The organism is Rhizobium binxianense (genome assembly GCF_028994275.1).
In the GTDB taxonomy this organism is placed as follows: Bacteria; Pseudomonadota; Alphaproteobacteria; order Rhizobiales; family Rhizobiaceae; genus Rhizobium; species Rhizobium binxianense.
Map to the genome: position 1 here is coordinate 3,159,060 of NZ_CP118713.1, position 56,564 is coordinate 3,215,623.

Annotated in this window: 56 protein-coding genes (2 of these 56 cut by a window edge); 23 read left to right on the forward strand and 33 right to left on the reverse strand. The window is 61.1% G+C overall.

Going from position 1 to position 56,564, the window contains the following annotated elements:
• On the reverse strand, positions 1-562 hold the 5' portion of the coding sequence (gene ftrA / locus PO860_RS15660; RefSeq protein WP_272781802.1) for a transcriptional regulator FtrA. 440 nt of this gene lie to the left of the window's left edge; the window shows 562 of its 1,002 coding nt (coding positions 1-562); it begins with the start codon at positions 560-562; the stop codon falls past the left edge of the window.
• Positions 563-633: 71 nt separating this feature from the next.
• Here ftrA and PO860_RS15665 point away from each other — a divergent pair, with 71 nt between their 5' ends.
• Positions 634-1,044, forward strand: coding sequence for a rhodanese-like domain-containing protein (locus PO860_RS15665; RefSeq protein ID WP_273884567.1), 411 nt, complete (start codon positions 634-636; stop codon positions 1,042-1,044).
• Between the two features lie 78 nt (positions 1,045-1,122).
• Here PO860_RS15665 and PO860_RS15670 read toward each other — a convergent pair whose 3' ends face one another.
• Positions 1,123-2,145: a zinc-dependent alcohol dehydrogenase family protein gene (locus tag PO860_RS15670; RefSeq protein WP_273884568.1), complete on the reverse strand. Its 1,023-nt coding sequence runs from the start codon at positions 2,143-2,145 to the stop codon at positions 1,123-1,125.
• Positions 2,146-2,246: 101 nt separating this feature from the next.
• Here PO860_RS15670 and PO860_RS15675 point away from each other — a divergent pair, with 101 nt between their 5' ends.
• The 3 genes from PO860_RS15675 to PO860_RS15685 all read left to right on the forward strand — a co-directional run bounded on the left by PO860_RS15675 (position 2,247) and on the right by PO860_RS15685 (position 6,414).
• Positions 2,247-3,146, forward strand: coding sequence for a LysR family transcriptional regulator (locus PO860_RS15675; protein WP_273884569.1), 900 nt, complete (start codon positions 2,247-2,249; stop codon positions 3,144-3,146).
• Between the two features lie 158 nt (positions 3,147-3,304).
• Positions 3,305-3,841, forward strand: coding sequence for a biliverdin-producing heme oxygenase (locus PO860_RS15680; protein ID WP_273884570.1), 537 nt, complete (start codon positions 3,305-3,307; stop codon positions 3,839-3,841).
• Positions 3,838-6,414: an HWE histidine kinase domain-containing protein gene (locus PO860_RS15685; RefSeq protein ID WP_273884571.1), complete on the forward strand. Its 2,577-nt coding sequence runs from the start codon at positions 3,838-3,840 to the stop codon at positions 6,412-6,414. Before PO860_RS15680 ends, PO860_RS15685 begins: the two co-directional genes overlap by 4 nt.
• A 4-nt stretch (positions 6,415-6,418) precedes the next feature.
• Here PO860_RS15685 and PO860_RS15690 read toward each other — a convergent pair whose 3' ends face one another.
• Positions 6,419-7,069, reverse strand: coding sequence for a TetR family transcriptional regulator C-terminal domain-containing protein (locus PO860_RS15690; RefSeq protein WP_183607824.1), 651 nt, complete (start codon positions 7,067-7,069; stop codon positions 6,419-6,421).
• A gap of 302 nt (positions 7,070-7,371) precedes the next feature.
• On the opposite strand from PO860_RS15690, the gene PO860_RS15695 reads away from it, so the two are divergent.
• The 3 genes from PO860_RS15695 to hydA are packed head-to-tail and all read left to right on the forward strand — an operon-like array spanning position 7,372 to position 10,720.
• On the forward strand, positions 7,372-8,625 hold the full coding sequence (locus PO860_RS15695; RefSeq protein WP_272781796.1) for a Zn-dependent hydrolase: 1,254 nt from the start codon (positions 7,372-7,374) through the stop codon (positions 8,623-8,625).
• Positions 8,625-9,230: a hypothetical protein gene (locus PO860_RS15700; protein WP_273884572.1), complete on the forward strand. Its 606-nt coding sequence runs from the start codon at positions 8,625-8,627 to the stop codon at positions 9,228-9,230. Before PO860_RS15695 ends, PO860_RS15700 begins: the two co-directional genes overlap by 1 nt.
• Before the next feature lie 35 nt (positions 9,231-9,265).
• Positions 9,266-10,720: a dihydropyrimidinase gene (gene hydA, locus PO860_RS15705; RefSeq protein WP_183607821.1), complete on the forward strand. Its 1,455-nt coding sequence runs from the start codon at positions 9,266-9,268 to the stop codon at positions 10,718-10,720.
• 58 nt (positions 10,721-10,778) lie between these two features.
• On the opposite strand, the gene PO860_RS15710 is transcribed toward hydA, so the two are convergent.
• A complete protein-coding gene (locus tag PO860_RS15710; RefSeq protein ID WP_273884573.1) occupies positions 10,779-11,192 on the reverse strand; it encodes a cupin domain-containing protein in 414 nt (137 codons plus the stop codon).
• Between the two features lie 94 nt (positions 11,193-11,286).
• On the opposite strand from PO860_RS15710, the gene PO860_RS15715 reads away from it, so the two are divergent.
• The 6 genes from PO860_RS15715 to PO860_RS15740 all read left to right on the forward strand — a co-directional run bounded on the left by PO860_RS15715 (position 11,287) and on the right by PO860_RS15740 (position 20,138).
• A complete protein-coding gene (locus PO860_RS15715) occupies positions 11,287-12,072 on the forward strand; it encodes an ABC transporter ATP-binding protein (RefSeq protein ID WP_183607819.1) in 786 nt (261 codons plus the stop codon).
• A gap of 57 nt (positions 12,073-12,129) precedes the next feature.
• On the forward strand, positions 12,130-13,059 hold the full coding sequence (locus tag PO860_RS15720) for an ABC transporter permease (RefSeq protein WP_183607818.1): 930 nt from the start codon (positions 12,130-12,132) through the stop codon (positions 13,057-13,059).
• On the forward strand, positions 13,056-14,183 hold the full coding sequence (locus PO860_RS15725; protein ID WP_272781794.1) for an ABC transporter permease: 1,128 nt from the start codon (positions 13,056-13,058) through the stop codon (positions 14,181-14,183). The genes PO860_RS15720 and PO860_RS15725 overlap by 4 nt, the downstream gene beginning before the upstream one ends.
• A gap of 58 nt (positions 14,184-14,241) precedes the next feature.
• Positions 14,242-15,213 (forward strand): ABC transporter substrate-binding protein, encoded by a 972-nt coding sequence (locus tag PO860_RS15730; RefSeq protein ID WP_272781793.1) that lies wholly within the window; start codon positions 14,242-14,244, stop codon positions 15,211-15,213.
• A 401-nt stretch (positions 15,214-15,614) separates the two neighbouring features.
• Positions 15,615-16,805 carry an efflux RND transporter periplasmic adaptor subunit gene (locus tag PO860_RS15735; RefSeq protein WP_183607815.1) on the forward strand — a complete coding sequence of 397 codons (1,191 nt, stop codon included), beginning with the start codon at positions 15,615-15,617 and terminating at the stop codon, positions 16,803-16,805.
• Positions 16,806-16,817: 12 nt separating this feature from the next.
• Entirely contained in the window at positions 16,818-20,138 is a 3,321-nt protein-coding gene (locus tag PO860_RS15740) for an efflux RND transporter permease subunit (protein WP_273884575.1), read from the forward strand.
• A gap of 132 nt (positions 20,139-20,270) precedes the next feature.
• On the opposite strand, the gene ureG is transcribed toward PO860_RS15740, so the two are convergent.
• The 19 genes from ureG to PO860_RS15835 all read right to left on the reverse strand — a co-directional run bounded on the left by ureG (position 20,271) and on the right by PO860_RS15835 (position 37,285).
• The gene (gene ureG / locus PO860_RS15745; protein ID WP_097621305.1) at positions 20,271-20,882 is read right to left on the reverse strand and encodes an urease accessory protein UreG; all 612 of its coding nucleotides are present in this window, start codon (positions 20,880-20,882) and stop codon (positions 20,271-20,273) included.
• A gap of 118 nt (positions 20,883-21,000) precedes the next feature.
• Entirely contained in the window at positions 21,001-21,672 is a 672-nt protein-coding gene (locus PO860_RS15750) for an urease accessory protein UreF (RefSeq protein ID WP_273882252.1), read from the reverse strand.
• 6 nt (positions 21,673-21,678) lie between these two features.
• Complete coding sequence (ureE, locus tag PO860_RS15755) at positions 21,679-22,275, reverse strand: urease accessory protein UreE (RefSeq protein ID WP_273882253.1); 597 nt, start codon at positions 22,273-22,275, stop codon at positions 21,679-21,681.
• 84 nt (positions 22,276-22,359) lie between these two features.
• Positions 22,360-23,223: a GGDEF domain-containing protein gene (locus tag PO860_RS15760; protein ID WP_273884576.1), complete on the reverse strand. Its 864-nt coding sequence runs from the start codon at positions 23,221-23,223 to the stop codon at positions 22,360-22,362.
• 330 nt (positions 23,224-23,553) lie between these two features.
• On the reverse strand, positions 23,554-24,225 hold the full coding sequence (locus PO860_RS15765; RefSeq protein ID WP_273882254.1) for a TIGR02117 family protein: 672 nt from the start codon (positions 24,223-24,225) through the stop codon (positions 23,554-23,556).
• Between the two features lie 31 nt (positions 24,226-24,256).
• Positions 24,257-25,969 (reverse strand): urease subunit alpha, encoded by a 1,713-nt coding sequence (ureC, locus tag PO860_RS15770; protein WP_273884577.1) that lies wholly within the window; start codon positions 25,967-25,969, stop codon positions 24,257-24,259.
• 3 nt (positions 25,970-25,972) lie between these two features.
• Entirely contained in the window at positions 25,973-26,596 is a 624-nt protein-coding gene (locus tag PO860_RS15775; RefSeq protein ID WP_273884578.1) for a Urease operon accessory protein, read from the reverse strand.
• Between the two features lie 16 nt (positions 26,597-26,612).
• Positions 26,613-27,020: a lysozyme inhibitor LprI family protein gene (locus PO860_RS15780; protein ID WP_273884580.1), complete on the reverse strand. Its 408-nt coding sequence runs from the start codon at positions 27,018-27,020 to the stop codon at positions 26,613-26,615.
• 17 nt (positions 27,021-27,037) lie between these two features.
• Positions 27,038-27,343, reverse strand: a complete 306-nt coding sequence (locus tag PO860_RS15785) for an urease subunit beta (RefSeq protein ID WP_273884581.1) — start codon at positions 27,341-27,343, stop codon at positions 27,038-27,040.
• A gap of 10 nt (positions 27,344-27,353) precedes the next feature.
• Positions 27,354-27,605: a DUF1272 domain-containing protein gene (locus tag PO860_RS15790; RefSeq protein WP_273884582.1), complete on the reverse strand. Its 252-nt coding sequence runs from the start codon at positions 27,603-27,605 to the stop codon at positions 27,354-27,356.
• A 9-nt stretch (positions 27,606-27,614) separates the two neighbouring features.
• Positions 27,615-27,917 (reverse strand): urease subunit gamma, encoded by a 303-nt coding sequence (locus PO860_RS15795; RefSeq protein ID WP_126829282.1) that lies wholly within the window; start codon positions 27,915-27,917, stop codon positions 27,615-27,617.
• Positions 27,918-27,945: 28 nt separating this feature from the next.
• Positions 27,946-28,767 (reverse strand): urease accessory protein UreD, encoded by an 822-nt coding sequence (locus PO860_RS15800; protein WP_273884675.1) that lies wholly within the window; start codon positions 28,765-28,767, stop codon positions 27,946-27,948.
• A 152-nt stretch (positions 28,768-28,919) separates the two neighbouring features.
• Positions 28,920-29,615 (reverse strand): urea ABC transporter ATP-binding subunit UrtE, encoded by a 696-nt coding sequence (gene urtE / locus PO860_RS15805; RefSeq protein WP_273884583.1) that lies wholly within the window; start codon positions 29,613-29,615, stop codon positions 28,920-28,922.
• 19 nt (positions 29,616-29,634) lie between these two features.
• Positions 29,635-30,153 carry a hypothetical protein gene (locus PO860_RS15810; RefSeq protein ID WP_183607805.1) on the reverse strand — a complete coding sequence of 173 codons (519 nt, stop codon included), beginning with the start codon at positions 30,151-30,153 and terminating at the stop codon, positions 29,635-29,637.
• Positions 30,154-30,229: 76 nt separating this feature from the next.
• Positions 30,230-30,985 (reverse strand): urea ABC transporter ATP-binding protein UrtD, encoded by a 756-nt coding sequence (gene urtD / locus PO860_RS15815; protein WP_273884676.1) that lies wholly within the window; start codon positions 30,983-30,985, stop codon positions 30,230-30,232.
• Between the two features lie 5 nt (positions 30,986-30,990).
• Positions 30,991-32,154: an urea ABC transporter permease subunit UrtC gene (gene urtC, locus PO860_RS15820; RefSeq protein WP_183607804.1), complete on the reverse strand. Its 1,164-nt coding sequence runs from the start codon at positions 32,152-32,154 to the stop codon at positions 30,991-30,993.
• Positions 32,151-33,788 (reverse strand): urea ABC transporter permease subunit UrtB, encoded by a 1,638-nt coding sequence (gene urtB, locus PO860_RS15825; protein ID WP_273884584.1) that lies wholly within the window; start codon positions 33,786-33,788, stop codon positions 32,151-32,153. Before urtB ends, urtC begins: the two co-directional genes overlap by 4 nt.
• A 115-nt stretch (positions 33,789-33,903) precedes the next feature.
• Entirely contained in the window at positions 33,904-35,196 is a 1,293-nt protein-coding gene (gene urtA / locus PO860_RS15830; protein ID WP_183607802.1) for an urea ABC transporter substrate-binding protein, read from the reverse strand.
• A 184-nt stretch (positions 35,197-35,380) separates the two neighbouring features.
• Positions 35,381-37,285, reverse strand: coding sequence for an acid phosphatase (locus PO860_RS15835; protein WP_273884585.1), 1,905 nt, complete (start codon positions 37,283-37,285; stop codon positions 35,381-35,383).
• A gap of 179 nt (positions 37,286-37,464) precedes the next feature.
• Here PO860_RS15835 and PO860_RS15840 point away from each other — a divergent pair, with 179 nt between their 5' ends.
• The gene (locus PO860_RS15840; RefSeq protein WP_273882262.1) at positions 37,465-40,851 is read left to right on the forward strand and encodes a hybrid sensor histidine kinase/response regulator; all 3,387 of its coding nucleotides are present in this window, start codon (positions 37,465-37,467) and stop codon (positions 40,849-40,851) included.
• Positions 40,844-41,761, forward strand: a complete 918-nt coding sequence (locus PO860_RS15845) for a response regulator transcription factor (protein WP_183607799.1) — start codon at positions 40,844-40,846, stop codon at positions 41,759-41,761. The genes PO860_RS15840 and PO860_RS15845 overlap by 8 nt, the downstream gene beginning before the upstream one ends.
• Positions 41,762-42,023: 262 nt before the next feature.
• Here PO860_RS15845 and PO860_RS15850 read toward each other — a convergent pair whose 3' ends face one another.
• The 6 genes from PO860_RS15850 to PO860_RS15875 all read right to left on the reverse strand — a co-directional run bounded on the left by PO860_RS15850 (position 42,024) and on the right by PO860_RS15875 (position 47,552).
• The gene (locus tag PO860_RS15850) at positions 42,024-43,139 is read right to left on the reverse strand and encodes a branched-chain amino acid ABC transporter substrate-binding protein (protein WP_183607798.1); all 1,116 of its coding nucleotides are present in this window, start codon (positions 43,137-43,139) and stop codon (positions 42,024-42,026) included.
• Positions 43,140-43,259: 120 nt separating this feature from the next.
• The gene (locus PO860_RS15855) at positions 43,260-43,613 is read right to left on the reverse strand and encodes a DUF6867 family protein (protein WP_097621323.1); all 354 of its coding nucleotides are present in this window, start codon (positions 43,611-43,613) and stop codon (positions 43,260-43,262) included.
• 19 nt (positions 43,614-43,632) lie between these two features.
• Positions 43,633-44,376 carry an ABC transporter ATP-binding protein gene (locus PO860_RS15860; RefSeq protein WP_183607797.1) on the reverse strand — a complete coding sequence of 248 codons (744 nt, stop codon included), beginning with the start codon at positions 44,374-44,376 and terminating at the stop codon, positions 43,633-43,635.
• Positions 44,376-45,254, reverse strand: a complete 879-nt coding sequence (locus PO860_RS15865) for an ABC transporter ATP-binding protein (protein WP_183607796.1) — start codon at positions 45,252-45,254, stop codon at positions 44,376-44,378. Before PO860_RS15865 ends, PO860_RS15860 begins: the two co-directional genes overlap by 1 nt.
• Complete coding sequence (livM, locus tag PO860_RS15870; protein WP_183607795.1) at positions 45,254-46,645, reverse strand: high-affinity branched-chain amino acid ABC transporter permease LivM; 1,392 nt, start codon at positions 46,643-46,645, stop codon at positions 45,254-45,256. The genes PO860_RS15865 and livM overlap by 1 nt, the downstream gene beginning before the upstream one ends.
• Positions 46,646-46,649: 4 nt before the next feature.
• On the reverse strand, positions 46,650-47,552 hold the full coding sequence (locus tag PO860_RS15875) for a branched-chain amino acid ABC transporter permease (RefSeq protein WP_183607794.1): 903 nt from the start codon (positions 47,550-47,552) through the stop codon (positions 46,650-46,652).
• On the opposite strand from PO860_RS15875, the gene PO860_RS15880 reads away from it, so the two are divergent.
• The 4 genes from PO860_RS15880 to sciP all read left to right on the forward strand — a co-directional run bounded on the left by PO860_RS15880 (position 47,553) and on the right by sciP (position 51,639).
• Positions 47,553-48,026, forward strand: coding sequence for a hypothetical protein (locus tag PO860_RS15880; RefSeq protein WP_273882263.1), 474 nt, complete (start codon positions 47,553-47,555; stop codon positions 48,024-48,026).
• A gap of 65 nt (positions 48,027-48,091) precedes the next feature.
• On the forward strand, positions 48,092-48,889 hold the full coding sequence (cysQ, locus tag PO860_RS15885; protein WP_273884586.1) for a 3'(2'),5'-bisphosphate nucleotidase CysQ: 798 nt from the start codon (positions 48,092-48,094) through the stop codon (positions 48,887-48,889).
• Between the two features lie 625 nt (positions 48,890-49,514).
• Entirely contained in the window at positions 49,515-50,240 is a 726-nt protein-coding gene (locus tag PO860_RS15890) for a sugar transferase (RefSeq protein WP_273884587.1), read from the forward strand.
• A 1,123-nt stretch (positions 50,241-51,363) separates the two neighbouring features.
• Positions 51,364-51,639, forward strand: a complete 276-nt coding sequence (gene sciP, locus PO860_RS15895; RefSeq protein WP_007533628.1) for a CtrA inhibitor SciP — start codon at positions 51,364-51,366, stop codon at positions 51,637-51,639.
• 23 nt (positions 51,640-51,662) lie between these two features.
• Here sciP and PO860_RS15900 read toward each other — a convergent pair whose 3' ends face one another.
• The gene (locus PO860_RS15900; protein ID WP_273884588.1) at positions 51,663-52,151 is read right to left on the reverse strand and encodes a paraquat-inducible protein A; all 489 of its coding nucleotides are present in this window, start codon (positions 52,149-52,151) and stop codon (positions 51,663-51,665) included.
• A gap of 134 nt (positions 52,152-52,285) precedes the next feature.
• Here PO860_RS15900 and PO860_RS15905 point away from each other — a divergent pair, with 134 nt between their 5' ends.
• Positions 52,286-52,564 (forward strand): GNAT family N-acetyltransferase, encoded by a 279-nt coding sequence (locus tag PO860_RS15905; protein ID WP_273882275.1) that lies wholly within the window; start codon positions 52,286-52,288, stop codon positions 52,562-52,564.
• Positions 52,565-52,718: 154 nt separating this feature from the next.
• On the opposite strand, the gene PO860_RS15910 is transcribed toward PO860_RS15905, so the two are convergent.
• Entirely contained in the window at positions 52,719-53,069 is a 351-nt protein-coding gene (locus tag PO860_RS15910; RefSeq protein WP_097620375.1) for a flagellar export protein FliJ, read from the reverse strand.
• 437 nt (positions 53,070-53,506) lie between these two features.
• Between PO860_RS15910 and ctrA the strand changes: the two genes are divergently transcribed.
• Complete coding sequence (gene ctrA, locus PO860_RS15915; RefSeq protein WP_003542362.1) at positions 53,507-54,208, forward strand: response regulator transcription factor CtrA; 702 nt, start codon at positions 53,507-53,509, stop codon at positions 54,206-54,208.
• A 205-nt stretch (positions 54,209-54,413) separates the two neighbouring features.
• Here the strand turns inward: ctrA and PO860_RS15920 are convergent, their stop codons facing one another.
• Together PO860_RS15920 and chpT are read right to left on the reverse strand one after the other, a co-directional pair.
• Positions 54,414-54,776 carry a response regulator gene (locus PO860_RS15920; RefSeq protein ID WP_010069020.1) on the reverse strand — a complete coding sequence of 121 codons (363 nt, stop codon included), beginning with the start codon at positions 54,774-54,776 and terminating at the stop codon, positions 54,414-54,416.
• 121 nt (positions 54,777-54,897) lie between these two features.
• A complete protein-coding gene (chpT, locus tag PO860_RS15925; protein ID WP_183607789.1) occupies positions 54,898-55,545 on the reverse strand; it encodes a histidine phosphotransferase ChpT in 648 nt (215 codons plus the stop codon).
• A 194-nt stretch (positions 55,546-55,739) separates the two neighbouring features.
• On the opposite strand from chpT, the gene PO860_RS15930 reads away from it, so the two are divergent.
• Both PO860_RS15930 and PO860_RS15935 read left to right on the forward strand, forming a co-directional pair.
• Positions 55,740-56,327, forward strand: coding sequence for a DUF1134 domain-containing protein (locus tag PO860_RS15930; protein ID WP_097620376.1), 588 nt, complete (start codon positions 55,740-55,742; stop codon positions 56,325-56,327).
• Positions 56,328-56,441: 114 nt separating this feature from the next.
• Positions 56,442-56,564, forward strand: the beginning of a protein-coding gene (locus tag PO860_RS15935) for a coiled-coil domain-containing protein (RefSeq protein WP_275032191.1). It continues 1,041 nt past the right edge of the window; the window shows 123 of its 1,164 coding nt (coding positions 1-123); it begins with the start codon at positions 56,442-56,444; its stop codon lies off the right edge, out of view.

Genomic DNA, 56,564 nt, shown 5'->3' on the forward strand with positions numbered 1-56,564 from the left:
GCACCACATGCAGGCAGAGGTCGATGCCGGCAGCACTGCCTGCCGCCGTCAGCAGGCTGCCCTCGTCCATGTAGAGAACGTCCGCATCGAGCGTAATGTCGGGGTAGAGCGCGGCGATCGAGGCGACATAGCGCCAATGTGTCGTCGCCCTGCGGTTGGCAAGCAGCCCCGATCCGGCAAGAACGGCAACGCCGGAGCAGAGCGACATGATGCGCGCGCCGCGCTGATGCGCTGCCCTCAGCGCTGCGGCAAGCGGTACCGGCACCGGCGCATCGATTGCCCGCCAGCCGGGCACGACGATCAGGTCCGCCTCACCAAGCACCTCCAGTCCCTTGTCGACCTCGACCGTCAGCCCTCCCGCAGCGCGAAGCGGTCCTGGTTCGATGGCGCAGACCGAGAAGCGATACCAGCCCTCACCCATCTCCGGACGCGGCAGGCCGAAGACCTCATAGGCAATGCCGAATTCGAAGGTGCAGAGCCCGTCATAGGCAAGCGCTGCGACCAGCGGTCCTTTCGTCTGCTGCGGAAGTGAGTTTGGCATGATCTTTACGCTGTCGGTCATGATGGCCAATTTCGCGAAGTTTTAGCATCGGCGATACCAGACGGCAATTCCAACACTGAAAGGAAAGACCGATGCCAAGCCCCGTCGCCGAAATCCCCGCCGCCGCCGCTGATATCGCCGCTGCTCACTATGCAGCCAAGCTTGCCTTCGAGACTGATTGCTCCGATGTTCACGCAGCCTTTGCGTTGGGCAAGGTAGATTTCGTTCTGCTCGACGCGCGCTCGCCAACGCTCTTTGCACAGTCCCACGTTCCCGGTGCAATCAACCTGCCGCATGGCAAGATGACCACGCATCGGATGTCGGCCTGGCCCGCCGACACGCTTTTCGTCGTCTATTGCGCCGGCCCGCATTGCAACGGCGCTGATAAGGCCGCACTTCGCCTCTCCCGCCTCGGCCTGTCGGTGAAACTGATGATCGGCGGCATGACCGGCTGGGCCGATGAAGGCTTCCCCTTCGATGAGGGCGTTCCCACTGCGGCCTGATCAGCCTCCCTTCTCCGCCTACAGTACTTTGAATTGCTGCATAATCTATGCAGCAGGGAGAAGGGAAATTCGCGACCGTTAGAACTCGACGACCACCTTGCCGAAAGGCCCCCGATAGAGATGATCGAGCGCCTCAGGGAATTCGTCGAAGGCATAACGCTTGTCGATCACAGGCTTCAGCCCGGTCTGGTCGATTGCCCGCACGAGGTCTTCCAGCGCACGGCGATGGCCGACGGATATGCCCTGCACAACAGGCGCCTTGAGCAACAGCGGGCCGGCCGGGCCGGAAACCTCGAACCCCTCGAACACGCCGATAACGGAAATGCGGCCATTGATCGCCACCGCCTTCAGCGCCTGGCCGAGATGCGAGCCGCCGACGATCTCAAGCACGTGATCGGCGCCATAGCCGCCGGTCAACTGATAGAGTTGCTCAACCCAGTCGCCCTCATGGCGGTTGATCGCGTGATCGGCGCCCAGCGCAACGGCGCGTCCGAGCTTCTCGGCGCTGCCTGATGTGATGGAGACCTCCGCACCATGTGCCTTGGCGATCTGCAGACCGAAGAGCGCCACACCGCCGGTGCCTTGCACCAGAACCTTATCGCCGGCCTTCAGACCGCCGCGTTCGATCAGTGCGAACCAGGCAGTCAGTCCGGCGCAGGGCAAGGTGCTCGCCTGCGCCGCATCGAGCGTGTAAGGCGCGCGTGAGTACCAGTCCTCCGACAGCACGGTATATTGGGAGAGGACGCCGGGATAGAAGCCGCCGCGTGTCTTGTAAGGTGGGGTGCGCGCATCGCCTAACCCGCGTCCGTCGATCCAGTCGGGCGAAAAGGTCGAGATGACCCGATCGCCCGGCTTGAAACGGCTGACATCGGGTCCGACTGCCTCGACGACCCCTGCCATGTCGGAAGCTGGTACGAAGGGAAATTGCAGCGGCAACCCCATGCCGCTCTCCATCACCAGCCGGTCGCGGAAATTGAGCGAGACGGCTTCCGTCCGGACCAGAACACTGTTTCCCGAAACCGGTTCGAGCCTCCGCTCGCCGATCGTCAGTTGGCGCTCCGGTCCAACCGCGTCGATCTGCCATTGCCGTGTTGTCTGCATTGTCTTGCTCCTTGTGCATTGCAGGGAGGACAAGGATATCGTTGAAAATTTCGCACCAGTTGCGATATTAATTCTCCAGAATGGTTCCAAAGAGGAAACAAATGGAGCAGCTGAAGGGTATCTCGATCTTTGTCGAAGCCGTCGAGGCCGGTGGCTTTTCGGCTGCTGCCGAGCGGCTCCATCTCACGCGTTCGGCGGTCGGCAAGACCATCGCACGGCTGGAACAGCGTCTCGGCGTGCGGCTTTTCAACCGTACGACCCGTATGCAGAGCCTTACCGAGGAAGGCCGCTTCTTCTACGAGCGCTGCCTGCGGGCGGTTGAGGAAATCCGCCTCGGGGAAGCCATGTTGGAATCCGGCCGGCGTGACGTGCGCGGTCGATTGCGCATCTCGATGCCCGTGCTCTTCGGCCGCCACTGCATCGCGCCGACCCTCGCACGCCTGCTCGATGAGCATCCGAATCTCGAACTCGACCTTTCCTTCAACGACCGTATCGTCGACCTGCTTGAGGACGGGTTCGATCTTGTCATCCGCAACGGGCCGCTGAAGGACAATCCGGATCTGATGGCCCGGGCGATCGCCCGCCAGCGCATGACCGTCTGCGCATCGCCCGACTATCTGGAAAAACATGGCGCCCCGCAGACGGTCTTCGATATTCCGCGGCATGAAGGCATCGTCTACAGGCGGGGCGATGATGACAAGGGTTGGATCTTTCCGACTGCAGCCGATCCCGGGCGGCGGCTGGTGCCAAAAGCGCGACTGCGGCTCGATGACCTCGCTTCGATTTCCGATGCGGCCGTCGCCGGGCGCGGTCTTGCCTGGCTGCCCTGCTGGCTGGTCCGCGCGGAGGTGCTGGCAGGCCGGCTCATCCAGGTGTTGAAGCAGGAACCGGCCAATGTTTTCGATGCCCATGCCGTTTGGCTGCGCTCCCCGGTCATGCTGCCGAAGGTGCGGCTCGCGATTGATACGCTCGCCGCCGGACTGCCGGCAATGATGGATTGAATCGTTCAGCGCCGATCGCCCAATGCGGATTGCGTCTGCGAATAACGAGAAACCCATGTTATTCCCAGGCGTTTCTCTGGAAATAACCCGATGCCGCCGTATATCCGCTAGTTCGTCGTCCCTTGTGGACGCCGCATATCACTCGGAACACGGTCAGCATGTCACTTCGCAGCGCCCTCCGCACACACACTGCAGATTGCCACGCCGCGGTCGACACCCTCTTCGGCAGTTTCAACCTCTCACGCATCCAGGATTATAAGGCTTTCCTACGCGCCCATGCGCGGGTCGTACCATCAGTCGAACAGGCGCTTGAGGAAGCCGGGATCGCCCGCTTGCTGCCCGACTGGCAGGAACGAAGGCGCGCACACCTGCTCGCTGCCGACATAAGGGAACTTGACGATCGATTGCCCGTGCCTGTTCCGCAACCTGCCTTGCGCTGCGACGTAGCGGTCTGGGGTGCTGCCTATGTCCTTGAAGGCTCCAAGCTCGGCGGTGCGCTGCTCGCCAGGGCCGTACCGGATCACTTGCCCAGCAGCTATCTGAGCCCGAAAGGCCCGAAAGGAGCCATGCGGCTCTTCATGGATCGTCTTGACGGGAGCAACGTGGGCGATCCCGCCGCTGCCATCGCCGCAGCTCGCGATGTCTTCGAACTGTTCCTCAAAGCCGGGCAGCTCACGCTGGAAGCCGTCTCATGAGCGGCACGCCTGAACCCGTCGATCTCAGCAATTGCGACCGCGAGCCCATCCACCAGCTCGGCGCGGTCCAGCCTTTCGGCTTTCTGCTGGCGATATCCTCGGACTGGATCGTCACGCGCGCCTCGGCAAATTTGGTGGAGTTCCTCGGCATTACCCAGGCCGACGCGCTCGGCCGTCCCGTTACCTCGCTGATCACGCCCGAAGCGCTCCACGCAATCCGCAACAAGCTGACCACGTTACGCGGTTCCGACGTCGTCGAGCGCATTTTCGGCATTGCCCTGACATCAGGTCAGGACAGGTTCGACGTTGCCGTGCATCTGAACGAAGGGCAGGTCATCATCGAAGGCGAACGTGGGCCGGAAGACAGACACAACGCCCCGTCTCTCTCCATGCGCAGCATGATGTCCCGCCTCGACCACACGGAAACTATGGAGGCTTTCTTCCGAGAGGGCGCAAGGCAGGCACGCGCCCTCACCGGCTTCGATCGGGTCATGGTCTATCGTTTCGACGAAAGCGGTTCCGGCGAAGTCGTGGCGGAAGCCGCCCGCGCCGGTATCGGCTCATTCCTCGGGCTGCACTATCCGGCGTCCGATATTCCGGTGCAGGCGCGAGCGCTTTATCTGCGCAACCTGTTCCGCATCATTGCCGATATCAACGCCGTCCCGGTCCCGATCCTCCCCGCACTCGACGAGCACGGTCAGCCGCTCGATCTCTCCATGTCGATCCTGCGTTCGGTTTCGCCGATCCATATCGAATATCTGAAAAACATGGGCGTCGGCGCGTCGCTCTCCATATCGATCGTCGTCGACGGCAAGCTCTGGGGGCTGTTTGCCTGCCATCACTACGGCCCGCGGCTGCCTTCGGCCCAAAGCCGCTCCACCGCCGAGCTCTTCGGTCAGATGTTTGCGTCCCGGCTTGAAAGCCGCGAACGGCGCCTGGCGCTCGACTACGAGACCCAGGCGCGTCGCATCGCCGACCGGCTCCTCACCTCCGTGGCGGACAATGCCAGCCTGCTCGACGATCCGGCCTGGCTGATCGAGGCGCTCGCCGACGCCATTCCTGCCGACGGTATCGGCGTCTGGATCAACGGCCGGCTGGCCCTTGCCGGCATCGGGCCGGATGAGAGAGCTTTCGCAGTCCTCGTCCGCCATCTCAACCGCAACGCCGCCGGCCGCATCTATGCCGTCGACAGGCTCACGGAAACCTATCCGGATCTTGAGGTCGACGATGTGGTGGCCGGCATGCTCGCCATCCCGATCTCGCGTTCGCCGCGCGATTACGTCGTGCTTTTCCGTCAGGAGCTAGTGCGCACCGTCCGCTGGGCCGGCGATCCGCAAAAGCCGGTGGAATACGGTCCCAACGGGCCGCGGCTGACGCCGCGCAAGAGTTTCGAGGCCTGGTCTGAACTGGTGCGCGGTCGCTCGCTCCCCTTCACGGAGGCCGAGCGCCGGGTCGCCGAAACGATTCGCGTCACGCTGATCGAAGTGGTGCTGCGCCTGGCCGACGAGGTCAGCATGGCGCGCCAGGTGGCAAACGAGCGGCAGGAGCTGCTGATCGCCGAGCTCAACCATCGCGTCCGCAACATACTGAGCCTTATCACCGGCATCATCCGGCAATCGCAGACGACGTCGGTGAGCCTCGGCGACTACATCCACCAGATCGAGGGCCGGGTCCAGTCGCTTGCACGCGCCCATGACCAGATCACTCGGGATCACTGGGCGCCCGCATCGTTTCGGCAATTGCTATCGGCCGAGACTGCCGCCTATCTCGGGAAAAATGCCCAACGCATCCGGATGAACGGCGAAGACGTACTGCTAGAACCAGAGGCCTTTTCCACCGCAGCCCTCGTTTTCCATGAGTTGATGACCAACAGCGCCAAATACGGCAGCCTCTCCGGCGCCGGCAGCGGCACCGTTGAGCTCGGCTGGCACCGCGATGAAGAAGGCAACCTGCGCGTCGGCTGGCGCGAACGAAACGGCCCTGTAGTCGCCGAGCCGACGCGCCACGGATTCGGCTCGACCATCATCCGGCGCTCGATCCCCTACGACCTCGGCGGTAAGGCAGACGTCCGCTACATCGCGACCGGCCTCGAGGCGGATTTTTCCATTCCGGCTCGCTATGTGAACAGCGCCGACCCGGCAAGCGGATTGCCAAATCCGACGCCGTCGACGGTCACCGAACGCGAGCCCCTTCACGCGGACCGCCAGCCGCTCTCGGGTTTCAAGATCCTGCTGGTGGAAAACAACCTGATCATCGCCATGGATGGGGAGGACATCCTGCGCCGCCTCGGGGCTGAAGTGGCAACGGCGCCTAATGTCGCCGAGGCCATGGAAATCCTGGCCGGCCAGTCCTTCGACTTCGCGCTGCTCGATGTCAATCTCGGCGATGAAACGAGTTTCGGGATTGCCGACCGATTGGCAGCCGACGGCGTTCCCTTCGCTTTTGCCACGGGTTATGGCGAAGGCATCGCTCAGGCAAACAACCACTCCGGCGCACCCGTATTGCAGAAGCCCTATACGACCGAAGGCATAACGGATCTGCTCGCCCGGATGCAGTTTTCCAAGGGAGGATAAACAGTCAGCTTCCTCGCGGATCCGGCCGCAGCCCGCCGATGAAGAGCTGTTCGAGAAACCGCGCGGCATCCTCGAAGCGCCCTTCGCCGGAATGCTCCTGCCCTAGCACCGCGCGCACCTGGACATCGAAATCCGCATAATGCTGCGTCGTCGACCAGATTGAGAAGATCAGGTGGTAGGGATCGCATTTGGCGATCTTGCCTGCTTTCGTCCAGGCGCGGATGACCTCCGCCTTCTCGTCGACCAGTTGCTTCAGCGGACCCTTCAGCTCGTCTTCGATATGCGGCGCGCCCTGCAGCACCTCATTGGCGAAGAGCCGGCTCTCGCGCGGAAAATCGCGCGCCATCTCCAGCTTGCGCCTGATGTAGCTGCGGATTTCCTCCTCGGGATTGCCCTCGGCGTCGAAGGCGCGCAGCGGCTCCAGCCAGGTGTAGAGCACCCGGTCGATCAGCGCCCGGTGCATGGCTTCCTTGGTGCGGAAATAATAGAGCAGGTTGGGTTTCGACATGCCGGCCACTTCGGCGATCTGGTCGATGGTGGAACCGCGGAAGCCGCTTGCCGAAAACACATCGAGCGCCGCCTCCAGGATCTGCTCTTCCTTCTCCTCCTGGATTCGCGTCCGCCTCAGGGTTTTCGCTGCTCTCGGTATGGTCACAGGCTGTTATTTCCCCTTGAAATTCAACTTCTTCGCTCAAGTTTTGGCGGGAGGCACCCCCTGCCGCCTTCTTGAGCAACTGCCCTTATTTTTATCGGCAATTTTCGTGATTTTCGTCTTGAGCCCGGCGGTGGAAGTTGTAATGTTTACCAATCGGTCAAATTATCCGCCAGATGAAAAACAAAGGCAACTGGCGATTTTCCGGCGCTCGACAAAACCAATAAGGGGGCGCAGGAAGGACCACGGGAACAGGCAGGCGTGCCCCTTCGCATGACTGCCGCAAACAGGTGAGGGCATAGGAAATGGTGGCAGCACCAGGCGAGAACATGCGCGTCAATGGCGACCGTCTCTGGGACAGTCTCATGGACATGGCGAAGATCGGCCCCGGCGTGGCCGGTGGCAACAATCGCCAGACGCTGACGGATTCGGATGCGCAAGGACGCAGCCTTTTCAAGACATGGTGCGACGAAGCGGGCCTCTCCATGGGCATCGACCGCATGGGCACGATGTTCGCCACCCGCCCCGGTACCGATCCCGATGCTCTGCCCGTCTATGTCGGCTCGCATCTCGACACCCAGCCGACCGGCGGCAAATATGACGGCGTGCTCGGTGTGCTTGCAGCTCTCGAAGTCGTGCGCACCATGAACGATCTCGGCATCAAGACCAAACATCCGATCGTCGTGACCAACTGGACGAACGAGGAAGGTGCGCGTTTTGCCCCCGCCATGCTGGCCTCAGGCGTCTTCGCCGGGGTGCACAGCCTGGACTTTGCCTATAACCGCAGAGACCCCGAGGGCAATCTGTTCGGCGACGAACTGAAGCGCATCGGCTGGGTCGGCGACGAAGAGGTCGGCGCCCGCAAGATGCACGCCTATTTCGAATATCACATCGAGCAGGGGCCGATTCTCGAAGCCGAGGAAAAGCAGATCGGCGTCGTCACCCATTGCCAGGGCCTCTGGTGGCTGGAATTCACGCTGACCGGTAAGGAAGCCCATACCGGTTCGACGCCGATGAACCTGCGTGTCAATGCCGGTCTCGCCATGGCCCGCATCCTGGAAATGGTCCAGGACGTGGCGATGGGCGAACAGCCGGGCGCCGTCGGCGGCGTCGGACAGGTGTTCTTCTCGCCGAACTCCCGCAACGTGCTGCCCGGCAAGGTGGTCTTCACCGTCGACATCCGCTCGCCCGACAAGGAGAAGCTTGATCGCATGCGGGCAAAGATCGAGGCGAAGGCGCCTGAGATCACCGATGCACTCGGCGTCGGCTGTTCCATCGAGGCCATCGGCCACTTCGAGCCGATCACCTTCGATCCGAAACTGGTCACCTCGGTGCGCGACGCTGCCGAGCGGCTCGGCTACAGCCACATGAACATCATCTCCGGCGCCGGCCACGACGCCTGCTGGGCCGCCAAGGTCGCACCTGCCACCATGGTCATGTGCCCCTGCGTCGGCGGTCTCTCGCACAACGAGGCGGAAGAGATTTCCAAGGAATGGGCGACGGCGGGTGCCGATGTGCTGTTCCATGCGGTGGTCGAGACGGCGGAGATCGTGGTGTGATGGCGTCAGACTTGCCAACGGCTTATCTCGACTATGCCGATGCCTTTAAGTTCGGAATTCAACGAACTGCCGACGACCTCGCATGGGCCACCGCCAATGTGAGCCCAGTGAGCGAAGGACCGTGGGGCGACGTCCCTAGTGCGCAGATCTTCTACATTGGCATCAATACAGCAGGCGAGCGGATCAGGCTTCCACAAATATCGGGCTTATGGCGATACAAACCTTCTGGTGTTCAACTGGCCAATTCAGATGACCATGACCCAGATGCGCCCAACCAAACCTATTATCTCCATGGACCTGGGCCTGGCGTCGTTCGAATCGAGCTCGGCCCTTCCATGCCCGGCATACTGATCGAACGTCCCAAGGGCAGCCAACCCGTACGGTCGACCGGACTGATCAATGGCAAGGATTTCTACTTTCGCGAAAGCGATGGTTTTTGGTCCTTGTCAGTCGGCGGCACTGATGCCGTCGAGCGGCCCGACTGGTATTATGAGGAAGAGCATGACGCGCCCGATGAGTTGAGCGAGATGGACGTCTACAGCCTTATCGCCAAGGGTGCGGAACTCCTTAGAAACGGCACGCCCACGATGGCAGTGGAGCCATAAGAGCAACAAGATCGCGGGGAAAAGGAACAGCAGCCATGACCACAGTAATCAAGAACGGCACCATAGTCACGGCCGACCTCACCTACAAGGCTGACGTGAAGATCGACGGCGGCAAGATCGTCGAGATCGGCCCGAACCTCACGGGCGAAGAGACGCTGGATGCGACCGGCTGCTATGTCATGCCGGGCGGCATCGATCCGCATACCCATCTCGAAATGCCGTTCATGGGCACCTATTCCTCCGACGATTTCGAAAGCGGCACGCGCGCGGCCCTTTCCGGCGGCACGACGATGGTGGTCGATTTCGCCCTGCCCGCCCCCGGCCAGTCGCTGCTCGAGGCGCTGACCATGTGGGACAACAAATCGACCCGGGCCAATTGCGATTATTCCTTCCACATGGCGGTCACCTGGTGGAGCGAGCAGGTGTTCAAGGAGATGGAAACCATCGTCCGCGACAAGGGCATCAACACCTTCAAGCACTTCATGGCCTACAAGGGCGCGCTGATGGTAGACGATGACGAGATGTTTGCATCCTTCCAGCGCTGCGCCGAGCTGGGCGCCCTGCCGCTGGTGCACGCCGAAAACGGCGACGTCGTCGCCTCGATGTCGGCAAAGCTGCTCGCCGAAGGCAATAATGGCCCCGAGGCGCATGCCTATTCTCGGCCCGCCGAGGTCGAGGGCGAAGCCACCAACCGCGCCATCATGATCGCCGATATGGCCGGCTGCCCGGTCTATATCGTCCATACCTCCTGCGAACAGGCGCACGAGGCGATCCGCCGCGCCCGCGCCAAGGGCATGCGCGTCTATGGCGAACCGCTGATCCAGCACCTGACGCTCGACGAGAGCGAATATTCCAACCCCGATTGGGATCACGCCGCCCGCCGGGTGATGTCGCCGCCCTTCCGCAGCAAGCAGCATCAGGACTCGCTTTGGGCGGGGCTTGCCTCCGGCTCGCTGCAGGTGGTCGCCACCGATCATTGCGCCTTCACCACGGCGCAGAAGCGCTTCGGTGTCGGCGATTTCACCAAGATCCCGAACGGCACCGGCGGCCTCGAAGACCGCATGCCGATGCTCTGGACGCACGGCGTCAACACCGGCCGGCTGACGATGAACGAATTCGTCGCCGTCACCTCGACCAACATCGCCAAGATCCTCAACATCTATCCGAAGAAGGGCGCGATCCTGGTCGGTGCCGATGCCGATATCGTCGTCTGGGACCCGAAACGCTCCAAGACCATCTCGTCCAAGGCCCAGCAGTCGGCGATCGACTACAACGTCTTCGAAGGCAAGGAAGTGACCGGCCTGCCGCGCTACACGCTGACGCGCGGCGTCGTCGCGATCGAGGAAAGCACCATCAAGACCCGCGAGGGCCATGGCGAGTTCGTCCGGCGCGAACCGGTGACGGCCGTCAGCAAGGCACTGTCCACCTGGAAGGAGATCACCTCTCCGCGCAAGGTGGAGCGCAGCGGCATTCCGGCAACCGGCGTATGACGATGGAGCGTAACGACACGGCCATCAACCGGGGACCGCTGCCTTGATGCTGATGACCTCACGCCGGCACCAAAGCGTCCAACTCCGGCAGAAGCAGGACGCTTTCCTGCTCGTTCGGATCGGTGCGCGCGATGATCGCCGTGCACGGCGTGCTGCTGAGGTTCGCAGGCAGGTGCGGCACGCCGGCCGGGATATAGAAAAGTTCACCGGCATGGACGACGACGTGTTGTTCCAGCCGGTCCCCGTACCAGGTATGCGCCTCACCCGAGAGGATGTAGATCGCCGTCTCGTGCGCCTCGTGCAGATGCGCCTTGGCGCGCACGCCGGGCGGGATCGTCAGCAGGTGCATGCAGATGCCCTTGGCGCCGACCGTCTCGGCCGCGATCCCCTGGAAATAGCTGAGCCCCTGCTTGCCGTCATAGGCATGGTTGGGGCGAACGATGTGGCAGGTGGGCTTTGATGTCGCGTCCATTCTCTTCCTCCATGAAATATGCCGCCGGCAGGGCCTGCGGCGATGGTAACATGCAAACCGCCTCCCCGCGGCGAAAACAAGAACGGTCGCATTGATGCAAGCACCCTCCGTCGTATCCGCCAAGGATCTCTGTCTCACCTACCAGGCGAATGACGGCCCGGTGCGTGCACTGAGCGATGTCAATCTCGATGTCCGCAAGGGCGATTTCGTCTCTTTTATCGGCCCGTCGGGCTGCGGCAAAACGACCTTCCTGCGTGTCATCGCCGATCTCGAAAAGAGCACCTCGGGCGAGATCTCGATCAACGGCATGACGCCGGAAGAGGCCCGCAAGGCCCGCGCCTACGGCTATGTGTTCCAGGCGCCGGCGCTCTATCCCTGGCGCACCATCGAAAGCAACATCGCCCTGCCGCTGGAGATCATGGGTTATGGCGGCGCCGACCGGGCGAGGCGCATCGCCGAGGCGCTCGACCTCGTCAGCCTTTCCGGCTTCGAAAAGAAATTCCCCTGGCAGCTTTCGGGCGGCATGCAGCAGCGCGCTTCGATCGCCCGCGCGCTCGCCTTCGACGCCGACCTGCTGCTGATGGACGAGCCCTTCGGCGCGCTGGATGAAATCGTCCGCGACCATCTGAACGAAGAGCTGCTGAAACTCTGGACCCGCACCAACAAGACGATCTGCTTCGTCACCCATTCCATCCCCGAGGCGGTCTATCTCTCGACCAAGATCGTGGTGATGTCACCGCGCCCGGGCCGGGTGACCGACGTGATCGACTCGACCCTGCCGGCCGACCGCCCGCTCGACATCCGCGATACCCCCGAATTCCTGGAAATCGCCCATCGCGTCCGCGAGGGGCTGAGGACGGGGCATAGCCATGAGGTTTAGGCCGTTGCACCCTGGGGCCACCGGCACGCTCAACTCCAATATCTGGGGGCAGTCGCTGTGAAACCCGACACCCTCAAGAACAAAATCATCCCCGTCACCACCATTCTGGTCGCGCTCGTCGTCCTCTGGTATGTCGCGGCCGTGCTGATGAATGCGCCGTTCCAGCGCGACATGGACGGCCGTGCCGGCGCCACTCCGACGACCCTCGAATTCATCGGCAAGACGCTCGCGCAGCCGAAGCCGATCCTGCCGGCGCCGCATCAGGTGGCGCAGAACGTCTACGAGAACACCGTCCTGCGCAGTCTTTCGAGCAATCGCAGCCTTGTCTATCACAGCTGGGTGACGCTCTCCTCCACCCTGCTGGGCTTCGGCTTCGGCATGCTGCTCGGCATCCTTCTCGCGGTGCTGATCGTGCATAACCGCGCCATGGACCGCTCGCTGATGCCCTGGCTGGTGGCGAGCCAGACCATCCCGATCCTTGCGATTGCGCCGATGATCGTCATCATCTCCTACAATGTGCTGACCGGCGACAATGCGATTGCCCATTTGCTGAACCTCGATTCCGACGCCTCCCGCCTCGTCTCCAAGGCGCTGATCTCCACCTACCTCTCCTTCTTTCCGGTCGCCGTCGGCATGGTGAAGGGGCTGCGTTCGCCTGAGATCATGCATCTCGACCTGATGCGCACCTATTATGCCAGCCCGACGCAGACTTTCTGGAAGCTGCGTGTTCCCGCCTCGATCCCTTTCCTCTTCACCTCGATGAAGGTCGCGATCGCCGCCAGCCTTGTCGGCGCCATCGTCGGCGAGCTGCCGACCGGGGCTGTCGCCGGAATCGGCTCGAAGCTGCTTGCCGGCTCCTACTACAGCCAGACCATCGATATCTGGGCAGCTCTCGTCGCCGGATCGCTGCTGGCGGGCATCCTGGTTGCGATCGTCGGCATTGCCGCAAAGATCGTCGACCGCGCCATGGGCGGGAGGCCGGCATGAGACATCTGACCCTCTCCTGGCAGGGCGTGACCGCCCTTCTGCTCTGCTTCGCGGCGCTGATCACCCTGCCGCTTCTGGCCGAGGGCGCAGCGCGGCCCCTCGCCGACGGCACGACGAGCCTGGTCTTCATCATCGTCATCGCGGCCGCCCTGCTGTCTTTTGCGCCGCAGCCGCCGTCCTACCGCGCCACGGTGCTGTTCATCGGCGCGCATGGTGCTGCCTGGATGCTGCTTTCCGCTCTGTCCGGCAATGAGGCAACGGCGACGCGGGCCTTTTTCCTGCTGCTCTTTTCCTCCTGGTTGCTGGCCTGGCGATGCGTCACCGAACTGTCGAAACTGCAGCCCGTCACCACTTTCGGCAAATCGACACTTCAGCTGTTGATTCCGGCAATCTTCGGCGCCTGGATCCTCATCCTCTGGGAAGCGGCCACGCGCGGCGGCGGCATCCCGTTCATCATCCTGCCGCCGCCGAGCGCCATCGGCATGCGCATCATGGCCTCCCTGCCGATCCTCGGTGCTGACGTCAGGCAGACGATCTTCAAGGCGGTGCTGATCGGTTATATCGTCGGCTGCCTCAGCGGCTTCGCTGTGGCGGTGCTGGCCGACCGCATCACCTTCCTGCGCCGCGGCCTGCTGCCGATCGGCAACATGGTGTCGGCCCTGCCGATCATCGGCGTCGCCCCTGTTATGGTCATGTGGTTCGGCTTCGACTGGCCGTCGAAGGCCGCCGTCGTCATCATCATGACCTTCTTCCCGATGCTGGTGAATACCGTCGCCGGCCTTGCCGCCCCCGGCAGCATGGAGCGCGACCTGATGCGCACCTATGCCTCGAGCGACTGGCAGACGCTGCTCAAGCTCAAGCTGCCGGCAGCCATGCCCTTCATTTTCAATGCACTGAAGATCAACTCGACGCTGGCGCTGATTGGTGCCATCGTTGCCGAATTCTTCGGAACGCCGATCGTCGGCATGGGCTTCCGCATCTCCACCGAGATCGGCCGCATGAATGTCGACATGGTCTGGGCGGAAATCGCCGTCGCGGCGCTGGCCGGCTCGATCTTTTATGGCATCATCGCCCTGACCGAACGGGCGGTGACGTTCTGGCATCCGTCTATCCGTGGTGGCTAGGCGCGCACGGGGTTCGAAAATGAGCCCGGGCATAACTTCAGAGGGTAAGGATAAGAAAATGAGAAAGTTGATGGTTGCAATGATGGCAAGTGCGATGTCGCTTGCAGCAGCCCATGCGATGGCCGCCGACAAGGTGGTGCTGCAGCTGAAATGGGTCACGCAGGGCCAGTTCGGCGGTTACTACGTCGCCAAGGACAAGGGCTTCTACAAGGAAGAAGGCCTCGACGTCGACATCAAGCCGGGTGGTCCCGATATCGCCCCCGAGCAGGTGATCGCCGGCGGCGGCGCCGATGTCATCGTCGACTGGATGGGCGGCGCGCTGGTTGCCCGCGAAAAGGGCGTTCCGCTCGTCAACATCGCCCAGCCCTACCAGAAGTCCGGCCTGGAAATGATCTGCCGCAAGGACGGTCCGGTCAAGACCGAAGCCGACTTCAAGGGCCACACGCTCGGCGTCTGGTTCTTCGGCAACGAATATCCCTTCTTCGCCTGGATGAACAAGCTCGGCCTGTCCACAGAAGGCGGCGCGAACGGCGTCACCGTGCTGAAGCAGAGCTTCGACGTGCAGCCGCTCGTCCAGAAGCAGGCCGACTGCATCTCCGTCATGACCTATAACGAATACTGGCAGGCGATCGATGCCGGCTTCAAGCCGGAGGAACTGACGGTCTTCAACTATACCGAGATGGGCAACGACCTTCTGGAAGACGGCCTCTATGCGATGGAGGACAAGCTGAAAGACCCGGCCTTCAAGGAGAAAATGGTCAAGTTCGTCCGCGCCTCGATGAAGGGTTGGAAATATGCCACTGAAAATCCCGACGAAGCCGCCGAGATCGTCATGGACAATGGCGGCCAGGACGAGAACCATCAGAAGCGCATGATGGGCGAAGTCGCCAAGCTGGTCGGCGACGGCTCCGGCAAGCTCGATGAGGCGCTCTATGCCCGTACGGCAAAGGCGTTGCTCGACCAGAAGATCATCAGCAAGGAGCCCTCGGGCGCCTGGACGCACGACATTACCGACGCCGCCTCCAAGTAGTTCCGGCAATATTGCGGGAGGCAAACGCGCGGAAGATTTTCCGCGCGTTTTGTTTTTTTCGCGCAAGGTGGGAAAAAACACCTTGCAACTGTCGCATTTATCGGGCGTCAAACGTCATGGGGTGGAAGCGCGATCAATCTTCGTAATGTTGACATAACCTTGCGGTGATTGATTGGCGTCGGAATGGTCATTATTATCGCCTCATGGGGAATTGTTTTCTGCCGGACTTGTAGATCGAGCAAATCGATACCACCTACAAGCCGAATTTGCCGACGAGGGATGAAGACGGCAAAGGATCGGCGGATACCTCTGAGAATGCAGGAAGGGCAGTGGCCTGATTGCGCGCTGAGTGGCAGACGCGCGAGTTCGGCCAACCTTATTATAAGATTGGACGAAGACGCATGGCACGCAAGCCGATTGGAATTCTAGGCGCCGCTACCCTTTTTGCAGCGGCCCTTGCTGCATCAACTGCATTTTCGCAGGAAAAGCCGGTCGAAAAACCGCAGCAGAACCTGCCGGCGATCGTCGTCACCAAGGCGACGAACCGGACGCTCGTCGATCGTGTCATCGGCACGGGAACGGTCAAGCCCGTCGAGGAAGTCTATATTCAGCCGCAGGTCGAAGGCCTCTCTATCCGCACGCTGAAAGCCGATATCGGCGACAAGGTCCAGGCGGAAAGCACGTTGGCGACGCTCAATGACGACGCGCTGGTGCTGGAGAAAAGCCAGATGATGGCGACGAGGGCCAAGGGCGAAGCAAGCCTCGCCCAGCTGCGCGCCCAGCTCATCGAAGCCCAGGCCAATGCCGAACAGGCCAGGCAGCAACAGGCCCGCTCCCAGGAAATGGTCAAGAAAGGCACGGTTTCCACCGCCCAGGTCGAGCAGGCCGATGCGACCGCCGCCGCCGCGAACGCCCGCGTCGTCTCTGCCGAACAGGCGATCGAGGTGGCCGAAGCCGATCTCAAGGTCTTCGACAGCCAGATCGCTGATGCCGATCTGAAGCTCGCCCGGACCGATGTGAAGACGCCGGTCGCCGGCACGATCTCGGCAAAGAATGCCAAGGTCGGCGCCATTGCCGCCGGCAACGGCGACCCGCTGTTCACCCTCATCCGCGACGGCGATATCGAGCTTGTCGCCGAAGTCGCCGAAAGCGATATCGTCAGAGTGATGGCCGGCCAGAAGGCGACGATTTCCCTTTCCGGCAGCCGCGAGAAGCTTTCCGGCGCCGTGCGCCTGGTGTCTCCGACCGTCGATCCGGTGACCCGCCTCGGTCTCGTCCATATCTCCATCGACGATGACAGCAAGGCGCGTTCCGGCATGTATGGCAGCGCCGAGATTATCGTCCGGGAGACCGAGGGCGTATCGCTTCCGCTGACCGCGGTGCTGACCGGCAACGAAGGCTCCTCCGCGCGCAAGGTTGAGGGCGGCGTGGTGAAATTCGCCAAGATCGAGACCGGCATCCAGGACGGCGCCTATGTCGAGATCGTCAATGGATTGAAGAGCGGCGACGAGGTCGTGGCCAAGGCGGGCGCCTATGTCCGCGATGGCGACCACATCACGCCGGTGCGTGAACAGCCCCCGGCTTCCAACTAAAGAGACCATCCGATGAATTTTTCAGCCTGGTCCATTCGAAATCCGATCGCGCCGCTCCTGGCCTTCTGCCTGCTGATATTCATCGGCATGCAGTCATTCAACAAGCTGCCGATCACGCGCTTCCCGAACATCGACGTGCCGCTCGTTTCGATCAGCGTGACGCAGAGCGGCGCTTCGCCGGCCGAGCTCGAAATGCAGGTGACGAAGGAGATCGAAGACGCGATCGCCTCGATCACCGGCATCGACGAAATCCAGTCGACGGTGACCGACGGCAGCTCGCAGACCAACGTGATGTTCCGGATGGAAGTGCCGACGGAACAGGCCGTGCAGGACGTCAAGGACGCGATCGATCGCATTCGCAGCGATCTGCCGGCGACCGCAGAAGCGCCTATTGTCACCAAGGTCGATGTCGAGGGCCAGGCAATCCAGACCTTCGCCGTTTCCTCGCCCGACATGTCGCTGGAAGAACTCTCCTGGTTCGTCGACGATACGATCAAGCGCGCGCTGCAGGGCCAGGCCGGCATCGGCCGCGTCGACCGTTACGGCGGCGCCGAGCGCGAAGTGCGCATCGAACTGACCCCCGGCAAGCTCGATGCCTACGGCATCACCGCCGCTAGCGTGAACCAGCAGCTGCGTGGCACCAACATCGACCTCGGCTCCGGCCGCGGCCAAGTGGCCGGCAGCGAACAGGCGATCCGTGTTCTCGGCGATGCGCGCAATGTCGCCGAGCTCGCCGACACGACGATCGCGCTGCCGAACGGCCGCTTCGTCAAACTGTCCGATCTCGGTGTCATCAAGGACACCTATGAAGAGCCGAAATCCTTCTCGCGCTTCAACGCCACGCCGGTTGTCACCTTCGGCGTCTTCCGCTCGAAGGGCGCCAGCGAAGTCAGCGTCGCCGAAACCGTAGCGCAAAGCCTCGACAAGGTGCGAACCGAAAATCCGAACGTGAAGATCGAGCTGATCGACGATTCGGTTTATTTCACCTACGGCAATTACGAAGCCGCCATCCATACGCTGCTCGAAGGCGCGCTGCTCGCCGTCATCGTCGTCTTCCTGTTCCTGAGGAACTGGCGCGCGACGCTGATTTCGGCCATCGCCCTTCCGCTGTCAGCGATCCCGACCTTCTGGATCATGGATATGATGGGCTTCTCCCTGAACCTCGTCAGCTTCCTGGCTTTGACACTCGCGACAGGTATCCTGGTCGACGATGCGATCGTCGAAATCGAAAACATCGCCCGCCACATCAAGATGGGCAAGACGCCCTATCGAGCGGCGATCGAAGCAGCTGATGAAATCGGCCTTGCCGTCATCGCAACCACCTTCACGATCATCGCCGTTTTCGTGCCGGTTTCCTTCATGCCGGGCATTCCGGGCCAGTACTTCATCCAGTTCGGCCTGACGGTCGCCTTCTCGGTCTTCTTCTCGCTGATGGTCGCGCGCCTGATTACCCCGATGATGGCCGCCTATCTCATGCGCGCCGAAGACGGCATGGAAGACCATCACGACAATGACAGTCTGCTGATGCGTGGATACACGCGTCTCATACGCGGGACGACTGGGCGTTGGTACACGCGCTATGCGACGCTGATCGTCGCCTTCGGTTTCCTGGTGGGCTCCGTCTTGTTGCTCATGAAGGTTCCGGGCAGCTTCCTGCCGCCCGAAGACGCTTCACGCATCGTTCTCTCCGTCGAGCTGCCACCCAATGCACGGCTTGACGACACCGAGAAGACGACGGATGCAATCTATGACCGGGTCAAGGATATCAACGGCGTCGAAAGCGTCTTCGTCCTCGGCGGCGCATCGCCGAAGGGCGATCTCGAACTGCGCCGCGCAACCATCACGCTGGCACTTCACAAGCTCGACCAGTCGTTGATCAAGAAGATGGTCAATGACGGGCTCGGCCATATCCCGGTCATCGGGCCGATGCTGCCGAAGGTGGAGGTCCACGGCCGCGAACGTCCGCAATGGGATATCGAAAAGGAAGTCTTCGCCAAGCTGCACGACATTCCCGACGTCCACATCCTCAAGCTCAACGACCGCGGCGAACGCGACCTCTCCTTCAACTTCCTCTCCAAAAACGAGAAGGACCTGAACGACGCCGTCGGTATTCTGGAATCCAAGCTCCGCGCCGATCCGCTGCTCGCCAATGTCAGCGCCGACGGCGCCCTGCCCCGTCCGGAACTGCAGGTCTACCCGCGCAAGAACGAGGCCGCCCGCCTCGGCATCACGCCGCAGCAGATCTCCGAAACGATCCGCGTCGCCACCATCGGCGATGTCGATGCCGCCCTTGCCAAGATCTCGCTCGACGATCGCCAGATCCCGATCCGCGTCCAGGCGGCACTCGACATGCGCCGCGACCTTGCGGCTCTCCGGGCACTGAAAATCCAGACCGCCAGCGGCGGCACCGTTCCGCTCGCGAGCGTCGCCAATATCGACTATTCGGAGGGCGTAAGCTCGATCAAGCGCAACAACCGTTACCGCGTCGTCTCAATCGGCTCCGACCTGCCGCAGGGCGTGGCGCTCGATACAGCCTCGGCCCGGTTCCGCGAGATCGTCGAGGCCGCCAATATCCCGGCCACGGTGCATCTTGCCGAAAGTGGCGACACCAAGGTGCAGTCCGAGATGCAGCAGAGCTTCGTCAACGCCATGTTGATGGGCCTCCTGCTGGTGCTGACGGTGCTGATCCTGCTCTTCAAGGACGTGATCCAGCCCTTCACCATCCTGTTCTCGCTGCCGCTTGCCATCGGCGGCGTCGCGGCGGCGCTGATCATCACCAGCAATCCGCTGTCCATGCCTGTCATGATCGGTATTCTGATGCTGATGGGTGTCGTCACCAAGAACGCCATCCTGCTCGTGGATTTCGCGATCGAGATGCGCCACCAGGGCATGGCCCGCGTCGAAGCCATGGTCGAGGCCGGCCGCAAGCGCGCCCGGCCGATCATCATGACCTCGATCGCCATGTCGGCAGGCATGCTGCCTTCCGCGCTCGGTGTGGGCGAAGGCGGCTCGTTCCGCGCGCCGATGGCGATCGCGGTGATCGGCGGCATCATCGTCTCGACGGTGCTCTCGCTCGTCGTCGTGCCTTCCTTCTTCCTGATCATGGACGATCTGTCCCGCCTGCTCGGCTGGGCCTTCGGCCGCTTGGTCGGCAGGAAGGATCAGGAAGACCTGCCGCTGTCGCGTGAGGATCTCACCCGCGTCACCCGCGAAAACCGTAGCGATATCGACTCGCTGGACGAGCGCCTGACCGCGATCGAAAAGCCTGAAGACAAACGCAAGAAGACAAACGACACCAACGTGCTCCGCCTGCCGCCCTTCGCGGCCGAGTGAGCAAAGGCTCAGGAAATCAAAACGGGCCGGGAGCGATCTCCCGGCCCGTTCCGCTTTGTCTTCATGGGTGCGGCAGACGGGGCGGATTTCTCCTCGCCGTCAGTGCCGACCTGCTGCGGCAGGTCTGGCTGCTCAGAGTCCACCCTGCTCCCTGAGGAAGCTGACGATCGCGTTGATACCGTCGCCGCGTTTCATGTCGGAGAAGACGAAGGGACGCGTGGCGCGCATGCGCGCCGCATCCCGGTCCATCACCTCGAGATCGGCGCCGACATAGGGTGCCAGATCCTTCTTGTTGATGACCAGCAGATCCGACCGGGTGATGCCGGGCCCGCCCTTGCGCGGGATTTCCTCGCCCTGGCAGACGGAGATGACATAGATGGTGATATCGGCAAGATCGGGCGAAAAAGTCGCCGCCAGATTGTCGCCGCCGGATTCGATGAAGACGACGTCGAGATCGGGGATCCGCTGGTTGAGACCGGCGATCGCCTGAAGGTTGATGGTCGCATCCTCGCGAATGGCGGTGTGCGGGCAACCGCCCGTCTCGACGCCGACGATGCGGTCCGAAGGCAGTGCCTGCATGCGCACCAATGCTTCGGCATCCTCGGTCGTGTAGATGTCGTTGGTGACCACGGCGACGGAATAGTCGTCGCGCATCGCCTTGCAGAGCTTTTCGGTCAGCGCCGTCTTGCCCGAGCCGACCGGCCCACCGATGCCGACGCGCAGAGGTCCGTTTCTTGATTTCATCTGTTTTACTCCAATCGAAGCCCGATGATAGCGACGTCGCCGGCGCGCGCCACCGTCAAATGACTTAGAGCGGTTCAGCTTATCGCTCTAAGTTTTTATTTTTACGCAATCCGGACGATCACGAACGGAACAGTCGCGTCGCCTGCGTTTCGTGGCGCAAGCTGGCAATATCGGCCTGCACCGTCGCCGAGCCCAGATCATCGAGCGTCGAGGCCGCCGCCCGCCGAGCAACCTCTGCGATACGCTCTTCGAGACCGGCAAGCACTGCAACGCCATCCCTCTGCCCGGCGACACCGAGACGGATGCCTGATGACATCGCCTGCGAGGCATAGGCGTGCAGAAAAACCGCAAGCACCGTCTCAGGCCCTATGCCGTGTGCGCCCGCAACCGCCCCGACCGCAATGGGATAAGCGACCTTGCCGGGCAGCCTTTCGAAAACCTCGTTCGGCCAGGCCCGCGCCGCCGCGAGGAAGGCGTCTCCGAGCAGCATCGTTTCCTGATGGCGCTCACGCGATCCAGCAAGCGCCTCGGCGAGTGCAGCGACTTCGGCAAGGCGTGCGGGTTCTGCTTGGCCCCTGTGGCTCTCGGCCAGAAGCACCGCGTCGTTCCAAACCGACCCATGGTCGATCAGCGTGCCGACCCAGGCCGCAAGCGAGGCCGCATCGGTGACGAGTCCGTCGGCCACCGCCCGCTCCAGCCCGCCCGAATAGGCAAAGCTGCCGATCGGAAAGGCCGGCGAGAGCCATGCCGTCAGGCGCAGCAATGCCTGCAACTCGTCATCCCTGGTCATCGGCTCTCAGTCGTGCTTATGGCCGTGATGTCCGTGGTCATGATCATGATCCCGCCCGTGGTCGTGGTCATGATTACATCCCGGTCCATGCTCATGGTCGTGGCCATGATCATGTTTGTGGTCATGCCCGTGGTCATGAGCCGCATGTTCGTGATCGTGCGAATGCCCGCCATGGGAATGATAGGCTCCGCGCGCCGGCTGGAAGGGCTCGTCGATGTCGAGGACGGTGGCGCCGAGCCCCTGCAGCATGGCGCGGATGACGTGGTCGCGCAGGATGACGATGCGGTCTTCCTCGATCTGGGCCGCAAGATGACGGTTGCCGAGATGCCAGGCAAGCTCGATCAGATGTGTGCGGTCGCGGCCGCGAACCTCGAAGAGCTTCTCATCGGCCGCGAGGATCTCGATCAACTCGCCATCGTCGCGCACCAGCAGGTCGCCATTGGCGAAAAGCACCGGGTCCTTGAGGTCGAGCATGACCATCTCGCCATTTTCCAGATGCAGCAGCTTGCGGCGCAGATGGCGCAGATCGTGCGGCAGCTTGACCTGGGCGGTCGGATGGGAGGACGGGGTTCCGGCGGGAAGATAAGATGTAACGCGCTGCATGATATGTCCGTTTTGCTGAGGCGACCATGCAAAATAGCCTCTCCCGATGCAAGCACCAATGGCCTTTTGCACGGAACGGGGCTTTTATATTCCGTAAGCCTGCATCACGTTGTCGCTCTCAGCTGCCCGACCCTTGGCATCGAGGCTATTGTCAACGAGCCCGTGCCAGGCGTGATGCAGACCTTCCCGCTCGTGTACGACGCGATTGCGCCCAAGCGCCTTGGCGAGATAGAGCGCTCGGTCTGCCGAAGCATAGACCGCCTGATTGTTGCGCCCGACGCCGAGATCGGCAACACCGCCGGAAACGGTGATGCGGATATCGTGCCCCTCGGCCGCGATGGCGCCGCTTGCAATCCGGGCCCGGACACCTTCGATGCGCTCCATCCGCGCCTCCAGCGGCTCACCGGAGACGATGACGCCGAATTCCTCCCCACCCAGCCGTGCAACGACGGACATCTCATCGAAGGCGGATCTGAGCATGGCCGAGACGGCGGTAATGACGGCATCGCCGCAGGCATGGCCGAAGCGATCGTTGATCGCCTTGAAACGGTCGACATCGAATATGACGAGCGAGGCGTTGCCCTCGGTATTCTCGAGCGCCTCTGTGAAGGCACGCCGGTTCAGGAGGCCGGAAAGTGTGTCCGTGCGGCTGAGCTTTTCGAACTCCGCCCGCGACAGCGTCAGCTCATGCAGGGCAAAACCGGCAGCCAGCGACAGCATGCCGGAAACCGTCCCGCCAACGAGCCAGGAAAAAATGGCGCCGAAGCCGATCGCATGCGAGAGCGTCACCGGCAGCAGCCCGAGAAAACCGAGCGGCGGTATCGTCAGCGATATGATGACGCCGGAGAGAATGACGGCAAGAAAGCTCATCTTCAGAGCGAAGAGATAGACGTTCCTGCGATGTTGAAAATTGCCGAAATCGGCCTGCAGCGACATCCAGTTTCTCATCAGAATCAACCTTCCTGTCCGGCGTTGCAAGGCATTGATAAGAGTCCAATTGCTGCGGGTGTCTTAATCGACTCGTTAAAATCCGACCGATTTTGGACGATTCGGTGGACAGATTTTTTCTAGCAGGAGATGCAAGCGTCCGATCCCTGAATCGCACAGGGCATGGACCAGCCTATATCATTGACATGACAGGTCTTTTCTGGGCTCCACGGCTAAGTTGTTCCAGAATGGCTTACCTCGGGAAAACACAGTTTTTCACGCGGATTTTTACAACCGAATGGAGAGTGTCGTTCACAATTTCGTTGGCGAGCGGACCGGCCAGCGGCTGCTTCAATTGTAGACACCGAGAGACAATCGCAATGATTGTGGAAGCGGGTTCCATAAGCCGGTCCGAAGCCCGGCCGAGCGGAGCGCAGCCGCCGTCCAGGTGTTGCAGCCGAAGAGAGCGTTGAAATATCCCTTTGCCTCGAAGAACCGGTCGATCTCGCCGTAACCCGCATCCGGAATCGGCTTCACCGTACCCGCGCCGCGAACGAAGCTGTCCGAGATAAAATTGCGCAGCCGCGCCAGTTGATCGTCGCCGATATCGAATGCCGCAACGGCGGGCTGCGGCTCGGTGATGTGACCGGCAAGGTCCACATGCAGCACCGAACGATCGATCGTCAGCGCCCGCAGCACCGGCAGCGGCTTCAGCTCCGTCCAGGTCGGAGTTTCCAGATAGAAGGCACGGCCACCCCAGCCAATGATGAGCCATTCCGCATTCGGATGGCCAAGCGGAAAATCGGGATTGTCGAGGAAGGAAAAGGCGGCGCGCGTCTCCTCGCCGAGCGGAATGGCAATATCGGTGTGGATCGGTCCCGACAGCAGGAGAATCCGATGGCTTGCCGCCGCGGATGATGCCTTGACCGGGGCAATCAGCGGCCGCGGAATGAAGGTCCCGCAGGCCGCCAAAAATACGAACAGGAATATGATCCGCAGCAACCAGCTGATGCCCGTCCTCATCGGAACCACCGGTCACACATCGGGCGTGCGCCTAAAACAGGAAATAGCGCTGCGCCATCGGCAGCACCGTCGCCGGCTCGCAGGTCAGCAATTCGCCGTTCGCCCTGACCTCGTAGGTCTCCGGATCGACCTCGATCGCGGGTGTCAGGTCGTTGTGGATCATCGATGCCTTGGAGATGCCGCCGCGCGTATTCTTCACCGCCACCAGTTCCTTGGCGACGCCGAGCCGGCCCTTCAGGCCGGCATCGAGCGCGGCCTGGCTGACGAAGGTGACGGAGGAATTGGTGAGGCTCTTGCCGTAGGAGGCAAACATCGGCCGGTAGTGAACCGGCTGCGGCGTCGGGATCGAGGCATTCGGATCGCCCATCGGCGCGGCGGCGATCGAACCGCCGAGCAGCACCATATCGGGCTTAACGCCGAAGAAGGCGGGATTCCACAGCACCAGATCGGCGCGCTTACCGACTTCGACCGAGCCGATCTCATGGCTGAGACCATGGGCAATCGCCGGATTGATCGTGTATTTGGCGATATAGCGGCGAACGCGGAAATTGTCGTTGTCGCCCTTTTCTTCCTTCAGCCGTCCGCGCTGGCGCTTCATCTTGTCGGCCGTCTGCCAGGTGCGGATTGCCACCTCGCCGACGCGGCCCATGGCCTGGCTGTCGGAGGAGATGATCGAGAAGGCGCCGATATCGTGCAGAATGTCTTCAGCGGCGATCGTCTCCTTGCGGATACGGCTTTCGGCGAAGGCGATATCTTCCGGGATCGACGGCGACAGGTGATGGCAGACCATCAGCATGTCGAGATGCTCGGCGATCGTATTGACTGTATAGGGCCGCGTCGGATTGGTCGACGAGGGGATGACGTTCGGCTGGCCGCAGATCTTGATGATGTCAGGTGCGTGCCCGCCGCCCGCCCCTTCCGTATGGAAGGCATGGATGGTGCGGCCCTTGATGGCCCCGATCGTATCCTCGACGAAGCCGCTTTCGTTCAGCGTATCCGTATGGATCATCACCTGCACGTCATATTCGTCGGCAACCGACAGGCAGCAGTCGATGGCGCCTGGTGTCGTGCCCCAATCCTCATGCAGCTTCAGCGAAGTGGCGCCGGCAAGCACCATTTCGACAAGTGCGCCCGGCAGCGAGGCATTACCTTTGCCGGCAAAAGCAAGGTTCATCGGGAAGGCGTCGGCCGCCTCGATCATCCGCTGGAGGTGCCACGGACCGGGCGTGCAAGTGGTGGCGAGCGTGCCATGCGCCGGGCCTGTACCGCCGCCGAGCATGCAGGTCATGCCGCTCATCAGCGCTTCTTCGATCTGCTGCGGCGCGATGAAATGGATATGGCTGTCCATGCCGCCAGCGGTAACGATCTTGCCTTCGGCGGCGATCGCCTCCGTGCCCGGGCCGACGATGATATTGACGCCGGGTTGCATGTCGGGATTACCGGCCTTGCCGATTGCGACGATGCGGCCGTTCTTGAGCCCGATATCGGCCTTGTAGATGCCCGAATGATCGACGATCACGGCATTGGTGATGACGGTATCGACCGCACCGTCCGCGCGCGTCACCTGGCTCTGGCCCATGCCGTCGCGGATCACCTTGCCCCCGCCGAACTTCACCTCCTCGCCATAGGTGGTGAAATCCTTCTCGATCTCGATGAAAAGCTCCGTATCGGCAAGGCGCACCTTGTCGCCGGTGGTCGGTCCAAACATACCGGCATAAGCGGTGCGCGAGATCTTGTAGGGCATCTATCAGGCTCCTTGGGAGGAAGAGGCAAGTGTTTTTCCGCCAAGCCGCTTCAGGCGGCCCGCGGCAATATAGGTATCGACAAGCTGTCTTTCGGCGGCGAAGGGATGCCATTCCCAGCCGACATGGCCGAAGCCGGCGAGCGTCACCTCGGCATCGGCAGATTTCTCCATCACCTCGCCGATCACGATCATGCCGCTGCTCGGCACGACATAGGGCGAAGGAGCAAAGGCCGAAAGCGCCGCATCGACGGCTTCGTGAACCGACTTGTCGATGACGACATACGTCTTGCCGGTGTCCGAGCAGAAGGTGCCGAACGCATTCGTGTAGTCGTCGCAGAAATCGTCGAGTTCCGGATGCGAGACGGCAAGCGGTGCGCGAAGTGCCGCGAATTTTTCCGGATCGCGCACGCTCCAGATTTCGGCGGCCGAGACGACAGCGGGATGAGTGCGCCATTGCTCCGAGCCGAGCATCGCCTTGGCCGGCCTGCCGGTGTTGCAAACGGCAACGGCGTCGGTACGGCGACCGCCGGCGCCATAGGAGCGGCAATCGTTGAAACGGATGACGAAATCGGCAGCATCGATGACGCCAGCCGCTCCTTCCCCGATCTCACCATTGCCAACGATCATGATCTTCCTGGCCACCTCAGTTACTCATCGAATCTTCGAGCTCTTTCAGCTCTTTCGTGCGTTTGTCCGTGATATCGGCGAGACACCCGGCAACCAGCATCGGCTCCATCGTGCCGCCGCGCGCCTGGAATCCAGCGGCATCGCATTCGGCATCGCGATAATCGATCCAGGCGCGCTGCGCCTTGACCAGCGCTTTTTCAGCACCCTTCATGTCGCCGTCCAGATCGCCGTCGATCGCCACCATCGCGGCGCGCGTTTTCTTGTATTGCGCGTTAAGCACCTTGTCGGCCGCATCGTGACGCGCCGCCTCGCAGGAAGTCATGTCCGATTGCGTCTGGGGGTTCTTGCAATCGATATCCTGGGCAGAAGCCGCGCCTGAAATCAGCAGCATCGCCACCCCGACGAGGCAGATATTCAAACGCATGCATCCCTCCCGCTTGCTTAGAGCTTGCCCATCACCAGCTGGCGGAAGCCATAGACTTCGCGCTTGCCGGAAAGCGGGATAAGCGTCACCGAGCGCGTCTGCCCGGGCTCGAAGCGCACGGCGGTTCCCGACGGGATATCAAGCCGCTTGCCATGCGCCGCCGCTCGGTCGAAGGAAAGCCCGGCATTGGTCTCGGCGAAATGGTAGTGGCTGCCGACCTGCACCGGCCGGTCGCCGGTGTTGGAAACCTCCAGCGTCACCGTCAGCGCGCCGGCATTCAGTTCGATGTCGCCGCTTGCGGCAATGATCTCGCCCGGAATCATCTCGTTCTCCTTAAGCCGCCTTGGGCGCGCAGCCCTCAGCCTTCAGCACACGTTTCGTCGACGCCGGATTTTTGGCGAGCATCGCCACCGGCCGAATAGGCCTGGCGACGAGATTGCCACCGCAATTCGGGCATGCGCCCTTCAGCACATTGTCCACGCAATCGGCGCAGAAGGTGCATTCATAGGTGCAGATCCGCGCCTCAGCGCTATCAGGCGGCAAATCCTTGTCGCAGCATTCGCAATTGGGCCTGAGCTCCAGCATTTGATCTCCTCACCGGATCGGTTCGTGCACGGTGACGAGCTTGGTTCCATCGGGGAACGTCGCCTCCACCTGCACGTCGTGGATCATCTCGGCAACGCCCTCCATCACCTGACTGCGGTCGATCACATGGGCGCCGGCCTCCATCAGTTCGGCAACCGGGCGGCCGTCGCGAGCGCCTTCGACAACGAAATCGCTGATCAGCGCGATCGCTTCGGGATAGTTCAGCTTGACGCCGCGCTCCAACCGCCGGCGCGCCACGATCGCCGCCATTGAAATCAACAGCTTGTCTTTCTCTCTCGGAGTGAGGTTCATCGCTTGTCCATCTGCTGCATGCCTAGGTTCATAGATTCCAGACTTTCGGCACAGGCGCACCATTGCGCAAGGCGGAAATGACCGGGATCAGAATTTTTCTGAGCGAGAAGCCGTCGGGCGCCGCAAGGCGGACGATGAGCTTGTCGTTCCAGGCGCTCGCCCCGCCCATCGGTCCCTCGACGAGCGGCCGCACTTTGCCGAGATAGGCCTCAGCCAGCGGCCCGGCATAGAGCAGCGTCGCAAAGGCCACCTGCCCTCCGAGTACGGCCTGACGCGCGGCAAGAGCCGCCACGCCGTCGGAAAGCCTAAGTTCTTCGGCATGAATCAGACGGCCGGAACGGCGGATGCGCCAGCGGTCGCGGAAAAGCCCCGTCTCCATCATCTCGCCCATCGCCTTGCGGCCGAGCAGCACCGCTTCGACGGCCAGAAATTCGGCACTGTCGTCAAGATCGACATCCAGCCGACGAGAGAGCGATGCACGATCGAAAAGGATCGTCTCCTGCGGCAGCCAGTCAACGCGGGCACCCGCGCCGACCTCGATGCTGGTCGAAACCTCCGCCGTTCCGGCCGAAGCCTTGTAGATCTTCTCGCAGGCCTGGGTGGTGACGTCGATGCGCGTACCGGCGCCGGCAACGACGCTCCAGGACATGCGGTCACCGCCCGTCAAACCGCCGGCTGTGTTGATGATGACGGCTTCCATCGAAGCGTCGAAAGTATCGGGCAGGCGGATCTTCGCCGCCCCCTCCTGATAGAGTTCGCGGATACGCGTGCGGCCATCAAACAGCTTTGCCGCCAGATGCCCGCGTCCTTCCGCTCTTTGCGGTCTCGTGCTCGTCGCCGCAATCGTCATATCATCCCTTTCGGTCACGCTACCGGTTTTCATTCAATCGCGCGGATGACGGAAAGCAAGCAATTCCCATGCCGTGCGGATGAGACCTTTGGCGGCGGCGGAAGGTTTTGCCAGGTGCCGAACCCTCTGCTGCAAAATGCGGCATCTGCCGATCAGACGGTCAGGTGACGACGAGCTTCCGGCGTATCCAGCGTTTCGGCAAGCCCTTCATGCACGATCTCGCCGCGGTCCATGATGTAGACGTAGTCGGCAAGCTCGCGGCAGAAATCGAGATACTGCTCGACGAGCAGGATCGCCATGCCTGTGGAATCACGGAGATAGCGGATCGCCCGGCCGATATCCTTGATGATCGAGGGCTGGATGCCCTCGGTCGGCTCGTCGAGCACAAGGATCTTCGGCCGCGTCACCATGGCGCGCCCGATTGCCAGCTGCTGCTGCTGCCCGCCGGAAAGATCGCCGCCGCGACGTGACAACATCGACTTCAGCACCGGGAAGAGACTGAAGATGTCGTCAGGGATGTTGCGGTCGCGGCGGCCAAGCGGAGCAAAACCGGTTTCGAGATTTTCCTTGACTGTCAGCAGCGGGAAGATTTCGCGCCCCTGCGGCACATAGCCGATGCCCTGCTTGGCGCGGGCAAAAGGCGGCAGGCCGTTGAGCTTGGTGTCGTTGAAGGTGACAGTGCCGGCCGACAGCGGATGCTGGCCGGTGATAGCGCGCAGGAGCGAACTCTTGCCGACGCCATTGCGACCCAGCACGCAGGTGATCTTGCCCATCTCCGCTTTGACGGAGATGCCGCGCAGCGCCTGAGCGGCGCCATAATGCAGGTTTGCATTTTCGACTGTCAGCATCCGTTTCACCCATTCCCCATCAATTCATCAACGTGCGCCTCAGCATTTGCAGGGCGTGCTCCTGTTCCTTCGTTCTCTCGCCACCGGCCTCGGCCACCTCCTCGGCAATGCCGATCAGTTGCTGACGCTCCTGCATGTCGAGCGCCTTCAACCAGAGATCCCGGAACCGGCGGATCGGATCTTCGGGACTGGTGACGTTTTTGGACGCCCATTCGCCGAAAACCAGCACCTCTTCCATGTCGCCCGGCCGGATGATGCCTTTCATGCGGCTGCGAACGACATCCTTCGCAGCGTCGAGATACATCGGCTTTTCCTTGGCAAGGCAAAAGAAAAAGGCCACCGCCGCAATCGCCGGATCGGCGATCGAGGCCAGCGGCGCGACCTCCGCCTGCTTGCGAAACTTTTTGCGCTTATAGGCGCCCCGCATCCGCTCGACGGAATCGATGATCTCGTTTCCTGCCTCACGTACCATTTTAAGACGCCAATACCAGATAACCGCGCCGCTGATCGCCGCGACCAGAATACCGAGAAGAGCCATGATCAAACCCCACAATAAACCCCGCCCGTTTTAGAGCGTTTTCTTTTGTCAGGTTCAAGCGGGTAAGTTGCATTGATCACCGCCCCAGATAATTCTCGATCACCTTCGGATCCGAGCTGACGAAATCGATCGACCCTTCCGCCAGCACCGAGCCTTCGGCAAGGCACGTCACCTTGACGCCGAGGTCGCGGATGAAGCCCATGTCGTGCTCGACGACGACCACCGAGCGGGTCTTGGCGATGTCTCTAAGCAGGATCGCGGTTTCCGCCGTTTCCGCATCCGTCATGCCGGCCACCGGTTCGTCGACCAGCAGCAGCTTCGGCTCCTGCGCCAAGAGCATGCCGATCTCAAGCCATTGCTTCTGCCCGTGCGAGAGTTTGGCGGCGAATTCGTCACGGCGGTGTGTCAGCCGCACCGTTTCGAGGATTTCCTCGATGCGCGCCTTGTCCTCACCCGAAAGTCGGTAGAGCAGCGTCGAGAACACACCGCGACGGCGGTTCAGCGCCAGTTCCAGATTGTCCCAGACCGTATGGCTTTCGAAGACCGTCGGCTTCTGGAACTTGCGGCCGATGCCGAGCTGGGCGATATCGGCCTCGTCCCTCTTGGTGAGGTCGATCGTGCCGTTGAAGAAGACCTCGCCCTCGTCGGGCCTGGTCTTGCCGGTGATGATGTCCATCATCGTCGTCTTCCCGGCGCCGTTCGGGCCGATGATGGCGCGGAGTTCGCCGGGTTCGATGACGATCGAGAGCGAGTTCAGCGCCTTGAAGCCGTCGAAGGAAACCGAAACGCCGTTGAGATAAAGCACGCTGTTGGGTTTGACGTCGGGAATCATAGCGCTCACTCCGCTGCCTGGATTTTCGGCTCGATGTCGTCTTCCTGCGCCGCCGGCGGCGCAGCATTGGAGACGGCTTTCCGTTTGCCGAGATATTGCGCGATCGTGCCGACGACGCCCATCGGCAGGAACAGCGTGACGGCGACAAAGAGGCCGCCCAGCGCAAACAGCCAGATCTCCGGGAAGAGGCCCGTAAAGATCGTCTTGCCGCCATTGACGAGGATGGCGCCGATGATCGGCCCGATCAGCGTCGCCCGCCCACCGACCGCCGTCCAGATAACGACTTCGATCGAGTTGGCAGGTGCGAATTCGCCAGGGTTGATGATGCCGACCTGCGGCACGTAGAGCGCGCCGGCAATGCCCGCCATCATCGCCGAGACGACGAAGGTGAAGAGTTTGAAATGCTCGACGCGGTAGCCGAGGAAACGCGTGCGGCTTTCGGCATCACGCACGCCGACCAGCACCTTGCCGAACTTCGAGCGCACGATCGCCGAGGCGATCAGCAGCGACAGCGCCAGGAAGACTGCGGTCGCGGCAAAGAGGCTTGCGCGCGTGCCGTCCGCCTGGATGTTGAAGCCGAGGATATCCTTGAAATCGGTCATGCCGTTATTGCCGCCGAACCCCATGTCGTTGCGGAAGAAGGCAAGCAGCAGCGCGTAGGTCATCGCCTGGGTGATGATTGAGAGGTAGACGCCGTTGACGCGCGAGCGGAAGGCGAACCAGCCGAAGACGAAGGCGAGCAGGCCCGGCACGAAGAGCACCATCAGCGCCGCGAACCAGAAATGTTCGAAGCCGTACCAGAACCAGGGCAGCTCCTTCCAGTTCAGGAACACCATGAAGTCAGGAAGGATCGGATCGCCATAGACGCCGCGCGAGCCGATCTGGCGCATCAGATACATGCCCATCGCATAACCGCCGAGCGCGAAGAAAGCGCCGTGGCCGAGCGAGAGGATGCCGCAGAAGCCCCAAACGAGATCGAGCGCCAGCGCCAGCAGCGCGTAAGTCAGATACTTGCCGAACAGCGCCATGATATAAGTCGGAATGTGCAGGGGATGGGCCGGGCCGGTTGCGAGATTCAGCACCGGCACGAGAATGGCGATCGCCAGCAACAGGGCGACGGCGATGGAGATCCTGCGATCGAGCGACCGGAGAAGGAAGGCCGTTATCATGCTTCTACCGCCCTTCCTTTGAGTGCGAAGAGCCCGCGCGGACGCTTCTGGATGAAGAGAATGATGAGGACGAGCACCAGGATCTTGCCGAGCACGGCGCCGGCGAAGGGCTCGAGGAATTTGTTGACGACACCGAGCGAAAGCGCGCCCACCAGCGTGCCCCAGAGATTGCCGACGCCGCCGAAGACGACGACCATGAAGCTGTCGATGATGTAGTTCTGACCGAGGTTCGGCGAGACGTTGTCGATCTGCGAGAGCGCCACGCCGGCGATGCCGGCAATGCCGGAGCCGAGCGCGAAGGTGAAGGCATCGACCCAGCCGGTGCGGATGCCCATCGACGACGCCATTCGGCGGTTCTGCGTAACGGCACGCATCTGCAGGCCGAAGGCGGAGCGCTTGAGCAGCATCAGCAGCGTCAGGAACACGACCATCGAGAAGACGATGATCCACAGCCGGTTCCAGGTGATGGCGAGCCCGCCGAGATCGAAGACGCCGGACATCCAGCTCGGATTGCGGACCTCGCGGTTGGTCGGGCCGAAGATGCTGCGCACTGCCTGCTGCAGGATCAGCGACACGCCCCAGGTGGCGAGCAGCGTTTCGAGCGGCCGGCCGTAGAGATAGCGGATGACCGCGCGCTCGATCACCAGACCGACGAAGCCGGTAAAGACGAAGGCCGCAGGCACGGCAAAGGCCAGCGAATAATCGGCAAGCTCCGGAAAGGCGGAGGTTATATATTCCTGCACGACATAGGTCGTATAGGCGCCGATCATCACCATTTCGCCATGCGCCATGTTGATGACGCCCATGACGCCGAAGGTGATGGCAAGGCCGATCGCGGCAAGCAGCAGCACCGAACCAAGGGACAATCCGTACCAGATGTTCTGGACGATATCCCACAGCGCCAGACTGCGATTGATGGAGCTGATATCCGCCTGGATCGCCGGTTTCAGGTCTTCTGGCGCGGTTTCGAGTGTGGTCGTGAGGATGGTCAGCGCATCGCGATTGCCGCGCGCCGCAATCGTATCGATCGCAGCCTTCTTGTCTTCGACGCTTGCATCCGTCTTGAGCAGCAGCACAGCGCGCGCCGCTTCCATCGTATTCTTGATCTCAGCGTCCTTCTCGGCCGCAAGCGCCGAGTTCAGCAGGTCGAGATTGGCGGGATCAGCATCTTTCAGCAGACCCTGCGCCGCGGCAAGCCGCGCGGAACGGTCCGGGCTCATCAGCGTCAGCTGGCTGGTGGCGGCGCTGATGACGCCGCGAAGCGCGTTGTTGATCTTGACCTTGGTCATCAGATCCGGATCGACATCGGCAGCGGCTTCGCCGGTGATTGGATCGGAATAGGTGGGTTCGTCATCCGTACCGCCCTGGAGGAGCACCGGGCCGCCATCGGAATTGACGTAGAGAAGGCCGTCGCTCAACTGCTGCAGGATCTGGCTGACATGCTGGTCCTTGGAAGCGACCAGTGCTTTGATGGCCGCTTCGCGTTCCGGAAAGTCGCCGACGCCGAGCGCGTCGATGAGCACGTGGATATCGTCCTGGGCCTGGACTTCGCTCGAGATTGTCAGGCCCGAAAACGTCAGACCCGGGAATGTCAGGAAAACCGTGATGAGGAAAATCTTTACGGCGCGATTCATCGGCTTTCTCGCCCTTGATAGTGTTGGCCTCGCGGCGCGATCGCTGGGACAGAGCGTCCGCCCGGGATCAAACCCGGACGGAAGCCTTCAGGCAATCATCGGATCGGGGTCGTACTCAGGAACCCTTGCCACCGCACTTACCCGTCGCAACGTTGAAGTTGCCGCAGGACATCGGCTTGCGCCAATCGGAGATCAAGTCCTTGGAGTCAGGCAGGTAGTCGGACCATTCGTCACCGACGACGGCAGGTGTCTGCTGGACGATTTCGAACTGGCCGTTGGCCTGGATTTCACCGATCAGCACCGGCTTGGTGATGTGGTGGTTCGGCATGACGGTGGCATAGCCGCCGGAGAGGTTCGGAACGCTGACGCCGATGATGGCGTCGAGAACCTTGTCGGTGTCGGTCGTGCCGGCAGCCTGGACGGCCTTAACCCATGCGTTGAAGCCGATATAGGCGGCTTCCATCGGGTCGTTGGTCACGCGCTTGTCGTTCTTGGTGAAAGCGTGCCAGTCCTTGATGAACTTCTTATTGGCCGGGCTTTCGACCGATTCGAAGTAGTTCCAGGCGGCGAGATGGCCGACGAGCGGCTTGGTGTCGAGACCGGCAAGCTCTTCTTCGCCGACCGAGAAAGCGACGACGGGAATGTCGGTTGCCTTGATGCCCTTGTTACCTAGTTCCTTATAGAAGGGAACGTTGGCATCGCCGTTGATCGTCGAGACGACGGCGGTCTTCTTGCCGGCCGAACCGAATTCCTTGATCTTGGAAACTTCGGTCTGCCAGTCGGAGAAGCCGAACGGCGTGTAGTTGGTCATGATGTCTTCTTTCGGAATACCCTTCGAAATCAGGTATGCCTCGAGAATCTTGTTGGTCGTGCGCGGATAAACGTAGTCCGTACCTTCGAGAACGAAGCGCTTGACGCCTTCTTTTTCCATCAGGTAGTCGACAGCAGGAATGGCCTGCTGGTTCGGAGCAGCACCGGTGTAGAAGATGTTGCGCGAAGACTCTTCGCCTTCATACTGGACCGGATAGAAGAGCAGCGAATTCAGCTCTTCGAAAACCGGCAGAACGGACTTGCGCGACGAGGACGTCCAGCAACCGAAGACGGCGGCAACCTTGTCCTTCTGGATCAGCTCGCGTGCCTTTTCGGCAAACAGCGGCCAGTCGGAAGCCGGATCGACGACGACGGCTTCGAGCTTCTTGCCTAGAAGGCCGCCCTTCTTGTTCTGCTCGTCAATGAGCATCAGCATGGCGTCTTTGAGTGTCGTTTCGGAAATCGCCATCGTGCCCGAAAGCGAATGCAGCACGCCGACCTTGATCGTGTCGTCGGCAGCAACCGCACCGTGGAAGGCGGCCGATGCGGCCATGACCGCGCCGAGCGCTGCGCCCGTAATAGTGGATTTGAGATTCATCTGATTGAACTCCCCTCTTCTTGTTCCGCAACAGGCCGGAAACGGAAATTAACTGTTGCCGTGGGGACTATCGGGTGCTGCAACGCAAAAACACATACGCCAAATGACGTAGGCGCAAGGGGCAAACGGGCAAACGAGAACAAGGAAGGGCATCCCACGGAAAGGGATGCCCTGTGGTTCGATATTATCCGCCGATCGTCAGGGTAACCGATGTAGGGCCATAGGAAAGGGTTGCCCTGTGGCCGGAGATGGTGAACCTGTCGAAGATGCCGGTAACGGCTTCCGCCTTCAGTATCTCGATCTTCGTTCCGGGCGCCGGGGCGTAGCCCGAGGCAAGCGTCACGGCGAGGTCGCCGGAGAGCGCCGCCTTGCCAGCGATTACCAACATGCCTGCGCCGCCAGCACCGAGCGTCGGCTTCGTCGCCGCATTGGCGAACTGCTGGTAATCACCGCCGACGGTCAGGGGCTTATCGGTCGCCAGGACGAGAGAGCCGCCGTTTACCGTCAGTCCGCCGGTGCCAAAGGCCGAGGGCGAGCCTGCCACCAGCACGCCTTCTTCCAGCACCGTGCCGCCGGCATAGCTATTGGTGCCGGAAAGGCCGAGAATGCCGCTGCCGCGCTTCACCAGCTTGCCCTTGCCACCAATATCGTTCCGCCAGCTATCGATCGCATTGAAGCCGCCCTTTGCCGCGTCCATCGTCACCGTCACATCCTGTTCGAAGGCGCCGTAACCATCGGCCGCGGCAAACAGGTTGAGGCGGCCGTAACCTTCTGCATCGTCGAGCAGCGGATAGCCCGAGGCGATCTCCGTCGTCTTCAGCACGTCGCGGCGCTGCTCGCCGTCAAGATAGGGCAGACGCGTTTCGAGAAGCGCTTCTGCGCCCCGCGGCACGTGGGCCGGCTGATCGGTGGCATGGATGGTGGGCAGGCCATAGCTCAGGCGCTGCAGCACGAAAGCGCGGTTGGCGTCATGATCGGCGAAACGATCCGCGGCAAGCGGCGCTGCATGGGCGACGACTTCAAGCGCGCCGGCATCAGTGACGCCTGATTTGGCAATGAGCCAGGCCTGCGCTTGGGCGTAAGCATCGCTCTTCAGCGCTGAATTGTCGGCCTTGTTCAGATTGTAGACGACCGTGGCGGTGCCGAGCATGCGGCCGCCCATCACGTCGAGTGGAGAATGCATGCCGGCAAGGATGCGGTCTTCGCCCATTTCGCTGGCGCGCGTGATCATTTCCTGAAAACGCTGCGGCACGAGATAGGCCATGGCGAGCGCATCGCGCCAGGCTTCTGCCGTATGCCCGCTTGGGAAGCCGCCGTCCTCAACCGGCTTGCCGTTCTTGGCGGGCTCGAGCGTCGGGACGACCGAGACATCCTGGCTCCACCGATAGGGACGGGCATATTTGAAATAGCGCTTGGCCGGCTCCGTCGAGCCGTCCCCACTCGCGGCATTGATGAAATCGATGGCAAGGCCCATGTCCGGGTTGGCATCGGTCTTGTTTTCCGTGTCCGGCTTGCTGCCGGCGCCGCGATTGTTGCCCTTGTCGTCGTATTTGACGGTCGTCGCATCGGCGGCCACTTCGGTAATCGTGGTGGTCTGCTTGGAGCCCGCCTTCCAGGCATCCGTCAGCGGGCCAAGGCCGTCGACGATACTGGCATTCTTGCCACGCCGATCGTCGAGATAGGCGGCGACCGCCTGATCGGCCGTCCGGGCCTTCGTCGCTTTGACGACGTAGGCGATATTCGCATCATGGACGAGCTTGTTGAGGACCTGGCCATCGGTCTTACTGAAGGGAATGCCGTCCCAATCCGTCTTGGCCACCGCAGGGCAATTGTCCTTGCCCGGTGCCTCAACGCCGGCATCGACGAAGGGCGTGCGCGGCGTCCAGACTTCTAGGAAGCCAGAGAGCAGATGGACGGCGGCATTGGTATCCACCGTCGAGAAGCAAGCATCGCCACGCTTGTTCGTGTTTCCCGCCTCCGCATAAGGCGCTTTCGCCGCCGTCGCCTGCTCGGCGGCGGCAAGCGACGGCACGATCGAAATGAGGCAGACGAGGGCAGTGCTCAGGCGGAAAAGGCTTAAAGCAGACATGATGATACCCGAAATGATTGAACGAACGGCGGGAGAGTTAGAGCCCTTATGTGACAGACCGGTTTCAAAAATATTGCTGTTCTGTGAATCTGCCGGCGCCCCGCCTCTTGCCTTTCTCGCCCGTCCCGCCAAGAGTGCCTGAGAGACGATGGGCCCAACCGGAATGCCGGAAGGAAGACATGGCAGCACGCCAACGCATCATTCCGGTAAGACGCGAATACAATCGCTGGGTCGCCAACCAGACGCTGGAAGATTATGCGCTGCGCTTTACCGCAAAGAGCGCCCGCCATTTCTCATCGCAGCGCATCTCGCAGACGGCAATCGGCGCGATCTCCTTCCTGGCGCTGGAGGCGATCGGCGGCGCGATCACGCTGTCCTACGGCACCACCAATGCCTTCTATGCCATTATCGTCGCTTCGATCGCCATGCTGGCGATCGGCCTGCCGATCAGCCGTTATGCCATCCGCCACGGCGTCGACATCGATCTTCTGACCCGCGGCGCGGGCTTTGGCTACATCGGCTCGACCATCACCTCGCTGATCTATGCTAGCTTTACCTTCATGCTGTTTGCGATCGAGGCTTCGATCATGTCCGGCGCGCTGGAACTGACGCTCGGCATCCCACTCTGGATCGGTTACATCATCAGCGCCGTAATGGTCATCCCGCTGGTGACGCACGGCGTGCGGCTGATCAGCAAGTTCCAGCTGATGACCCAGCCCTTCTGGATCGTGCTGAACATCCTGCCCTTCATCTTCATCGCCTTCATGGACTGGGGAAAGTTCGATCTCTGGCGCGCCTTTGCCGGCATCCGCCACGCCTCCGGCCCGCCCGGCACGGTCGCGGATTTCAATCTCGTCGAATTCGGCGCCGCCTCCGCCGTCATCCTGGCGCTGATGTCGCAGATCGGCGAACAGGCGGACTTCCTGCGCTTCCTGCCGCCCGACCCGCAGCGCAAATGGCGCCATCGCCTCGCCATCTTCCTCGCCGGTCCCGGCTGGGTCATCATCGGCGCGCCGAAGCTGCTTGCCGGTTCGTTTCTCGTCGTGCTGACCTTCACGTCAGGCGTGCCGCTCGATCGCGCCGCCGACCCGGCGCAGATGTACCTGACCGCCTTCGGTTACATGGTCCCCTGGCACAATGCCGCGCTGCTGTTGATGGCCGCCTTCGTCGTCGTCTCGCAGCTGAAGATCAACGTGATGAACGCCTATGCGGGCTCGCTCGCCTGGTCGAACTTTTTCTCGCGGCTGACCCACAGCCATCCCGGCCGCGTCATCTGGCTGGTCTTCAACGTCGCAATCGCCCTGCTCCTGATGGAGCTTGGGATCTACAGGCTGCTCGAGGAAACGCTCGGCATCTTCTCGATCATCGCCATGGCCTGGCTTTGCACGATCTCCGCCGATCTCTTCATCAACAAGCCACTTGGCCTTGCTCCCCCAGGCATAGAGTTCAAGCGCGCCCATCTCTACGATATCAACCCGGTCGGCCTCGGCGCCATGACATTGTCGGCGACGGTGTCGCTGATCGCCCATTTCGGCGCCTTCGGCGAGACCGCCGCCTCGCTTGCCCCCTTCATCACCCTCGCAATCGCGCTGGTCGCCACGCCGGCGCTCGCCTGGGCGACGAAAGGCAAGTTCTATCTCGCCCGCAAGCCGCGCCAGAGCTGGAAGAACGTGACGAGCATCACCTGCTCCGTCTGCGAGCACCCCTTCGAGCCGGAGGACATGGCTTGGTGCCCGGCCTATGCGGCACCGATCTGCTCGCTCTGCTGCTCGCTCGACAGCCGTTGTCACGACATGTGCAAGCCGGCCGCCCGTTTCAACGCCCAGGTCGGCACCGTCGCCAAGACGCTGCTGCCGGAGAGCATTCTGGCCAAGCTGACGACGCGCCTCGGCCGCTACGGCATCGCCGTCGCTTTGGCGCTGACCGCGATCGGCGCGATTCTCGCGATGATCGCCCATCAGGTCGCTTCCGCCTCGCCGGAGACAGCCGAGGTCGTCAACCGGACCATCCTGATCGTCTTCTTCGTCTTCTCGGTGATCTCAGGCGTCGTCTGCTGGTTCTATGTGCTCGCTCATGACAGCCGCGTCGTCGCCGAGGAGGAATCCTCGCGCCAGAACACGCTGCTGCTCAAGGAAATCGCCGCCCACAAGAAGACCGACGCCGCCTTGCAGAACGCCAAGGAGACGGCCGAGGCCGCCAACCGCGCCAAGAGCCGCTATGTCGTCGGCCTCAGCCACGAGCTACGCACGCCGTTGAATGCCGTGCTCGGTTATGCCCAGATCCTCGAGCGCGACGAGACGATCCCGGTGCCGCGCCAATCCTCGATCAAGGTCATCCGTCGCAGCGCCGAACACCTCTCCGGACTGATCGACGGCCTGCTGGATATTTCCAAGATCGAAGCCGGACGCCTGCAGGTCTATTCCAACGAGATCAACATCCAGGATTTCCTCGATCAGATCGTCGACATGTTCCGCCCGCAGGCGCAGGCAAAGGGGCTCGCCTTTACCCATGAGCGCTCGCCGGCCTTACCGCAATTCGTCCGTACCGACGAAAAGCGCTTGCGCCAGATCCTCGTCAACCTGCTCTCCAATGCCATCAAATTCACCGATGAAGGCAGCGTCACTTTCGATGTCGGCTATCGCAGCCAGGTTGCGACGTTCACCGTCACCGATACGGGCCGCGGCATTACTGAAAAGGACTTGCCCCGCATCTATGAACCCTTCCAGCGCGGCGAGGCCGAAAGCGTGCGGCCGATGCCGGGCCTCGGCCTCGGCCTCACCATCACCCGGCTGCTGACCAATACGCTCGGCGGCGAGATTGCGGTATCGAGCATCAAGGATGAGGGTTCGACCTTCCGCGTCCGGCTGATGCTGTCCGCCGTCATGCGCGCCGTGGCCGCCGCACCGCAGGAAAAACGCATCGTCGGTTACGAAGGCCCGCGCCGCACGATCGTTGTCGTCGACGATAACGAAGACCATCGCGAGATGATGCGCGAAATCCTGGCGCCGCTCGATTTCATCGTGCTGACGGCGGCTGGCGGTGCCGAATGCCTGACGCTGATCGAGGGAATTATACCGGACCTCTTCCTGGTCGATATCCTAATGCCCGGCATGAACGGCTGGCAGCTCGTCTCACGTCTGCGCGAGGCCGGTCAGACGGCGCCGGTGCTGATGCTTTCGGCCAATATCGGCGATGCGGCGGTTCTCGGCGACAGTGACGACAGCCACAATGATGCCATCGGCAAGCCGGTCGACATCCGTCAGCTGCGGGACAAGCTCGCTTTGCATCTTGGCCTGAAATGGATCTATGCCGACGCCGCGCCTGCCATTTCCGTCAAGACGGAAGCGCCGATGCTGAGCCCCGGTGCCGCGCATGTGCAGGAATTGCTGCGGCTCGGCGAGATCGGCTATATCAGAGGTATCGAAGCCAAGCTTTCGGACCTTGCCAAGGTGGAGGCAAATCAGCCATTCACCGAGAAACTCCACGCCTATGTCGCCGCCTTCGATCTCGCCGGCTTCATGACCTTCCTGCACGACTTCGACGAAAAGGTAGAATCCATTGGCTGAGCCGGCCCTCCCCCGCGACATCGTTCTGCTCGTCGACGACTCGCCCGAAGCGCTCGGCTTCCTGACCGACGCGCTAGAACAATCCGGCTTCTCGGTGCTGATCGCTACGTCAGGCACGGCAGCACTTGGTATCGTCGAGCGCATCACACCCGATCTCATCCTGCTCGACGCCGTCATGCCCGCGATGGATGGCTTCGAAACCTGCCGCAGACTGAAAGCGAATGCCGCTGTAGCGCAGGTGCCTGTCATCTTCATGACCGGCCTGACCGAGACCGAGCATGTCGTGCACGCGCTGGAATCCGGCGGTGTCGATTATCTCAGCAAGCCGATCAACATCGACGAATTGCGCGCCCGCATCCGCGTCCATCTGCGCAACGCTCGCTCGGCCCAAAGCGCCCGCGTGGCACTCGACGCAGCCGGCCGTCATCTGCTGGCAGTCAAAGGCGACGGCGCCATCCACTGGTCGACGCCGCAGGCAACACGGCTGGTCAATGCCGCCATGGGCAGCGACGACGGCATGGACATCGTCGTCCGCCATATCGCCGGCTGGATGCGCGACCGCGTTGCCGCGATGCGCGACGGCGTCATCTCGATCGCCCATGCCGGCCAGGCGGCACTGCAGCTCGCCTTCCTCGGCGCGATCGGCCCCGACGAATATCTCTTCCGCCTCACCGCCGCCAATCAGCGCAGCGACGACGAGATGCTGCGCCAGCGCTTTTCGCTGACCCAGCGTGAATCCGAAGTGCTGCTCTGGATCGCCAAGGGCAAAGCCAACCGTGACATCGGCGAAATATTGGGACTGTCGGCGCGCACGGTGAACAAGCACCTCGAACAGATCTACGTGAAGCTCGGCGTCGAAAACCGGGCGTCAGCCGCCGTGAAGGCGACGCATGTGCTGCACGAGATGTGAGAAAATATTAAACTCCCCTCTGGCCTGCCGGCCAACTCCCCACCTGTTGTACGGCCCTGATACATAGCTGACAGATGTTCGGAGACATGCCTGACACTCCCGCGATGATTCGTCGGGAGGTCCGCATGGCTTGGCAGTCCGCTTCTCTTCCCGGGCGCTGCCGAGACTTGGCAGCAACCCAGGCGGAATAGAATGCAACCGTCCAAAAAAGAAGCCCGGTCGGAACCGGGCTTCGATAGTCATGTCCCAGAATGGGGAAAGCTTACTGCGGGAAGTAGCTGTACTTGCCGTCCGGACCCTTCTTCCACTCATACATGATGTAGCCGGGGATCTTCGGGTCGCCCTTTTCGTCGAACGAGATGTCGCCGAGAACGGTCGGGAACGGACCCTTTTCCTTCATGGCCGTGGCAACGGCTTCTGCATCCGTCGAACCGGCAGCCTTGGCGGCACCGGCGATCGCCTGCATCGCAGCGTAGGAATAGAGCGTGTAGGCTTCCGGGTTGAAACCAGCGGCCTTGAACTTTTCGACGAGTTCCTTGTTGGCCGGGTTCAGCGTCGGATCGGGACCGAAGGTGTTCAGCGTACCGGCGACAGCGTCACCAGCGATCGAGGCCAGTTCGTTCGAAACGATACCGTCGCCCGAAACCAGCGTTGCCTTCAGGCCCTGGTCGGCTGCCTGACGGATGATGAGACCGGCTTCAGTGTGCAGGCCACCCCAATAGATGATCGAGACGCCGGCTTCCTTCATCTTGGCGATGAGGGCGGAGAAGTCCTTGTCGCCGACATTGATGCCTTCATAGATGACTTCGGTGAGGCCGGCGGCATTCATCGCCTTCTTGGTTTCATCAGCGAGGCCCTGACCATAGGGGGTCTTGTCGTGAACGACGGCGATCTTGGCGTCCTTGAAGTGGTCGGCAAGATACTTGCCGGCGATGGCGCCCTGCTGGTCGTCACGGCCGCAGGTGCGGAACGTGTTCCAGAGGCCCCGTTCCGTAAACTTCGGGTTCGTTGCCGCGGGGGTGATTTCGAGGATGCCGTTTTCGGCATAGACTTCCGAAGCCGGGATCGAAACACCCGAGTTGAAGTGGCCGACGACGAACTTGACACCGTCAGCAACGAACTTGTTGGCGACCGAAATGCCCTGCTTCGGGTCGGAGACGTCGTCGCCGAGCTCGAGCTTGATCTGCTCGCCGTTGATGCCGCCGGCGGCGTTGATATCGGCGGCCGCCTGCTCGGCACCCTTCTGAAGCTGAGCGCCGAATGCGGCGTTCGGGCCAGTCAGCGGACCAGCGACAGCGATGAGGACGTCGGCCCAAGCGTTGCCGCTGAAGGCGACCATCGCCGTCAGAGCCACTGCCGACAGAAGAGACTTCTTCATATTGTTACTCCCAATTTTTGGGCGGGTTTCGGTCGAGACCCGGCGCATTAACCCACCATTGACTGCGCCAGGGAAGCTGTTCCACTCGGAAGGCAATTCATGCCTAGTTTCAACGGACTGTCAATGTTTGTCCTTCCACGAGAACGCGGAAGTTTTTTCGTACAGCCAGTAATAGTTGTTGACCATCTGATTGGTGCGGCGGTAGCGGAAGCCGGCCGTCGAAAAGACCAGCAGCGTCACGAAATCGATGATGTAGTAGAAAGCGTCGAGCATCGGCCCATTGAACAGGGCATGGTGCAGGAACTGCATCGCCCAGGCCAGCAGGAAGGTGTAGACGACGGCCAGCGGATAGTTGTTCCAGCCCTCGGCGACCGCTTTGCCGGCACGCCACGCCGTCCAGAAGCCCAAGAGCACGACAATGACGCGGATCGCCACAAGGGGGCCGGCATCGCCTTCGAAGAAAAGTCCCTGCATATCAAACTCTCCTTTCGACCTAATGTCTTCCGCCTTCGAGATAGGCAGCGCGGACCTCGGAATTGGCGAGAAGTTCCTTGCCGGAGCCGCTCATCGTCACCTTGCCGTTCACCATCACGTAGGCGCGGTGCGAAAGCCTGAGGGCGGCAAACGCGTTCTGCTCGACCAGGAAAACAGTCAGCCCCTCCGCCTCGTTGAGCTTCTTGATCGCCTCGAAGATGCCCTTGACGATCAGCGGCGCAAGACCGAGCGAGGGTTCGTCGAGAAGAAGCAGTTTCGGGCGCGCCATCAGCGCGCGGCCGATCGACAGCATCTGCTGCTCGCCGCCCGACAGTGTTCCGCCACGCTGGGCGTGACGTTCCTTCAGACGCGGGAAAAGCGTGAAGATCTTCTCGACGTCTTCGGCGAAGTATTTGAGATTGTCGAGGCCGGCGCCCATCTGGAGGTTTTCCAGTACCGTCATGCGCGGGAAGATGCGGCGGCCTTCAGGTGACTGCGCGATGCGCAGGCGAGCGATTTCATGCGTCGGCATGCGGGTGATGTCGCGGCCCTCGAAGAGGACCGACCCCGTGCGGGCCTGCGGACTGCCGCAGATCGTCATCATCAGTGTCGACTTGCCGGCGCCGTTGGCACCGATCAGGCTGACGATCTCGCCCTTGTTGACCTGGACATCGATGCCGGCCAGCGCACGGATATTGCCATAATAGGTTTCGACGCCATTCACCTGAAGGAGCGGTTGACCCGTCATTACTTCATCGCCCATCAGTTTGCGCCTCCTTCGAGCTGCTCGACGGTCGCGATCACCTCTTCCACTTCTTCATCCTCGACACCGAGATAGGCCGCGATGACCCTCGGATCGTTCTTCACGTGATCCGGCGTGCCATCCGAAATCTTCTGGCCGTATTCGAGAACGACGACGTGGTCGGAAATTTCCATGACCACCGACATGTCATGCTCGATGAGCAGAATGGACGTTCCGGTTTCGGCACGGATATTCTGCAGCAGCGCGTTAAGCGTTGCCGATTCCCGCGGGTTCAGGCCCGCAGCCGGTTCGTCCAGGCATAGCAGCTCCGGACCGGTGCACATGGCACGGGCGATTTCGAGGCGCCGCTGGGCGCCGTAGGGCAGATCGCCGGCGGGATCGTCGGCGCGGTCAATCAGGTCGGCCTTCTCGAGCCAGAAGCGGGCAAGCTCGATCGCTCCGGCTGCCTCCCGCTTATAGGGACCGACGCCGATAAGGCCGAGGATGGTATAACCCGACGCCTTCATCAGCTTGTTGTGCTGGGCAACGAGCAGGTTTTCGAGAACAGTCAGACCGGAAAACAGCCGGATGTTCTGGAAGGTGCGCGCCACCTTCGCTTCCTTGGTGATGCGAAAGTCCGGCAGACGCTCCAGCAGATATTGCTTGCCGCTCTTCTGGTTGAGCGTGATCATGCCCATCGTCGGCTTGTAGAAGCCGGTGATGCAGTTGAAGACAGTGGTCTTGCCGGCGCCGTTCGGCCCGATCAGCGCAGTGATATCGCCGCGCTTGGCTTCGAAGGAGAAGTCGTTGATGGCCATCAGGCCGCCAAACTTCATCGACAGGTGTTCGACCTTGAGAAGAGTGTCGTCAGACATCGTGTTCGTTACTACCGGGCTCATCAACCATGGCCCTCCTTGATGAAGCTTCCGGATATCGCCCTGCGCTCTTTGAGGAAGGCAGTCGGTTCACGTGAGCCGACGAAACCACGCGGTTTGAACAGCATGACGACGACCATGGCGAGACCGAAGAGCAGCATGCGGTAGAGTTCCGGCGTGAAGTCAGGCCCGAAGATCGCTTTCAGGAAGTCCATTTCGCGCAGCGCTTCGGTGCCTCCGACCATGACGATCGCGGCGATCGCGATGCCGGTCAGCGAGCCCATGCCGCCGAGAACGACGATGGCGAGAACAACGGCCGATTCCAGGAAGACGAAGGATTCCGGCGAGACGAAGCCCTGGCGCGCTGCGAAGAACGAGCCTGCAAAACCCCCGAACATCGCACCCGTTGCAAATGCCGTGAGTTTGGTCGTCACCGTGTTGATGCCGAGTGAACGGCAGGCAATCTCGTCTTCACGCAACGCTTCCCAGGCACGCCCGATCGGCATGCGACGCAGCCGGATGGTGACATAGGCCGTCAGCATGCAGAGCAGCAGAATGAGATAGAAGAGGAAGATCTTGTAGTAGGCAGAAGACATCGGCAGGTGGAAGAGCTTGGCAAAGCCGCCCGCCGTTGCATCGAAGGGGATACCGAAGAGCGTTGCCTTCGGAATGCTCGAGATACCGAAGGTGCCCTTCGTCACGTCAGTCCAGTTGATGAGGACGAGGCGAATGATTTCACCGAAGGCAAGCGTCACGATGGCGAGGTAATCGCCGCGCAGGCGCAGCACCGGGAAGCCGAGAATGACGCCCCAGAGTGCCGCGAAGATACCCGAAAGCGGCAGCAGCACCCAGAAGGACAAGCCGAAATAGCTGGACAGCAGCGCGTAGGAATAGGCGCCGACGGCATAGAAGGCGACATAGCCAAGATCGAGCAGGCCGGCGAGGCCGACGACGATGTTGAGCCCCCAGGCGAGCATCACGTAGATCAGGATCTGGATACCGAAGTTGTCGACCCACTTCAGCGAGCCCTGAGCACCGACAAGCGCCACGATCACCACAGGATAGAGCGCCAGCGCAAGCAGCGCGATCTTCAGGAAATGCCGATGGAAGAAGCTCTTCTCGGTCGAAATGTCGAGTTCGCCCTGTCTCGCCTTTGCCAGCTTGCGGCTGTCAAGATGCGGCCTCAGGAAAACCACCGTGGCGAAGCGCCCGATGGCGGCGATTGCGACGAAGATCGCAAGCAGGCCCCAGCGCTGGACGATGATCAACTCATTGTTGATGTTCTGGTCGGTCTTGAGGCCGACATAGAGAACGAACATGCCGAACGACAGGACGGCGGCGAAAAGGGCTTCGGTAAGGCCTTTGCGGACAAGTCCGGCATCGGGCTTGCCTGCAGAATTCGTAATGTTTGCCATGACGTTATACCTTCTCGACTTCCGGCCGTCCAAGGATACCTGTCGGCTTGAAGATCAGCACGAAAGCGAGGATGGCGAAGGTGGCGACATCCTTGTACGCGATGGTGAAATAGGCCGACCACAGCGATTCGATGAGGCCGATCATCAACCCGCCGAGAACGGCGCCCGGCAACGAGCCGATGCCGCCGAGAACAGCCGCGGTAAATGCCTTCACACCCGGCGTGAAGCCATCGGCGAACGAAGCAACGCCATAATACATCAGATACATCGTGCCGGCGACGGCAGCCAGCGCCGCGCCCATGACGAAGGTGATCGAGATCGTCTGGTCGACATTGACGCCGAGCAGTGCCGCCATTTTACGGTCCTGCTCCGTGGCGCGCTGGGCACGGCCGAGTGCGGTACGATTGACGATATACCAGAAGATCGTGAGCAGCACCGCCGTGATGACGATAATGATGATCTGCTTCAGCGACACCGAGATGTTGCCGAATTGGTAAACCGAACTCACCATCGGCGGGATCGGCTTGTTGCGCGGACCTTGCGTCACCTGGATGAAGTTGGAGAGCGTGATCGACATGCCGATCGCGGTGATTAGCGGCGCCAGGCGGAAAGAACCGCGCAGCGGACGATATGCGACGCGCTCGATCGTCCAATTCCATAAACTCGTCATCAGCATCGCGACAACAAGCATCGCCAGCAGCAGAACCGCCACCGGAAGACCTGCGAAGATGGATGTGAGGACGAGAAAGACGATAAGAGCGGCGAAACCACCGAGCATGAAGATGTCGCCATGGGCGAAATTGATCATGCCGATAATGCCGTAAACCATCGTATAGCCAATAGCCACTAGGCCATAGATGGATCCAAGCGTCAGCCCATTGAAGAGCTGCTGGACGAAATACTCCATATGTCGTTTTCCCCTGGATGCGAGCCGAACAGGCTGCATCTCTTTTTGGTTCTTTGGTTCCCCGTTTCAGAGAACCTCATAGGCCGAATGCATACCGGTTTCGTTGAAAATGTGAAGACAAAAAGGATTTACTCCGTCAAATTCTTGCCCGAACAGGCCAAAGTGGCGCATTTTGAACCAAAATCCACAGAAAATCAGCAAGGAAGGGCGTATTTTCAGTCAGAGACTGCCACTGAGTTAACCATCCGCAGATGTTACGGCGATTCCCTGCGCTGCTTGCTGCGCAAGCTATTCCATAGAAGTGGAAGATGGCGCAAATTCAAACCTCAAGCCGGGCTGCTTTTACGAATTCCATTTCACCAGCAAATGCCCCATCTTCGTCTGACAAGGCTGAAAGCTTATGGTAGCATCTTGAACGGCGTTATCGGGGATGCGGAGCGCGACGGGAAACACCATATCAAGTATCTGTGGTGACAGGGATGGTTGCGGACGAGCGACAGTGGGGTGCTCGGCCCGCGTGGCGAAACGGCAAAAGGACAATGCTGAGGACATTTGAAAGGGCGGCGCTCGAAGCCGGCAGGGCCATTATCACGGTCTTGCGCGAAGGCTTCCCAGTCGCCATGAAAGCGGATGCAAGTCCGGTCACGGTCGCCGACGAGGAGGCCGAACGCATCATCCTCGCTCATCTCGCCAGAGATTATCCCGAAATACCCGTCGTGGCGGAAGAATCGGTCGCCGCCGGAAAAGTGCCCGATATCGCCGGCCGAGGCTTCTTCCTCGTCGATCCTCTCGACGGCACGCGCGAATTCGTCGACGGACGGCAGGAATTCACCGTCAACATCGCCTATATCGAAAGCGGCGCCCCGGTAGCCGGCATCGTCTACGCGCCGGCGCTCGGGCTTGCCTACTCCGGAGAACGCGGACGGGCCGAAAGGCTTGTCGTCACCGACGATTTCGCGGTTGGCGCACGCACAGCAATCGCCGTGCGCGAACAGCCGGCCGACAGGCTGGCGCTTGCAAGCCTTCGCCACAACAGCCCGGAGACCGGGAGCTTCCTTGCCGATCACGCGATCTTCAAATGCACCAATATCGGCTCCTCGCTGAAGTTCTGCCTGCTGGCCGAAGGCAAGGCCGACGTCTATCCGCGTTTTACCCGCACGATGGAATGGGACACCGCGGCCGGAGATGCGGTGCTGCGCGCCGCCGGCGGTTCGACGGTGACGCTCGACGGAGCGCCGCTGACCTACGGCAAGACCGGAACCGCGGCCGATTTCGACTTCGCCAACCCGAACTTCATCTCATGGGGCGGCAGGAAGCGCATCCTCGAACCTGCGTAATCTCCCGCAATAGGCACCAACGACCGACACCGGGCAAATCCCTCGCACCACGCGATACTCGTGCCTGTCGCCGGCCTCGGCACGTGGCTCCCGTTCGCCCCCGTCTTTAAGGCCGCTGTCTGCACAGCTTTGAACGCGGACAGCTGCAGAGTGTGATTTGCAACGCCAGGATGGGGCAAGCGATTCCCGGCGCGAATCCGATTCGCCGAATCTTCCGTGCCGGATGCTGCCGACCCCGCCTTGATTTTGTCATATTTTGACACACTTCGATGCCGACCGGGCATCTTCACGAAAAAATTTTGCCTGGTATCCGGTTAAAAATATCGGTTAACGAGTAACCGTCGCGTGCCGAAACCGCACGTCGGACCACCCCTGGAAGCCCTCGCCAAAGGCCTAAAAACTTTGACGAAATTCCAATTATTAACAAAATATCATGAGCTTGCCTCAACTTAACGCACATGCGAAAGATTTATTGCGATGCGATATTTCTCTGGACACCATTACACAATTGTCGCATTTTTCCGTTTTAGTAGGGTTACCAAGACCTGAGTGCACCCCTGGTGACAGGGTTAACCATTGATCGCCTATTGCCGCCGCGCCCCTCGAAGACAACAGAGTACGATCCTTGAGCATCACGGAACTAAACAACAGCATTTCGACTGACTCCTTCCGGCCGAGCCGCCGCCAGCAGCCGAGCCTGAAGATTCAGACCCCTGTCATCCATAGCGATGCGCCGCAGGCGCCGCTGATGGACATCGCCCTGAAGCGGGCGTTCGACATCGTTTCGTCGTTGAGCGCCCTCCTCGTCCTTGCCCCCTTCCTTCTTTTCGTCGCGCTGCTGATCAAGCTCGACAGCCCGGGACCGGTGCTCTTCAAGCAGACCCGCTGGGGCAAGAACTGCAAGGCCATCAAGGTCTACAAGTTCCGCTCCATGCGCACCGATCTCTGCGATGTCTCGGGTGTTGCCCAGACGGTGAAGAACGACCCGCGTATCACCCGTATCGGTGCCATACTTCGCCGCACGAACGTCGATGAGCTGCCGCAGCTGCTGAACGTGCTGATGGGCGACATGTCCGTCGTCGGTCCGCGCTGCCATGCGATCGGCATGCGCGCTGGCGGCATGCTCTACGAAGAGCTTGTGCCGGAATATCATCAGCGCCACGCCATGCGCCCCGGCATGACGGGTCTTGCCCAGATGCGCGGCCTGCGCGGCCCGACCGATCGTCCGGCCAAGGCGCGCGCCCGCATCGCCAGCGATCTCTATTACGTCAGCAATTTTTCGATCTTGATGGATATCCGCATCATTGCCGGCACCGTCGTGTCGGAGCTGACCCGCGGAAAAGGCTTCTAAGTTTTCCGAGAAGACCGGCTGCCTTAACTTATGTAGGCCAAAACCGTGCATCGGTTTTGGCCTACATGCGTTAAACGGAGCCTGAAGCGCGCAGTGACGGGCTTGAATGCACCGGAGGTGTCAGCGGTTCCGGGATAACCCGCCTGCATGCGGCCGAGCGAATCAAGCTTGCGCATCCCGCTCTTCAGATAACCCACCATTTGCGACGAGAGATCGAGAATGATCGCGTCTCGTCGCTGCTCTTGCCGGCCTCAGATCAGCGCAGACATCCGATTTCGTGTCGGTTCAGCCTCGGAGCAGCGCCATCGCCTTTTCTTGCATGGGACAGTTGCCCGAGAAGGCGAAGATGTATTGTTTCAGGGCAGCGTCGTGCAACGCAGGCGAAGCTATTCTTCAGCCCGGCGGCTTTCCTGATTGGCGGCGCTGACCGCAAATGGCTCCTCCTCACGGAAGATCGGTACGATCGTCCGCTTCATCGCGGTGACCGGCCTGCCGCAACAGAAGAGATCAGCGGTGGCGTACTCGACGAGGTCCTGCGGCCGGTTGCTGATCGACAGGTTTCGATGAAAGCCGCGCGGTCGCGCACCGCGGGAAAACCGAGAGTAGAAAGATATCGAAGCCCGCAAGCATCGCCATCTCGCTCAACCGGGCCATGGCGTCGCCGAATCCCGGCGTCCTCGGTCTATGACGGCGAAAATGCAGCATTCTCAGCGCGGTCATCGGCTGCCCGCTCCCGTCTTTTTATCCTTAGCCTCAAATCCTGGGCTTCGGCCCCGCCCCGCCGCCGGCAACGAGAAGCTTGCGTCGAAGCATCAGGAAAGACGGCTTTTGCCCGCATCCCGAGGACACGAAGCGTCAAAGGCACGAACTGGACTGGGTCGATACAGTGGGAAGAACAGAGACGACGTTTTGCGCTCATTCTCACTTTGCGACGCTTAGAAAATTGTCCCGGCAAACCGGGTCTTATTCACTCCGACAAATTCACGTGGCGGCCGTCAACTACCCCCAATCCGGGCCGGACGGCGTCTAAATTTGTTATCAAAGTCTTACGATGGGTTTAGGCAAATTTTAAATGTGGCAGGCTAGAGTGACGTCCGTGGTCTTGCGTTGTGTAGAGAGTCCAATGACCGAAATGATACGTCCTCGAGTGAAATATGTCATCGGCCCCGATGGCAGCCCCCTGACGATCGCGGATCTGCCGCCGCCCAATACGCGGCGCTGGGTGATTCGCCGGAAGGCAGAGGTTGTCGCGGCGGTTCGCGGTGGCCTGTTGAGCTTGGAAGAGGCCTGCGAGCGTTACACGCTGACGGTCGAAGAATTCCTCTCCTGGCAGTCGTCGATCAACAGCCATGGCCTTGCCGGCCTGCGCACCACGCGCATCCAGCAATATCGCCACTGATCGCACACCAATATCGATGAAATTTATTTCGGGCCGGACGCATCTCCCATCAGGGAATGAAGAAGGCCCGAAATCATTGACGAGGCCGCGTAGCACCAGAGGCCGGGCTGCGTGAAGGCATCCGCCAGCCCCGTCGTTTTTGCCGCCGCAATGACGATCGCGACCAGCAGCACGTCCATCATTGACCACTTGGACAGATGCGGCATGACGCGACGATAAAACAGGCTGCCGGCCCCGCCGCCGGCAGCCGTCGCTTCTGCGGTGATCCCCATCGCCTCCACGGTGATGCCGATCATCTTCAGGAACGGGAGCACGACCGAAACCAGCGCGACGATCGCCGCCAGCAGTTCATCCCCGCCCTTCCAAAGCGAGACGATGATTTCGATAAGCGACGGCGTCTTGTCGAAAAAATACAGCGTCTCGAAACGAACCAGCGGCAAGACGAGGCCGAGCGCCAGAAAGAACGGCGCTGCCACGAGCAAGATCGGGCGGATCAACAAAACCCTGCTCATCGCCCTGCACCTCGTATGGATCCGACATTTCGCATGAACACACCGTCTCCTTCGTGCACCACCGCTGTGGCTTGGCATGACTGCCCCGTCATGTCACGGTCTGCGGCGACAATATCCGATCGCGAGGAAAGACAATGGACATTCGAAACGAGGACGGCGTCTCCGGCGGCCGTTATACGGCCGAGGTCGAGGGACACGAGGCAGAGATGACCTATTCACGCACATCGCCAAAGCTCGTGATCATCGATCACACCGCCGTTCCCGATGCGCTGCGCGGCAAGGGCGTCGGCCAGGCATTGGCGTTCCACGCCGTGGAGGCGGCACGCGGCGGCGGCTGGAAGATCATCCCGCTCTGCCCCTTCTTCAAGGCGCAGGCGCAGCGCCATCCGGAATGGCAGGATGTCGTAAACTGATTGTCGCGGCCCAGCGCATGCCGCCCGCAACTGCGCTGCCGGGGATAACGACATGCAAACACCAAAAGCCATGTATGAAGGACAGCGCGCCCGTCATACATGGCTTCTCTGAGGCGATCCCCGGGGCGCCGAAGCCGGCGCCCGCCGTTTTCTCTTACGCCCTGGCGCGGGCGCTGGTGTCACGCTCTTCCAGCGCCGTCGCCCTTGCATATTCCGCCTGCATTTCCTCGAGCGCCAATTCCAGCGTCTCTTCCTGCATCTTCAGTTCCTTGATCGAAACCTGCAGGTTGTCGGCCCGCTGACGCGCGGCCTTGGCGAAGGTCGGATAAGCAAAGTGATTCGGGTCTGATATACCGGACTTCTTTTCCTCGACGACGATCTGGCTCTCCAGATCCTTCGTCATCCGTTCAAATTCGGACATCATCATCTGCAACTGCTGCAATTGACGTCGTTTTTCGTTCACCTGAAATTCCTTCAGGCGAACGAGACTCTCTCGCGACTTCATACGCATTACTCCCGTGATGCGAGACCCCGGCTCAACTTGAAACCGCCCTGCGCGCCGCTTTGACACGGTTTGCTAAAAAATTTCCGGCGATATTAACAAATACCTACCGCTGGTAACCTTTCGTTTACGGGCATCGTTAATGATAGGCCCGATGATTTAAGGGTCGGTAAATGCCGCGGCATGAAGTTCGAACCTTTTCATTGGCGAGTCGGATGAATCACTTAGCGCCTTTTCCTAATGTTAAAGTTTAGGAGAGCCTTTTTGAGATTCCTATTGGAAAACAGAGAAATGGAAAAATTATTTAATAAATTCGATACTCCTTGCCAGAGTGAATTAGAATTTGTTAACCATTTCGTGGCAGCTTCCAAATCACGTAGCGTGTTCGGTATCGTGAGTGGGGGCCAGACCACCTTTCGGCGGCGGTAAAGGGGATAATTATGCGGGTACTTCTCATCGAGGATGATAGCGCTACAGCGCAGAGCATCGAGTTGATGCTGAAATCAGAGAGTTTTAATGTTTATACCACCGATCTCGGTGAAGAAGGCGTCGATCTGGGCAAGCTGTATGATTATGATATCATCCTTCTCGATCTGAACCTGCCCGACATGTCCGGATATGAAGTGCTTCGCACGCTCCGGCTGTCCAAGGTCAAGACACCGATCCTCATTCTCTCGGGCATGGCCGGCATCGAAGACAAGGTTCGCGGCCTCGGTTTCGGCGCCGACGACTACATGACCAAGCCCTTCCACAAGGATGAGCTCGTCGCCCGTATCCACGCCATCGTCCGCCGCTCCAAGGGCCACGCCCAGTCGGTCATCATGACCGGCGAGCTGATCGTCAACCTCGACGCCAAGACTGTCGAAGTCGGCGGCCAGCGTGTCCACCTGACAGGCAAAGAATACCAGATGCTGGAGCTGCTTTCGCTCCGCAAGGGCACCACGCTCACCAAGGAAATGTTCCTCAACCACCTTTACGGCGGCATGGACGAGCCGGAACTGAAGATCATCGACGTCTTCATCTGCAAGCTCCGCAAGAAGCTCGCCAACGCCGCCGGCGGCGCCAACTACATCGAGACCGTCTGGGGCCGTGGCTACGTTCTGCGTGAGCCGGATGGTGCCGAATACGCCGAAACCGCCTGATTTTTCCGATCCCCTTATCGGACAACGAAGATCCCGCCCTTCCGGCGGGATTTTTCGTTTCGGCCTGGCAATGAGAAGCAGCCCGATGCGGACGATCTCAGACTGGACCAGTACAAAATTCTCGAGATCTCGATCAACGAAACAGGCTGTCGGCGGCCGAAAGCGCTTGCACTTTCGGCATCATGGCGCATGGAAGAGATTGCCGTCAGGCAGCGATCGCGCGGTTTCCGAAGACGGCGGTCAGGATCTTGCGATCGAACGGCTTCAACAGGAAGTCGGTGGCACCGGCGCGTTTGCCCGCCATCAGCTTCTTCAGATCCGCCTCGACGACACAGTAGTAGATCTTGACCTCTTTGCCGCCGTCCATGGCGCGGATGGCGGCGATCAGGTCGAGCGCGCCTTCCATGCCGGAATCGACGATCAGATATTCCGGCAGCTCCGCCTGGCAGCGTTGCAGCGCCTCGCCGGCGTTGGAGGCCTCGCTGACGAGAAAGTCGAGTTCGGAGAGAATGCGCTTGCCGACCTTGCGGACGATGTCCGAATTATCGGTGATCATGAATCTCTGCATGGCGACTCCTTTACCCCCGCATCTGTCCTTGCAAGGGCCTCTAAACAACAGCCAAGCATAGGTCGATCAGGCTAAGGAATCGTTACCGCGCGAACACCGATACTCGTTTTACGCGCAGGAATCAGGCGGCCGCAGCCATCGCGGTGAACACCAGTTCTTCGGCGCTGGCGCTGTGATCGAGCGTCATTCCGCACTCCTGCGCCAGAAGAACAGTATAATAGGGCTGGATCGAATGGGCGTCGATCGCCTCCTCGATCGCGCCGGTCGATATCTCGACGAATTTCGGCGGCAAGCGCATCAGTTTGCCTTTGGCCGTGAGCTTGAACCTGGCATCGAACTCGGGATTTTCCAGCGTCACCTCGAGCACGCCACCGCGCGGAATCGCGGAATAGGCGACGAGGAAGAGGTTGAGCAGCAGCTTGACGCGGTTCTTGGCGACGATGGCGCGTGGCCCGTTCCAGATCACTTCGGTCTTCTTCTCGGCGACGGCGAAATCCTTGGCGGCACGCTCGGCCTCGCCGGTGTCGATCGAAGCGCCGACGGAACCCGAAGCACCGAAGGCGAGGCGTGCGAATTTCAGGCGGACGGAAGCGTTGAGCGCGCTGGTGCGGATCAGATCCATCGCATCGGCATCGGCACCGCCCTCATCGAGGAGTTCCAGCCCATTGTTGATCGCACCGACCGGTGAGATGACATCGTGGCAAACGCGGCTGCAAAGAAGCGCGGCCAGATCCGGGCCGGACAAGGTGAGATTGGGGTTCTTGGACATCATCGTCTCCTGAGGGGCGGCAATTTCATCGCGCCCGGGAATATGCTTCATCAAAATTGCGCGAAGTTTGCGGTCGTATTCGGTGCCATAATGACACCATATTTGGTAAACCGATTGTTAAGATCATCGGCGCAAAATGCACCAATCGCCGCGAGCGGTTGCCCGCTCCAGCCAAACGACGAACGGATGACACCATGCGCCCTCGATTTCCGCACCGATTGATCGGCTTCTGCAGGTTGCTTTCGGCCCTCGTTTTTTCCTCGCTGATGGTTGCCGGACCCGCCTCCGCCCAGGATAACGGCCAGTACACGATGCAGGAAATCGTCGATGCCGGCCATTCCTTCTTCGGCTCCGCCAGCGGCGGACTTGCCAAAGTCGTCGAGAGTGCCTTCCAGAAATACGGCCTCCCGAATGGCTACATCCTCGGACAGGAAGGCGGCGGCGCCTTCATCGCCGGTCTTACCTACGGCGAAGGCCAGCTGAACACCAAAAACGCCGGCGAACATAATCTTTACTGGCAAGGCCCCTCGCTCGGCCTCGACTACGGCGGCCAGGGCTCGCGCGTGATGATGCTGGTCTACGACCTGCCCTCCGTCAACGGCATCTATGCCCGCTTCGGCGGCGTCAGCGGCTCGGCCTATGTGATCGCCGGCTTCGGCATGACGCTGCTCAAGAACAATGACGTACTGGTCGTGCCCATCCGCACCGGCGTCGGCGCTCGCCTGGGTGTCAATGTCGGTTATCTCAAGATTACCCAGGCACCGACCTGGAACCCCTTCTGAGGCCGCAAACCGCTGGAATCGGCCACCGCCCGCATCGGTGGCCTTGCCATGCGTGTCCTGCGTGCTTAATCATCGCGGCTAACCCGTATCAACCTTCTTACCGATGGCCGCGCCGTGATCGAATATGCTCTCTTGTTCGGATTGGGCTTCCTGACCGCGGCCTTCCTCGTCTTTCTGGTCTCGCCGGCCGTGCACCGTCGCATTGTCTGGTATACCGAGAACCGCCTGAAGGCGACC

Bases quoted from the DNA above. Each gene is read 5' to 3' on its own strand.
- PO860_RS15665 (WP_273884567.1), top strand. From the start codon at position 634: ATGCCAAGCCCCGTCGCCGAAATCCCCGCCGCCGCCGCTGATATCGCC.
- PO860_RS15670 (WP_273884568.1), bottom strand. From the start codon at position 2,145: ATGCAGACAACACGGCAATGGCAGATCGACGCGGTTGGACCGGAGCGC.
- PO860_RS15675 (WP_273884569.1), top strand. From the start codon at position 2,247: ATGGAGCAGCTGAAGGGTATCTCGATCTTTGTCGAAGCCGTCGAGGCC.
- PO860_RS15680 (WP_273884570.1), top strand. From the start codon at position 3,305: ATGTCACTTCGCAGCGCCCTCCGCACACACACTGCAGATTGCCACGCC.
- PO860_RS15685 (WP_273884571.1), top strand. From the start codon at position 3,838: ATGAGCGGCACGCCTGAACCCGTCGATCTCAGCAATTGCGACCGCGAG.
- PO860_RS15695 (WP_272781796.1), top strand. From the start codon at position 7,372: ATGGTGGCAGCACCAGGCGAGAACATGCGCGTCAATGGCGACCGTCTC.
- PO860_RS15700 (WP_273884572.1), top strand. From the start codon at position 8,625: ATGGCGTCAGACTTGCCAACGGCTTATCTCGACTATGCCGATGCCTTT.
- hydA (WP_183607821.1), top strand. From the start codon at position 9,266: ATGACCACAGTAATCAAGAACGGCACCATAGTCACGGCCGACCTCACC.
- PO860_RS15710 (WP_273884573.1), bottom strand. From the start codon at position 11,192: ATGGACGCGACATCAAAGCCCACCTGCCACATCGTTCGCCCCAACCAT.
- PO860_RS15715 (WP_183607819.1), top strand. From the start codon at position 11,287: ATGCAAGCACCCTCCGTCGTATCCGCCAAGGATCTCTGTCTCACCTAC.
- PO860_RS15725 (WP_272781794.1), top strand. From the start codon at position 13,056: ATGAGACATCTGACCCTCTCCTGGCAGGGCGTGACCGCCCTTCTGCTC.
- PO860_RS15730 (WP_272781793.1), top strand. From the start codon at position 14,242: ATGAGAAAGTTGATGGTTGCAATGATGGCAAGTGCGATGTCGCTTGCA.
- PO860_RS15735 (WP_183607815.1), top strand. From the start codon at position 15,615: ATGGCACGCAAGCCGATTGGAATTCTAGGCGCCGCTACCCTTTTTGCA.
- PO860_RS15740 (WP_273884575.1), top strand. From the start codon at position 16,818: ATGAATTTTTCAGCCTGGTCCATTCGAAATCCGATCGCGCCGCTCCTG.
- ureG (WP_097621305.1), bottom strand. From the start codon at position 20,882: ATGAAATCAAGAAACGGACCTCTGCGCGTCGGCATCGGTGGGCCGGTC.
- PO860_RS15750 (WP_273882252.1), bottom strand. From the start codon at position 21,672: ATGACCAGGGATGACGAGTTGCAGGCATTGCTGCGCCTGACGGCATGG.
- ureE (WP_273882253.1), bottom strand. From the start codon at position 22,275: ATGCAGCGCGTTACATCTTATCTTCCCGCCGGAACCCCGTCCTCCCAT.
- PO860_RS15760 (WP_273884576.1), bottom strand. From the start codon at position 23,223: ATGAGAAACTGGATGTCGCTGCAGGCCGATTTCGGCAATTTTCAACAT.
- PO860_RS15765 (WP_273882254.1), bottom strand. From the start codon at position 24,225: ATGAGGACGGGCATCAGCTGGTTGCTGCGGATCATATTCCTGTTCGTA.
- ureC (WP_273884577.1), bottom strand. From the start codon at position 25,969: ATGCCCTACAAGATCTCGCGCACCGCTTATGCCGGTATGTTTGGACCG.
- PO860_RS15775 (WP_273884578.1), bottom strand. From the start codon at position 26,596: ATGATCGTTGGCAATGGTGAGATCGGGGAAGGAGCGGCTGGCGTCATC.
- PO860_RS15780 (WP_273884580.1), bottom strand. From the start codon at position 27,020: ATGCGTTTGAATATCTGCCTCGTCGGGGTGGCGATGCTGCTGATTTCA.
- PO860_RS15785 (WP_273884581.1), bottom strand. From the start codon at position 27,343: ATGATTCCGGGCGAGATCATTGCCGCAAGCGGCGACATCGAACTGAAT.
- PO860_RS15790 (WP_273884582.1), bottom strand. From the start codon at position 27,605: ATGCTGGAGCTCAGGCCCAATTGCGAATGCTGCGACAAGGATTTGCCG.
- PO860_RS15795 (WP_126829282.1), bottom strand. From the start codon at position 27,917: ATGAACCTCACTCCGAGAGAGAAAGACAAGCTGTTGATTTCAATGGCG.
- PO860_RS15800 (WP_273884675.1), bottom strand. From the start codon at position 28,767: ATGACGATTGCGGCGACGAGCACGAGACCGCAAAGAGCGGAAGGACGC.
- urtE (WP_273884583.1), bottom strand. From the start codon at position 29,615: ATGCTGACAGTCGAAAATGCAAACCTGCATTATGGCGCCGCTCAGGCG.
- PO860_RS15810 (WP_183607805.1), bottom strand. From the start codon at position 30,153: ATGGCTCTTCTCGGTATTCTGGTCGCGGCGATCAGCGGCGCGGTTATC.
- urtD (WP_273884676.1), bottom strand. From the start codon at position 30,985: ATGATTCCCGACGTCAAACCCAACAGCGTGCTTTATCTCAACGGCGTT.
- urtC (WP_183607804.1), bottom strand. From the start codon at position 32,154: ATGATAACGGCCTTCCTTCTCCGGTCGCTCGATCGCAGGATCTCCATC.
- urtB (WP_273884584.1), bottom strand. From the start codon at position 33,788: ATGAATCGCGCCGTAAAGATTTTCCTCATCACGGTTTTCCTGACATTC.
- urtA (WP_183607802.1), bottom strand. From the start codon at position 35,196: ATGAATCTCAAATCCACTATTACGGGCGCAGCGCTCGGCGCGGTCATG.
- PO860_RS15835 (WP_273884585.1), bottom strand. From the start codon at position 37,285: ATGTCTGCTTTAAGCCTTTTCCGCCTGAGCACTGCCCTCGTCTGCCTC.
- PO860_RS15840 (WP_273882262.1), top strand. From the start codon at position 37,465: ATGGCAGCACGCCAACGCATCATTCCGGTAAGACGCGAATACAATCGC.
- PO860_RS15850 (WP_183607798.1), bottom strand. From the start codon at position 43,139: ATGAAGAAGTCTCTTCTGTCGGCAGTGGCTCTGACGGCGATGGTCGCC.
- PO860_RS15855 (WP_097621323.1), bottom strand. From the start codon at position 43,613: ATGCAGGGACTTTTCTTCGAAGGCGATGCCGGCCCCCTTGTGGCGATC.
- PO860_RS15860 (WP_183607797.1), bottom strand. From the start codon at position 44,376: ATGGGCGATGAAGTAATGACGGGTCAACCGCTCCTTCAGGTGAATGGC.
- PO860_RS15865 (WP_183607796.1), bottom strand. From the start codon at position 45,254: ATGAGCCCGGTAGTAACGAACACGATGTCTGACGACACTCTTCTCAAG.
- livM (WP_183607795.1), bottom strand. From the start codon at position 46,645: ATGGCAAACATTACGAATTCTGCAGGCAAGCCCGATGCCGGACTTGTC.
- PO860_RS15875 (WP_183607794.1), bottom strand. From the start codon at position 47,552: ATGGAGTATTTCGTCCAGCAGCTCTTCAATGGGCTGACGCTTGGATCC.
- PO860_RS15880 (WP_273882263.1), top strand. From the start codon at position 47,553: ATGTCGTTTTCCCCTGGATGCGAGCCGAACAGGCTGCATCTCTTTTTG.
- cysQ (WP_273884586.1), top strand. From the start codon at position 48,092: ATGCTGAGGACATTTGAAAGGGCGGCGCTCGAAGCCGGCAGGGCCATT.
- sciP (WP_007533628.1), top strand. From the start codon at position 51,364: ATGACCGAAATGATACGTCCTCGAGTGAAATATGTCATCGGCCCCGAT.
- PO860_RS15900 (WP_273884588.1), bottom strand. From the start codon at position 52,151: ATGAGCAGGGTTTTGTTGATCCGCCCGATCTTGCTCGTGGCAGCGCCG.
- PO860_RS15905 (WP_273882275.1), top strand. From the start codon at position 52,286: ATGGACATTCGAAACGAGGACGGCGTCTCCGGCGGCCGTTATACGGCC.
- PO860_RS15910 (WP_097620375.1), bottom strand. From the start codon at position 53,069: ATGAAGTCGCGAGAGAGTCTCGTTCGCCTGAAGGAATTTCAGGTGAAC.
- ctrA (WP_003542362.1), top strand. From the start codon at position 53,507: ATGCGGGTACTTCTCATCGAGGATGATAGCGCTACAGCGCAGAGCATC.
- PO860_RS15920 (WP_010069020.1), bottom strand. From the start codon at position 54,776: ATGCAGAGATTCATGATCACCGATAATTCGGACATCGTCCGCAAGGTC.
- chpT (WP_183607789.1), bottom strand. From the start codon at position 55,545: ATGTCCAAGAACCCCAATCTCACCTTGTCCGGCCCGGATCTGGCCGCG.
- PO860_RS15930 (WP_097620376.1), top strand. From the start codon at position 55,740: ATGCGCCCTCGATTTCCGCACCGATTGATCGGCTTCTGCAGGTTGCTT.